This is a genomic window from Saprospiraceae bacterium, from assembly GCA_016713025.1.
GTDB lineage: Bacteria > Bacteroidota > Bacteroidia > Chitinophagales > Saprospiraceae > OLB9.
This window is the reverse complement of sequence record JADJPZ010000002.1, coordinates 115,343-173,013: the sequence shown is the minus strand read 5'-3', so window position 1 is coordinate 173,013 and position 57,671 is coordinate 115,343. Positions and strand designations below refer to the sequence as shown.

General features: G+C 36.7%; 47 protein-coding genes and 3 pseudogenes (2 of these 50 running past the window's edge). 26 read left to right on the top strand and 24 right to left on the bottom strand.

The window, feature by feature from the left end; translation table 11 throughout:
• The 4 genes in view from IPK35_00915 to IPK35_00900 are tightly spaced (at most 23 nt apart) and all read left to right on the top strand, a layout consistent with a single transcriptional unit that may run on beyond the window.
• Positions 1 to 566, top strand: the 3' portion of a protein-coding gene (locus IPK35_00915) for a glycogen/starch synthase (GenBank protein MBK8051857.1). The gene continues 253 nt to the left of window position 1, outside the view; the window shows 566 of its 819 coding nt (coding positions 254-819); its start codon lies off the left edge, out of view; the stop codon is at positions 564 to 566.
• Positions 567 to 574: 8 nt separating this feature from the next.
• Positions 575 to 1,951, top strand: coding sequence for a DUF4270 family protein (locus IPK35_00910; GenBank protein ID MBK8051856.1), 1,377 nt, complete (start codon positions 575 to 577; stop codon positions 1,949 to 1,951).
• Positions 1,952 to 1,956: 5 nt separating this feature from the next.
• Positions 1,957 to 3,795, top strand: coding sequence for a glutamine--fructose-6-phosphate transaminase (isomerizing) (glmS, locus tag IPK35_00905; protein ID MBK8051855.1), 1,839 nt, complete (start codon positions 1,957 to 1,959; stop codon positions 3,793 to 3,795).
• Between the two features lie 23 nt (positions 3,796 to 3,818).
• Entirely contained in the window at positions 3,819 to 4,523 is a 705-nt protein-coding gene (locus tag IPK35_00900; GenBank protein ID MBK8051854.1) for a DUF4290 domain-containing protein, read from the top strand.
• A gap of 97 nt (positions 4,524 to 4,620) precedes the next feature.
• Here IPK35_00900 and IPK35_00895 read toward each other — a convergent pair whose 3' ends face one another.
• The 4 genes and pseudogenes from IPK35_00895 to IPK35_00880 form a co-directional block, all read right to left on the bottom strand.
• Entirely contained in the window at positions 4,621 to 6,024 is a 1,404-nt protein-coding gene (locus IPK35_00895) for an MATE family efflux transporter (protein MBK8051853.1), read from the bottom strand.
• 176 nt (positions 6,025 to 6,200) lie between these two features.
• Entirely contained in the window at positions 6,201 to 6,758 is a 558-nt protein-coding gene (locus tag IPK35_00890; protein MBK8051852.1) for a thioredoxin family protein, read from the bottom strand.
• A gap of 193 nt (positions 6,759 to 6,951) precedes the next feature.
• Positions 6,952 to 7,635 (bottom strand): YceI family protein, encoded by a 684-nt coding sequence (locus tag IPK35_00885; protein ID MBK8051851.1) that lies wholly within the window; start codon positions 7,633 to 7,635, stop codon positions 6,952 to 6,954.
• Between the two features lie 185 nt (positions 7,636 to 7,820).
• Positions 7,821 to 10,546, bottom strand: a pseudogene (locus tag IPK35_00880) (DNA gyrase/topoisomerase IV subunit A).
• Positions 10,547 to 10,805: 259 nt separating this feature from the next.
• Here IPK35_00880 and IPK35_00875 point away from each other — a divergent pair.
• From IPK35_00875 to IPK35_00865, 3 genes are read left to right on the top strand one after another with little or no spacing between them, the layout of a single operon-like run.
• A complete protein-coding gene (locus IPK35_00875; protein ID MBK8051850.1) occupies positions 10,806 to 11,150 on the top strand; it encodes a hypothetical protein in 345 nt (114 codons plus the stop codon).
• Positions 11,151 to 11,184: 34 nt separating this feature from the next.
• Complete coding sequence (locus IPK35_00870; GenBank protein ID MBK8051849.1) at positions 11,185 to 11,943, top strand: M15 family metallopeptidase; 759 nt, start codon at positions 11,185 to 11,187, stop codon at positions 11,941 to 11,943.
• Positions 11,944 to 13,305: an MATE family efflux transporter gene (locus IPK35_00865; GenBank protein MBK8051848.1), complete on the top strand. Its 1,362-nt coding sequence runs from the start codon at positions 11,944 to 11,946 to the stop codon at positions 13,303 to 13,305.
• Between the two features lie 734 nt (positions 13,306 to 14,039).
• Here the strand turns inward: IPK35_00865 and IPK35_00860 are convergent.
• From IPK35_00860 to IPK35_00840, 5 genes are all read right to left on the bottom strand, one after another.
• Complete coding sequence (locus IPK35_00860) at positions 14,040 to 14,360, bottom strand: hypothetical protein (protein MBK8051847.1); 321 nt, start codon at positions 14,358 to 14,360, stop codon at positions 14,040 to 14,042.
• 1,038 nt (positions 14,361 to 15,398) lie between these two features.
• The gene (locus IPK35_00855; protein MBK8051846.1) at positions 15,399 to 15,986 is read right to left on the bottom strand and encodes a transposase; all 588 of its coding nucleotides are present in this window, start codon (positions 15,984 to 15,986) and stop codon (positions 15,399 to 15,401) included.
• Positions 15,987 to 16,745: 759 nt separating this feature from the next.
• Complete coding sequence (locus IPK35_00850; protein MBK8051845.1) at positions 16,746 to 17,249, bottom strand: hypothetical protein; 504 nt, start codon at positions 17,247 to 17,249, stop codon at positions 16,746 to 16,748.
• 18 nt (positions 17,250 to 17,267) lie between these two features.
• Entirely contained in the window at positions 17,268 to 18,179 is a 912-nt protein-coding gene (locus IPK35_00845) for a hypothetical protein (protein MBK8051844.1), read from the bottom strand.
• A gap of 621 nt (positions 18,180 to 18,800) precedes the next feature.
• A complete protein-coding gene (locus tag IPK35_00840) occupies positions 18,801 to 19,727 on the bottom strand; it encodes a TonB family protein (protein MBK8051843.1) in 927 nt (308 codons plus the stop codon).
• A 235-nt stretch (positions 19,728 to 19,962) separates the two neighbouring features.
• On the opposite strand from IPK35_00840, the gene pbpC reads away from it, so the two are divergent.
• From pbpC to IPK35_00810, 6 genes are all read left to right on the top strand, one after another.
• Positions 19,963 to 22,293 (top strand): penicillin-binding protein 1C, encoded by a 2,331-nt coding sequence (gene pbpC / locus IPK35_00835; protein MBK8051842.1) that lies wholly within the window; start codon positions 19,963 to 19,965, stop codon positions 22,291 to 22,293.
• 111 nt (positions 22,294 to 22,404) lie between these two features.
• Positions 22,405 to 22,608: a hypothetical protein gene (locus IPK35_00830; protein ID MBK8051841.1), complete on the top strand. Its 204-nt coding sequence runs from the start codon at positions 22,405 to 22,407 to the stop codon at positions 22,606 to 22,608.
• A complete protein-coding gene (locus tag IPK35_00825) occupies positions 22,563 to 22,769 on the top strand; it encodes a hypothetical protein (protein ID MBK8051840.1) in 207 nt (68 codons plus the stop codon). The genes IPK35_00830 and IPK35_00825 overlap by 46 nt, the downstream gene beginning before the upstream one ends.
• 134 nt (positions 22,770 to 22,903) lie before the next feature.
• Positions 22,904 to 24,316 (top strand): rod shape-determining protein RodA, encoded by a 1,413-nt coding sequence (locus tag IPK35_00820; GenBank protein ID MBK8051839.1) that lies wholly within the window; start codon positions 22,904 to 22,906, stop codon positions 24,314 to 24,316.
• Positions 24,317 to 24,320: 4 nt separating this feature from the next.
• On the top strand, positions 24,321 to 25,451 hold the full coding sequence (gene tgt, locus IPK35_00815) for a tRNA guanosine(34) transglycosylase Tgt (protein MBK8051838.1): 1,131 nt from the start codon (positions 24,321 to 24,323) through the stop codon (positions 25,449 to 25,451).
• Between the two features lie 6 nt (positions 25,452 to 25,457).
• Positions 25,458 to 26,543, top strand: a complete 1,086-nt coding sequence (locus tag IPK35_00810; GenBank protein ID MBK8051837.1) for an LptF/LptG family permease — start codon at positions 25,458 to 25,460, stop codon at positions 26,541 to 26,543.
• Positions 26,544 to 27,084: 541 nt separating this feature from the next.
• On the opposite strand, the gene IPK35_00805 is transcribed toward IPK35_00810, so the two are convergent.
• The 4 genes and pseudogenes from IPK35_00805 to ilvA form a co-directional block, all read right to left on the bottom strand.
• Positions 27,085 to 28,596: a glycosyltransferase family 39 protein gene (locus IPK35_00805; protein ID MBK8051836.1), complete on the bottom strand. Its 1,512-nt coding sequence runs from the start codon at positions 28,594 to 28,596 to the stop codon at positions 27,085 to 27,087.
• Positions 28,482 to 28,781, bottom strand: a complete 300-nt coding sequence (locus tag IPK35_00800) for a hypothetical protein (protein ID MBK8051835.1) — start codon at positions 28,779 to 28,781, stop codon at positions 28,482 to 28,484. Before IPK35_00800 ends, IPK35_00805 begins: the two co-directional genes overlap by 115 nt.
• 8 nt (positions 28,782 to 28,789) lie before the next feature.
• Positions 28,790 to 29,968 carry a hypothetical protein gene (locus tag IPK35_00795; protein MBK8051834.1) on the bottom strand — a complete coding sequence of 393 codons (1,179 nt, stop codon included), beginning with the start codon at positions 29,966 to 29,968 and terminating at the stop codon, positions 28,790 to 28,792.
• A 67-nt stretch (positions 29,969 to 30,035) separates the two neighbouring features.
• Positions 30,036 to 31,273 (bottom strand): annotated as a pseudogene (gene ilvA, locus IPK35_00790) (threonine ammonia-lyase IlvA).
• A gap of 220 nt (positions 31,274 to 31,493) precedes the next feature.
• Between ilvA and IPK35_00785 the strand changes: the two are divergent.
• From IPK35_00785 to IPK35_00775, 3 genes are all read left to right on the top strand, one after another.
• Entirely contained in the window at positions 31,494 to 31,658 is a 165-nt protein-coding gene (locus tag IPK35_00785; protein MBK8051833.1) for a hypothetical protein, read from the top strand.
• Between the two features lie 344 nt (positions 31,659 to 32,002).
• Positions 32,003 to 33,751 carry a hypothetical protein gene (locus tag IPK35_00780; GenBank protein MBK8051832.1) on the top strand — a complete coding sequence of 583 codons (1,749 nt, stop codon included), beginning with the start codon at positions 32,003 to 32,005 and terminating at the stop codon, positions 33,749 to 33,751.
• 33 nt (positions 33,752 to 33,784) lie between these two features.
• A complete protein-coding gene (locus tag IPK35_00775; GenBank protein ID MBK8051831.1) occupies positions 33,785 to 34,927 on the top strand; it encodes a T9SS type A sorting domain-containing protein in 1,143 nt (380 codons plus the stop codon).
• Between the two features lie 205 nt (positions 34,928 to 35,132).
• On the opposite strand, the gene IPK35_00770 is transcribed toward IPK35_00775, so the two are convergent.
• Both IPK35_00770 and IPK35_00765 read right to left on the bottom strand, forming a co-directional pair.
• Positions 35,133 to 35,291, bottom strand: coding sequence for a type II toxin-antitoxin system RelE/ParE family toxin (locus IPK35_00770; GenBank protein ID MBK8051830.1), 159 nt, complete (start codon positions 35,289 to 35,291; stop codon positions 35,133 to 35,135).
• 92 nt (positions 35,292 to 35,383) lie between these two features.
• Positions 35,384 to 35,569: a hypothetical protein gene (locus IPK35_00765; protein ID MBK8051829.1), complete on the bottom strand. Its 186-nt coding sequence runs from the start codon at positions 35,567 to 35,569 to the stop codon at positions 35,384 to 35,386.
• A 204-nt stretch (positions 35,570 to 35,773) separates the two neighbouring features.
• Between IPK35_00765 and IPK35_00760 the strand changes: the two genes are divergently transcribed.
• Both IPK35_00760 and IPK35_00755 read left to right on the top strand, forming a co-directional pair.
• On the top strand, positions 35,774 to 36,025 hold the full coding sequence (locus IPK35_00760; GenBank protein MBK8051828.1) for a hypothetical protein: 252 nt from the start codon (positions 35,774 to 35,776) through the stop codon (positions 36,023 to 36,025).
• 435 nt (positions 36,026 to 36,460) lie between these two features.
• A complete protein-coding gene (locus tag IPK35_00755; GenBank protein ID MBK8051827.1) occupies positions 36,461 to 38,767 on the top strand; it encodes a gliding motility-associated C-terminal domain-containing protein in 2,307 nt (768 codons plus the stop codon).
• 577 nt (positions 38,768 to 39,344) lie between these two features.
• Here the strand turns inward: IPK35_00755 and IPK35_00750 are convergent.
• From IPK35_00750 to IPK35_00740, 3 genes are all read right to left on the bottom strand, one after another.
• Positions 39,345 to 40,778: a hypothetical protein gene (locus IPK35_00750; protein MBK8051826.1), complete on the bottom strand. Its 1,434-nt coding sequence runs from the start codon at positions 40,776 to 40,778 to the stop codon at positions 39,345 to 39,347.
• 33 nt (positions 40,779 to 40,811) lie between these two features.
• The gene (locus IPK35_00745) at positions 40,812 to 41,528 is read right to left on the bottom strand and encodes a hypothetical protein (protein MBK8051825.1); all 717 of its coding nucleotides are present in this window, start codon (positions 41,526 to 41,528) and stop codon (positions 40,812 to 40,814) included.
• A gap of 424 nt (positions 41,529 to 41,952) precedes the next feature.
• On the bottom strand, positions 41,953 to 43,398 hold the full coding sequence (locus tag IPK35_00740) for an ATP-binding protein (protein ID MBK8051824.1): 1,446 nt from the start codon (positions 43,396 to 43,398) through the stop codon (positions 41,953 to 41,955).
• A 387-nt stretch (positions 43,399 to 43,785) separates the two neighbouring features.
• Between IPK35_00740 and IPK35_00735 the strand changes: the two are divergent.
• The 7 genes and pseudogenes from IPK35_00735 to IPK35_00705 all read left to right on the top strand — a co-directional run bounded on the left by IPK35_00735 (position 43,786) and on the right by IPK35_00705 (position 52,442).
• Positions 43,786 to 46,164, top strand: a pseudogene (locus IPK35_00735) (TonB-dependent receptor).
• A gap of 10 nt (positions 46,165 to 46,174) precedes the next feature.
• Positions 46,175 to 46,369, top strand: coding sequence for a hypothetical protein (locus IPK35_00730; protein MBK8051823.1), 195 nt, complete (start codon positions 46,175 to 46,177; stop codon positions 46,367 to 46,369).
• A 43-nt stretch (positions 46,370 to 46,412) separates the two neighbouring features.
• Positions 46,413 to 46,841, top strand: a complete 429-nt coding sequence (locus tag IPK35_00725) for a DUF3995 domain-containing protein (protein ID MBK8051822.1) — start codon at positions 46,413 to 46,415, stop codon at positions 46,839 to 46,841.
• 4 nt (positions 46,842 to 46,845) lie between these two features.
• A complete protein-coding gene (locus IPK35_00720) occupies positions 46,846 to 47,922 on the top strand; it encodes a sensor histidine kinase (GenBank protein MBK8051821.1) in 1,077 nt (358 codons plus the stop codon).
• Positions 47,923 to 47,927: 5 nt separating this feature from the next.
• Entirely contained in the window at positions 47,928 to 48,662 is a 735-nt protein-coding gene (locus tag IPK35_00715) for a response regulator transcription factor (GenBank protein ID MBK8051820.1), read from the top strand.
• 176 nt (positions 48,663 to 48,838) lie between these two features.
• A complete protein-coding gene (locus tag IPK35_00710) occupies positions 48,839 to 51,226 on the top strand; it encodes a DUF2339 domain-containing protein (GenBank protein MBK8051819.1) in 2,388 nt (795 codons plus the stop codon).
• On the top strand, positions 51,210 to 52,442 hold the full coding sequence (locus IPK35_00705; GenBank protein MBK8051818.1) for a DUF3999 family protein: 1,233 nt from the start codon (positions 51,210 to 51,212) through the stop codon (positions 52,440 to 52,442). The genes IPK35_00710 and IPK35_00705 overlap by 17 nt, the downstream gene beginning before the upstream one ends.
• Positions 52,443 to 52,571: 129 nt before the next feature.
• On the opposite strand, the gene IPK35_00700 is transcribed toward IPK35_00705, so the two are convergent.
• Positions 52,572 to 53,405, bottom strand: coding sequence for a mechanosensitive ion channel family protein (locus IPK35_00700; protein ID MBK8051817.1), 834 nt, complete (start codon positions 53,403 to 53,405; stop codon positions 52,572 to 52,574).
• Between the two features lie 137 nt (positions 53,406 to 53,542).
• Between IPK35_00700 and IPK35_00695 the strand changes: the two genes are divergently transcribed.
• Positions 53,543 to 55,192, top strand: a complete 1,650-nt coding sequence (locus IPK35_00695; protein MBK8051816.1) for a hypothetical protein — start codon at positions 53,543 to 53,545, stop codon at positions 55,190 to 55,192.
• Positions 55,193 to 55,215: 23 nt separating this feature from the next.
• Here the strand turns inward: IPK35_00695 and IPK35_00690 are convergent, their stop codons facing one another.
• The 5 genes from IPK35_00690 to polA all read right to left on the bottom strand — a co-directional run.
• Positions 55,216 to 55,353, bottom strand: a complete 138-nt coding sequence (locus IPK35_00690) for a hypothetical protein (GenBank protein MBK8051815.1) — start codon at positions 55,351 to 55,353, stop codon at positions 55,216 to 55,218.
• Between the two features lie 406 nt (positions 55,354 to 55,759).
• Positions 55,760 to 56,335, bottom strand: coding sequence for a hypothetical protein (locus IPK35_00685; GenBank protein MBK8051814.1), 576 nt, complete (start codon positions 56,333 to 56,335; stop codon positions 55,760 to 55,762).
• 28 nt (positions 56,336 to 56,363) lie between these two features.
• Positions 56,364 to 56,636: a hypothetical protein gene (locus IPK35_00680; protein ID MBK8051813.1), complete on the bottom strand. Its 273-nt coding sequence runs from the start codon at positions 56,634 to 56,636 to the stop codon at positions 56,364 to 56,366.
• A gap of 7 nt (positions 56,637 to 56,643) precedes the next feature.
• Complete coding sequence (locus IPK35_00675; GenBank protein MBK8051812.1) at positions 56,644 to 57,648, bottom strand: Rpn family recombination-promoting nuclease/putative transposase; 1,005 nt, start codon at positions 57,646 to 57,648, stop codon at positions 56,644 to 56,646.
• Positions 57,649 to 57,657: 9 nt separating this feature from the next.
• Positions 57,658 to 57,671, bottom strand: partial view of a DNA polymerase I gene (polA, locus tag IPK35_00670; GenBank protein MBK8051811.1) — the end only. The gene runs 2,791 nt beyond the window's last position; 14 of the gene's 2,805 nt are visible here — the last part of the coding sequence; its start codon lies off the right edge, out of view — the gene reads right to left on this strand; its stop codon occupies positions 57,658 to 57,660.

Sequence of the window (57,671 nt, the reverse complement as noted above, 5' to 3'; positions counted from 1 at the left end):
GTGCCAGACTTCAGGTATATTTTTTGGACAATGAAGAGTTTTTTAAAAGAAAGTCAGTATTTGAAGATGACGATAAGGCAACGTATACAGATAATCAGGAGAGATTTGTATTTTTTTGCAAAGGTGTAATGGAAACTGTTAAAAAATTCGGATGGTCACCTGATATTGTACATTTGCATGGTCAGATAACAAGCCTTATACCTCTTTACATGAAAAAAGCATATCGCAATGACCCTGTCTTTAGCAATGCGAAAGTTATATATACCATGTATGACCAAGATTTAAGTCCCAGCTTTGATCTTAAATTTCTGAATTTGGCCGCAATCAATGATCTTGAAACAGAAGATCTTATCGATTTCAGAGAAGGAGATATGATAAATTTAAATCTTGGTGCAATAAAAAATGCAGATGCCATCATCGCAGGAAGCGAATCAGCCAATGACCTCGTTATACAATATGGACAGGAAAACGATCTGCCTTTTCAGACCAGTTCTTCGGAAATTGACGAAACAGCGCAGTTGTCAGTAAATTTTTATAACACACTTTTGGAAGACCAAGAAAAATAGTCGGGAGCATGCTTCAAAAATTTTATTTTCAGCAGATTTGGATATTGATAGCTGTATTGTTTATTTTACATTCGGGATGTCAGGATCCTCTTACTGTTGGAAATGACTTACTGGATGATCAAAAAATCAATATTGGAGTCATAGATTCATTTGACATCACCACTACTACCATACCAGGGGAAAGAGTAGTGACTCACAGACCCAATGTAGATTCCCGTCTGTATTATCTGGGGCAAATGAATGATCCACTGTTTGGAAAAACGAGTGCTGAGCTTTTTTTGAAATTTCAGATGGGGGCTGTAAAGCCAAATTATCATACCGAAAGCAGGCTGAAATTTGACTCTCTGGTACTTACATTACAATATGACTCTACGGCTATTTATGGCAATACGACAGGCAATCAGCAAATAGAAGTTTTTCAATTAGAAAATAGTTATTCTGAAAGAGATACTTTTTATTCTGATGTAAACTTCACAGCTTCTTCCCGATCCATAGCCTCGCAATCCAAGGGTATCAATATAAAGGACTCTGTGTCTATCACGGACCATATTACCAAGAATCCCATAAAACAAGCTCCGCATCTCAGGATCAGACTCAATGATGGATTCGGAATGGGACTTATAACTAATGAAGAAGCGGGAAAAAACGATACAGCCTTTGTTAATTTTATGAAAGGTTTCAAAATAACTTCAACTACTACTGATAATAACTCCCTTTTGTATGGTTTTAATCTTTCTAATAATGGGTTGAATGCCCAGGGTTCCCTGAATAAACTCACAATGTACTATAGTGTCGCTTCCGGAGACACCACTTTAAGAAAGACATACGAATATTTTATCAATTTTGCCACAATCAACAAGTTTGTCCATAACACATCGGGAAGTCAGCTTGCCAATGTTTTGAGAGATACATCATTGGCCAATGGACTTACTTATCTGCAACCGATGGCTGGAGCCAAAACAGTGGTCAGGATAAAAGACTTAAACAAACTTTCTGATAAACAGATCAACAAAGCGGAACTCACCGTTTACATCGCAGAACCAACAGGCAAAGAAGTATATAACCGTCCGCCTGCTCAGATAACTGCAGCATACAAACTTAGTGATGGAAGATTGGCTTTAGTTCCTGACATAGCTCAATTGGTCAACTCCAATACTAATTTTGAACCGGTATTTGGCGGAAGCCTGGATAATCGTACTACAGTTCATAAATATACAATGAATATCACCAATCATGTAAAAAGTGTATTGAAAGATAAGAATCACAGTCCTGATCTTTATCTGGGTATATTGACAGAATCAGAAGTTGCTCAGAGAGCAATCCTCTATGGTGGAAAACATGGGTTGTATCCTATAAAACTCAGTGTGACCCATACAAAAAACTAAAGATCATGTGTGGAATCGTTGCTTATATCGGCCATCAGCAAGCATTTCCGATCATCCTGGAAGGTTTGAAAAGACTCGAATACAGAGGTTATGACAGTGCCGGTATTTCTATATTGGACAATGAAATAAAAACAGTAAAGAAAAAAGGAAAGGTCTCTAAGCTGGAAGCAGCTGCTAAGGAGAAAAATGTATCAGGCACTATGGGAATCGGACATACGCGTTGGGCTACTCATGGCAAACCTGATGATATCAATGCACATCCACATCTTTCCGGAAATGGTCGTCTGGCGATCATACACAATGGTATAATTGAAAACTATAGCACGCTTAAAAAAGCCCTGTCCGAACGAGGACATACTTTTATCAGTGAAACCGATACTGAAGTTTTGGTCCATCTGATAGAGGAATACCAAAAAAAAGAAAACTTAGATATCACAGAGGCAGTCAGATTGGCACTTGAAAAAGCAGTAGGTGCTTATGCGATCGTGGTCATGGATAGAAATAATCCTGGTGTTTTGATCGGTGCCAGAAAATCAAGCCCCTTAGTCATGGGCATAGGTAATGGAGAATACTTCCTGGCATCAGATGCATCGCCTATCATCAAATACACCAACAAAGTCATCTATCTGAATGACGAAGAAATAGTAACTATCCATTCTAACGGAAATTATGAAGTAACCAATCTCAAAAATGAAGTCCAGGAGCATGAAATCAAAGAGCTGGATTTGAAAATTGAGGAATTGGAAAAAGAAGGGTACAGCCACTTCATGCTAAAAGAGATATATCAGCAGCCCACTACTATCCGCGAGAGTATGAGAGGACGTATCAATGCTCATGATGGATGGGTATTGGTAGGAGGAATGCAACAGTATATCAACAGAATCGTAAATGCAAAACGTATCATTTTTGCAGCTTGCGGTACGTCGTGGCATTCAGCACTGGTGGCCGAGTATATATTTGAGGAGCTTGCGAGAATTCCTGTTGAAGTAGAATATGCTTCAGAACTGAGATACAGAAATCCTATCATCAACGCTGATGATGTCGTCATAGCTATCTCACAGTCTGGAGAGACTGCAGATACACTTGCGGCACTCGAAATGGCAAAAGACAAAGGAGCTTTACTATATGGTATCGTCAATGTAATAGGTTCTTCAATTGCCAGATTTACACATTGCGGATCTTATACCCATGCAGGGCCTGAAATTGGGGTAGCTTCTACAAAAGCATTTACTTCACAGCTCACAGTCCTGACCTTGATGGCCTTAAACCTGGGGCATCGGAGAGGGACTATCTCAGAAGATTATTTCAGGCAACTGGCTTATGCGCTGGAGTCTATACCGGATAAAGTAGAAAAAGTATTGCAAGCCAATGAAAAGATAAAGTATATAGCACATGAAATAAAAGATGTGTCAAATGCTTTGTACCTTGGCAGAGGATACAATTTTCCGGTGGCTTTGGAAGGCGCGCTGAAATTAAAGGAAATTTCCTATATTCATGCTGAAGGATACCCGGCTGCTGAAATGAAACATGGTCCGATTGCTTTGATCGATGAAAATATGCCCGTGATCATCATTGCTACCAACATGTCAGCTTATGATAAAATTGTCAGCAACATTCAGGAAGTCAAAGCAAGAAAAGCCATAGTCATCTCGATAGTAACAGAAGGTGATACAAAGATAAAAGAAATGTCGGACTATACTATTGAAATACCTGAAACAGAAGAACCACTTTCGCCGCTTTTATCTGTCATACCTTTGCAATTGCTGGCTTACCATATAGCAGTGCTCAGAGGGTGTGATGTGGATCAACCCCGCAATCTTGCAAAATCAGTGACTGTAGAATAATTATATAAGCAAAAACATTCATAATGAAAAAGTCATTAAGCCTGGAATATAACTCAACAAGAGATAAATTAAAGTTTTCTGAATATGGCCGATCGGTTCAAAAATTGATCAGTTATGCCAAAACACTGGAAACCAAAGCTGAAAGACAGTCAGCTATGGAAGAAATCGTGGAAATAATCAATCAGCTTAATCCGCAAACTAAAAATGTCCTTGAATATAAACAAAAATTGTGGAGGCATATGTTTAAGATGGCAGATTATGATATTGATGTAGATAATCCATATGGTGGAATTCCTACTGAGGAAGATAATACATTCAGACCATCAAAAGTACCGTATCCTCAACATGAATTCAACTGGAGACATTATGGACACAATATCCGTATTATGATAGACAAGGCACTCAAAATGGAAGAAGGACCTGTCAAACAAGGATTTGTCGAAACCATTCTATCCTATATGAAATTGTCATATCGCACCTGGAATAAGGAACACTTTGTGAGTGACGATATCATTATTTCCGATCTTTCAGTCATGTCCGGCAATAAACTATCTGTTCATGAGGACCACACCATTCAGGTAGTAACCAAAGGTACTTCTCCTTCCAATGTAAATACCTTCAAAGATGGTAAAAACAGATATAAGAGCCGAAATCCGGGTCAAAATCAGAATCAGAATCAACCCCAAAAGAATAAAAAGCCCTTTACTAAACCAAGGAAAAAAATATAATACCGATAGGGGATATTAGTGTTATGTTAAGTTAATCTCACATTGGTACAATTGTTCTTAGCCTTCTTTTTGCTTTGCATATCCTGACCATTAAAAATCAGACTTTTACAGTTTTCCATGCTCCGCGTTTGAAGACAATATAAGCCACGATAGCAATAATGGTTTCTGCGATAGGTACTGCTGCAAATATCCCGTCTAATCCAAAATCTGTATAATACTGTATAAGATATGCCATAGGGATCTGTATCAACCAAAATCCAACAAAATTGATCCATGTGGGTGTGGAAGTGTCTCCGGCACCATTGAGTGCCTGAATCAGCACCATCCCGATGCCATAGAAGATAAATCCTGATCCTACGATTTGAAGTGCCCTGACACCTATATTTAATACTTCTGCATCTTGTGTAAAAAATCCAATAATAGGTCGTGATAAAAATATAAAAATCAGGCTTACAAATGCCATAAATATCGCGTTGTACTTCATAGCCAGCATCACACTTTTTTCAGCTCTTTCCGGACTTCCGGCACCTAAATTTTGACCTGTAAGAGTGGCCGCAGCATTGGATAATCCCCATGCAGGCAGGATAAAAAATACTACATTTCTTATTGCAATCTGATATCCGGCTGAGGCATCCGTTCCGCCTTCTTCCGCAACGAGTCTGGTAAGTATGATCCAACTACCTGATGCAATGATAAACTGAAAGGTGGCCGGCCAGGCCAGTTTTATCATAGATCTTATAACATCAAAATCAGGTACAACATCAGACCATCTGATCCTGATGACTCCACTACCACCAAAGAGATGATACAACTGATATACAACTCCGCTGCCACGACCTATACAAGTTGCAATGGCAGCCCCTTCAATTCCCCAACCATTCCAGGTTCCTATGCCATAAATCAGTAGAGGGTCCAGTATGATATTTAAAATACTTGCTATCCACAAGCTCCTCATCGCCAATGCTGCATTGCCTGCTCCTCTGAAGATACCATTGATCAAAAAAATAAGGACTATGACTATATTAAAACCAAACATGATTTTTGTAAACATGTGACCTTCGCGGATGACATCTTCAGAAGCACCCATAAATGCGAGAAGTGTATCAGCATAAATCCATCCTGAGATGCCCAGAATGATGGAAATAAATATCGAGATGATGATCGCCTGCACCGAAGCTTTGGAAGCACCTTCTGTATTTTTTTCGCCTATGCGTCTGGCAATTACCGCAGTAGCCGCAGTACTCAAACCTATGGCAATGGAATACACCAAGGTAATAAGTGATTCAGTAAATCCAATAATTGCAATGGCATTACTCCCCAACTTACCTACAAAAAATATATCCACCAAAGCAAAAACACTTTCAAGACTCAGCTCCAAAATCATAGGAATGGCCAAAAGAAAAATTGCAGTCCTTATACTCCCTTGTGTATAGTCCCGCTCTTCTCCTTTTAGTGAGTCCTTTATGATTTGCCAGCCTTGTTTGATTTTATTGGGCATCATGCTACCTAAAAATGGAATAAAAAGCACAAACATACTCTTTTCATGCAAAACGCCGGTTCGACAACTTTAAAAAAAATGATAACCCGATTCGATTGACATCAATATCACTCTTGGTGCCAAATGATGAAAGTTTAATCAAACCTAAACTGCAACTTTGGGATACACCCTATTTGAATCTACTTTTTCCACTTGATATTACATCCGGCACCCGGATATTGTTTTTGCATCGGAGGCTCGCCTCTGAGCAGGAGATCGAGTGCCAATCTGAGGTCTTTGCCTGTAAGTGGCTTGTCATTTCCGGGTCTTGACTCATCCAGTCTACCCCTATAATACAACTGGTCTTTACTATCAAAAACATAAATATCAGGAGTGCATGCTGCATCATAAGCATGGGCAACAGATTGGGTTTCATCATACAAATAAGGAAAAGGGTATCTCAATACCGTGGCAACAATTTTCATTTTATCAGGTGCATCGTCAGGATAATTGACCGCATCGTTGCTGCTGATAGCCACGAACCCAATGCCATTTTGCAGGTATTCCTGAGCAATTTTTACCAGTTCGTCATTGACATGGATGACATATGGGCAGTGATTACACAGAAATAATACAACTGTACCATTGACCCCTTGAATGTCTTTGTACGTTTTATGTACACCACTTTTTGTATCCGGTAGATTAAAATCCGGAGCAACGGTGCCGAGATCCATCATTTTTGATTCAGTAAGCGCCATACGGAATTTTTATTGTTGCGCAAAAATACAAAAGCCCTTCAGATGATTTATATTGGACAGAAAATATTACGCAAAAAATTTAAATCATAATGTATTGTAAATTAAATAATTATGAAAATAATTTTTCGCAATCAATTTTTTGTTTGGTATAATCCGAAGGGCTCTTGAAAATCTTTAGAATATTATCTTTTAATTATTGAACAGGTGCAGCAGCAGGTTTTGCTGTCAGATTGATCTTCAGCGCGATGTCGTCATTGATAAACTTGTCTCCTAAGTCAGAAAAAATACTTTTTGACTTGTAGTTGACACCCCAGTCTGTTCTGTTGATCGCAAAGGATGGAGTGGATACCGTTACACCTGCCTCATTGACAGCAACATTTGCAGGTATAGTTATCTCTTTTGTGATACCTTTGAGTGTAAGATTTCCTTTGACCAATGCATTCAGTCCGTTTTCGCCTGTAGTATCTGCAACAGAAGTAATTTCAAATTTTCCGGCAGGAAATTTAGTAACATTGAAGAAATGATCAGCTCCGTCAGCTTCTGTACCCTTAAGGTGAGCTTCAAGATCAGCTTTGTCATCTCCGGTGATGTCAGTCACTACGATGGTATTCATATCAAGATTGAAACCACCGGAAGTGAGTTTACCATTGCTTACAAACAGCTGACCATCAGAAATATTGATGGTTCCTGTATGTTTGTCACCTGTAGGCTTGGAGCCTTCCCAGTTGATGGTGGTCATATCCGGGGCTGCATTATATTGTACCCCTTCAGTAGTTGCTACTTCTCCTTTTTCGCCGGCAGTGGTTGCCTTTTCTTTGCAGGAGAACATTAAAATACTTATTCCTGAAATCAATATCAGATTAAATAAAACTTTCATTTTCTAAATTAAATTACGTTTTTAATAATGTAAAACCTCGCGTTTTTACTAACGCATACCAAACGAAAGGAATATGGCTTTTGTTGGAAATACATATTAAAATATTCATAATAACATGTTAACCTTATGTCTACATCAAAATTAAAAAATAACTTCTTTATTATAAAGCAGGAATGGGCAATATCTCAAAAGTCAAACTCTATCGTATCACCTGGTTTTAAGCCCGTTTTTCCGGCATCTTTATTTTCTTTCGAAGCCGAATCCTGTTTTTTGTCCGGATCTTTTGTCTCCGAAGGAAGTTTTAATTCCTTTTTGGGTACTGAAGGTGTGTCAATGATGTTTTCCGCAGGTGCATCAACATCAGTATCTTCTTCGGGAGAAGTCTCATCTGCTTGTATTAGTTCCACTTTAGTCAACTTGGTATCAATGAGTTTATTGCCCAAAGCTTTCCATCCTTTGACTTCAATAAATTCTGGCAGTACAAGCTCTTTGTATTCCTTAGCTTTACCCACATTGAAGTGATATCTGATCATTGGGTTCTTAGACATGGATGCAAAATACAGCTTAGTGCCTCCGGATTCCGGTAGAAAGATAAATCTCTGATCCATAGTACTTGTTTCAATTCTGAATCTTTTGACCATCGTCCATCCTTTTTCGCCTTCGTGATATACTGCGTTGATGATCGTTTCGTCGGTATAATTGCCGATCTCAACAATGTTATTTACATCAAATTTTTTGTTGAGATCAAGTTCGGTGACTTCATAACTTCCGTCCTTGTATATCGTCAGGAGTTTGCTACCTGTGTCGAATGCTCCGAGATATTTACCCCTTTCATCCTGATTGAGTTTGCCACTGACTTCATCCATGTATATCTGCATAGCACCGAGCGATGATTTGCCTACTGAAACCTGAGTGATCTTTCTGACGGGATATTTGGTGACTACATTGCCCTGTGAAGAACGTCCCTTGATGGCAAGGTCCGCAAAATCAAAATCAAATACTTTTTTCTTAGCTGTAGATCCTTGAGATAACTGGACATTGACTATTTCGGACTCACCATTGGCATTGGTAGTGAAATACGAGACTTTGGACCCTTTGCTACCTTGTGTGAGATCGTACTCCTTATCTCTGGTGATGGCAGTCACACTAAATCTTTTGGCAAAGGATTTTCCGGTTTTCCCATCCAGATATATCATATTGTAAGTAGTCCTGTCATCTGACTTGAGCCATACAGCTGTGTGGATGACATCCTTTCCTACAAATACCTTATCTGCGATTTTGACAACTTTAAACTTTCCATCTCTGGTAAAAGCGATGATATCGGCTATATCCGAACAATCACAAACAAACTCATCTTTTTCATACCCATCCCGATGAACCCTTCTTTACGATCCACGTATAGTTTGGCATTGTTGGCGACCACCTCTTTGATTTCTATTGTATCAAATGAACTGATGATTGTTTTTCGTTCCCGACCTTTACCATATTTCTCCAGTAATCGCTCAAAGTAAGCTATAGCGTATTCTGTCAGGTGTTCCAGATCAAATTTCACCTGTTCGAGATCGGCAAGAATTTGCGCCATCATCTCATCAGCTTTGAATTTATTGTACTTGGAGATTCTTTTGATTTTTATCTCTGTCAGCCTTATGATATCATCTTCAGTGATATCTCTCATGAGCAAAAGTCGGCCATCACCTGATTTCAATGGATCAGCAGGAGTTGCCACATATTTTTTCAATCCCAGATCTATTGCTTTTACTACCTCATCAAAGCTTTCGCACTCTTCTATGTCTCGGTATATTCTGTTTTCTATAAATATCTTTTCGAGACTGGATTGATGCCATTTTTCTTCGAGCTCAGCCTTTTTGATTTCCAGTTCCCGTCTGAGCAGTTCTTTGGTTTGCGCCGTGGATATGCGCAGGATCTCAGGTACGGACAAAAACATAGGCTTATTATCCACAATGACGCATGCATTGGGTGAGTATGAGACTTCACAATCCGTAAACGCATACAGAGCATCTATCGTCAGATCGGGGGATACACCGGGCATCAGTTCCAGCTGAATTTCCACATCTTTTGCTGTATTGTCATTTACTTTTTTGATTTTTATCTGACCTTTGTCATTGGCCTTAAGGATAGAATCAATGAGTGTATTGGTAGTGACACCAAATGGCAATTCGACAATATTTAGTATGTTTTTGTCTGCTTGTACTACTTTGGCTCTGATCTTCACTCTGCCCCCTCTGTGCCCGTCGTTGTATTCAGCTACATCCACCATGCCACCCGTCTCAAAGTCAGGATATACAGTCACTTTTTTACCTTCCAGTATCTTGACAGAAGCTTTGATCAACTCTATGAAGTTGTGTGGAAGTATCTTGGTGGATAACCCGACGGCGATGCCTTCCACTCCTTGTGACAAGACCAATGGGAATTTTACCGGAAGAGTTACCGGTTCCTTTTTACGACCATCATAAGTGAGCTGCCACTCCGTAGTCTGAGGATTGAAGAGTACTTCCAAAGCAAATTTTGTCAGCCTGGCTTCAATATACCTTGGTGCTGCTGCTGAGTCACCTGTCCTGACATCACCCCAGTTTCCCTGACAATCTATGAGAAGATCTTTCTGTCCCATATTGACAAGTGCATCACCTATGGCAGCATCACCATGAGGATGATACTGCATGGTCTGTCCTATGATATTGGCGACTTTATGATAGCGGCCGTCATCCATTTCTTTCATCGCATGGAGGATGCGTCGCTGTACAGGTTTCAATCCATCATCTATGTCCGGTACTGCTCTTTCGAGTATCACATAAGATGCATAATCAAGAAAATACTCCTTATACATACCCTTTAACGTAACTAATCCTTCATCTTCGTGCCCGGTATCAGTGATATGATGTTCAGCGTCCATGATATATTATTTGAAAAAAAAGACAAATATATAAAATATCTGTAATATAAATATCGGCCAGCCTCATGTTGAAGAAATTAGTTCCACTTTGACACCTATATTACTAAGCCATAAGCTATGGATTCTCTAAAAGATTATATTAGAAAAAGAGTCACTGTATTTTGAACAAAACTGAATAATTCGAAAATGATACTCCTATTGAAGATAAGATGTGCCGACAATGGGATAGTTGTTTATTCTTTTTACATTTGTCATTTTTATGAATGCATATAAGTCAAATTTATTCCACGCTGTAGTCCTGATTTTTCTCAGCATATGGGAATATTACTCAGCACTCAACCCATCTATTGTCCAGCTCCTTCCGTTGTTTTTTGGAGTTATATTCCTTTCATTGAACAATGGGGTTCAGTACGGATTGCAAGGACAGACCAAAGCAGCATTGGTTTTAAGCATATTTTCGATAGTATGCGTCATATTGATATTTTTGTATTTATACTCAAGTATTGATATTTTAAGTATATTCAGATATGCGACCATGATACTTGCCGGATGTATCTCCGTTTTTTACCTGTTCAAATCTGTTTTTAAAAATGTTAAGAATTAAATCTGTATTCATTTTGATAATCATTTCATTATGTATGATATCTTGTCAGCAAGCCCAAAAAGCTTCTACCGGACCTGAAAAGCAAAGTGTCCTGGTGAAGGTAATGCCTCCTGACACTGCTGTCACGATAGATTACTTAATGGGAAAATTTGAACCGTCAAAACATTCGGATTTTACAGAAATACCCATCAAATATGCTGATCGACCGGGTCAATTCATCAGAAAAGAAGTTTTTGAAGCTTTTGTAAAAATGTCAGATGCGGCATCAAAGGAGGGAATACGATTACAAATAAGATCAGCCACACGAAATTTTAATGATCAAAAAAGAATATGGGAAAATAAATGGACCGGCAAAACACTGCTCGAAGACAATCTGAATGCTGCAAAAGATGTAAGGGATGATCTGACAAGAGCAAAAAAAATATTGGAATACAGCTCAATGCCCGGCACATCAAGGCACCATTGGGGTACCGATATGGACTTCAATTCGTTTGATAACCAATGGTTTGAGAAAGGTGAAGGACTCAAATTGTATATCTGGATGAAAACTCATGCAGCTTCATATGGATTTTGTCAACCATACACAGCTTTAAAAACTGACAGAAAGACAGGTTATTTTGAAGAGAAATGGCATTGGACATATATGCACTTGTCGGTACATTATACAGCCATGGCAAAAATGAAACTCAAAAATGATATGATAACAGGTTTTTCAGGATCAGAAACAGCACCGTCTGTAGATATGGTCAATAACTACATTTTAGGAATAAGCCCTGCATGCAATAAAAACTAAATGACACTACAAAGCTCTCTGAAAGTTGATACATCCATCAAAGGTATCATATTACTGACACTGCCTATCAGCATGGCAAAGCTGATACCTGAGCTCAATTATCTTTTCAATGCAGCGTTTTTAGGTCATTTAGGTAGCAGAGAGCTTGCTTTGGCAGGCATTACAGGCGTATATTATCTTATTTTTTCTGCGATAGGATACGGACTCAACAACGCATTGCTGGCCATCATGTCGAGAAGAGCAGGAGAAAACAACAGAAATGAAATCTTTTCAACACTGTGGCACGGCCTGATTTTGGCTGTCATGCTTGCGTTGTTGTTTATTGTGATGACTCGGCTACTTGTTTATCCGATTATGATTTGGGCCGGAGTTGATGCAGAAAGTGCACTCATTGCAGGTGGATTTTTAAATATCCGGATCATTGGTCTGTTGTTTCTTTACAGTCTGCAGATGCAAAATGCATTTCTCATCAGTCTGCAGCAGACGAGGTTTCTGGTACTGATTGCTTTGGTACAATCCGGAGTAAACCTTTTTTTGGATTACACGATGATATTTGGGCATTGGGGATTTCCGGAAATGGGGTTTAATGGTGCTGCTGTCGCTTCCGTTATTTCAGAATTTATAGGAATGTGTACCGTAATGTTCATCATTTACAGTCTTGATATCAAAAAAAGATATCAGATCACTCCGGTTTTCAGCATCGCTTTCAAAAAACTGAAGTTGGTTTTCACTCAGGGTTTTCCGCTCATGAGCCAACTGGCTATCAGTACTGCTTCATGGTGGGTATTTTTTATATTGGTGAGTAAAAATTATACTTTTGAGGAGCAGGCAGTCTCCCAATCCATGCGAAATTTATTTGGCCTGGGTGGGGTATTTTCGTGGGCTTTTGGCTCATCAGCCAATACAATCATCAGTAATCTCATCGGCCAGGGAAGACAAAACGAAATCTTTAAAATCATCAACAAACTAAGTATCATAAGTACGACCGGTATGGCCATCTTCGTACTTATCCTGAATATTTTTCCGGCCTTATTCCTTGATCTATTTGGTCAGGAGAAAGGATTTATATCTGCTGGCTTAGGTCCTCTGAGAGTAGTCAGTGCTGCAATGTTGATATTGTGTATAGGCGTCATTTGGTTAAATGCAGTCGTAGCTACAGGAAAAACTAAAATCGTATTCTGGATTGAATTCTGGGGCATAGTGGTTTACCTGATATATGTCTGGTTAGTCATCGAAAGTTTAAAGTTGAGTCTTTCAGTAGCTTGGATGAGTGAATGGGTTTACTGGATATTGCTCTTTTCACTTTCATTTGTCTATCTCAGATTTGGAAGATGGAAGGATGATTTGGCCTACAGCAGTTAAAACTTACATTCCGGATAAAAGCTCTCGTGCTTGCCTGATCTGTATAGGTGCTTGCCGACTTCTGTGATTCCCTGATGGTCGCAGTTTGCAACTGCGATCCCATATTTTACGAATTTGCAATTCATCATCAACTATCAATATATCCAATAGTACTGTCTAACTCTAATAATTCTAACTCAATGAGACTGCCATAACCCACTGCTGGCGCAAGTTTGCAACTTGTGCCTTTAACACAAATTATTTACCTAAGATACATCCAATTTTTTTTTTAATACCTTTACTACAACTGCAAAAGTAAACAAAATAAATTCTAACCTTACACTGAAATCTGTAACTTGATCTCCTATTTTGATTTCGTTTTGAACCTAATCAACGATGTAAAGATAGTAGTGCACGAGTTACCAACTCCAGCCAGCAGGGGGGTATGGCATTGATGGATACATACCGATCTGGAACTCGACAGTAAAATGATACAACGCATTCAGGAAGTGACCAAAATGGATGCTAAAGCCAAAGAACACGTTTTCGCTATGCTCGATGCTTTTATCAGACAGACTAATATGGAAGGTATACTACAATAATACAAAAGCCACACAATTTTATTTGTCGTAAGGCTTTTGTGGTCTAATTACAAAACCTATCCAGCTTTAGCTGAATTTTTAATGTATGGCATCGCAGGTGCAAACTGCGACGATCTGGTTACAAAGCCCCCACGGATGCGATGACTTTTGTTGTTACTTTAAAGTATACTTACATTTTGTTTTTGTTAAAATACTCACACCGTCAAATCCTGTTATTTGGTTTATAACTTCACTTTGATCTATGTTGCAATCACCGTTTTTTATAAATCTGCCTTCTTCCCAAACATCTCCATTTTCATAAAACACCTTGCATTCTAAATTACCTTCGGTAAATGCCTTAACAATTATCCAACATCCCCCATCGGATCCCCCTTTCCAAATAGCATTCTCAGGGACATTGTTCGGTCGATTTTTATTAACTGGACTATTGCAACTGAGCATAAAAATTGTGAAAACTACAATAAATGATTTCATGGATTTAATTGTGATTTTAACTTACAAAAACTCTTTGTATCTTGATTTATTAACTCTTTCAACTGTACCCCCTGTTTTAGGACTATATTGCACCTTTCCAAACTCCTCTGCTGGCGCAAGTTTGCAACTTGTGCCTTTAACACAAATTATTTACCTAAGATACATCCAAATTTTTTTTTAATACCTTTACTACAACTGCAAAAGTAAACAATATAAATTCTAACCTTACACTGAAATTTGTAACTTGATCTCATATTTTGATTTCGTTTTGAACTTAAACAACATTGCAAAGGTAGAAGGGCACGAGTTACAAACTCGCGCCAGCAGGGATATTTTGTTTATTTCTAATCTAGTCTATGGAAGAGTTAAAAGCCACATAACTTTTAATTTTTTATGTGACTTTCGTTTATACTATTCCATATGGCTATGTCTCATGGCGCTTCCAAGTCTTCACACAGTGTGACCCAGATAATAAATCATTAATATTACTAAGACAATAATTTGAAAAATTATAAATACCAAGTGATTTTTAAAATATTTTTTATCAATTATAAAATTTACTAATATATTTGAAATTAAAAAATGCAAAGTATAAAACCTATTATTATAATTGTGGAAGAAATATCTTGGAAAAGATATCCTCTGAAAACGATATTGCAATTCTCAGAAATGAAATCATTTCTCAATTTCAAAACCATTCTAGCTATGTAAATAGAAGAATATACTAACAATCCATAAACTAGGTAACTGATAAATACCATCAACGTTTTTGTATTAAAATTCTCTATAATCCCCATGTTTCATTGAATTTTGTATTGTAAGAAATTACATTTTTAGATCCTGAAATATAAAAGTAGTTTATTGTTTGGCCTTTAGTATAATTAAATTTTAATGCATCACTACTCAACTTAATATTTCCAGCCTGCAAACTTTCTATATTCCAAATTGCAGTTCTGTTTGTGATATTAATGTCACTTTTTATTAATTTTAACCCTTGCTGGCGCAAGTTTGTAACTTGTGCCCCTTACTCTATTGTTATTAATAACAAAACACATAACCTTCAAGACTCATAGGTCTTTCTAATATTTCAACATCCAAAACGCCTTTTGTTCCTAAATAATCTCTGGCGCTATTATGTAAATAATGGTCGGCTTCACTCACTATACCTGCCACAACAGGGTTATTATGTACATAATCTATCTTCTGAAACGTAACAGCAGGACTAAAAAGTTCAATAGGGTGATTATCTTGTTGCCAAAATTGAAAATCTTTATTATTGCTTTTATTTTGTCCTGAACTTCTAAAAATATTTAACAACCATTCTTTTCTACTTTCAGTGGGATTGTTTTCTATAGCTTCGATGAGTTTTTTGGAAGTGAATTTTTTAAGATCACGCAAAATATCTGAATGGCTATAAAGGCCGGATTTAGAAAACACCAAATGTGCATGATTGCTCATCAAACACCACGCATGCAAGTTTAATCCTTTGTTTTGTTGACAATATTTTATGCTCTCGATAAATATTTCAATATAGGTGAGCCTAGTAAAAACATCTACCCATGATACCGTTGCAAAACTTACAAAGTATATACCATCATTATCTATAAACTTGTATTTTGTGCTCACTTTCATTTATATTTAAAGATGTATTTTGATATCATCAAAATTCTTACCAAAAACCTAAAGTCCATAAGGCGAAGGCTGTTTATAGGCACAAGTTACAAACTTGCGCCAGCATGGGGGTATTTATGTAGGTACGGCCTGCCACCTTTTAAGTAAAACAAAAGCCACCCAACTTATCCTGTCGTGTGGCTTTCGTGTATGGTTAGAAGCACGAGTTACAAACTCGCGCTAGCAGGGATTTGGCCTACAGCAGTTAAAACTTACATTCCGGATAAAAGCTCTCGTGCTTGCCTGATCTGTATAGGTGCTTGCCGACTTCTGTGATTCCCTGATGGTCGCAGTTTGCAACTGCGAATTTGCAATTCATCATCAACTATCAATATATCCAATAGTACTGTTTAACTCTAATAATTCTAACTCAATGAAACTGCCATACCACTCTGCTGGCGCAAGTTTGCAACTTGTGCCTTTAACACAAATTATTTACATAAGATACATCCAAAAAAAATTTAACTACCTTTACTACAACTGCAAAAGTAAACAAAATAAATTCTAACCTTACACTGAAATTTGTAACTTGAGCTCCTATTTTTATTTTTATCCCGTTTTGAACTTAAACAACAATGCAAAGGTAGAAGGGCACGAGTTACAAACTCGCGCCAGCAGGGAAGCTACCCTAATATCTTGATCAGCAAACTTAAGATAGCGGGCGCATAGCCTAACTTACCGTTTTAGCCTTTGTTCTGCCCAGTTTTTTCATTCTCAAAACATTTTAAATTTTCCTACTTTAATTTCTTTTTTAGGCGATTTTGATATTTTACTTATATACATTATTTGCTCTGGATAAGCAGTTTTTTGTGCTTTTATTCCATCTAAATCCCATTTAGAAACTAATTCAAAAATATTATCACAACATATTCCCTCCAACGGATTTAATTTTAGTCTTTCGCCTCCATATTTTTTATAATTCATATAGCAATAATTCAATGTATCACTTTCACTCCAAATTCGTCCGTAGATAGTTCCATTTTGATAATCATAATACTCCAATGTAAATATTTCTCTGCTATCCATTAATTTACTTAAAGAAGCTTTCTTTTCCAGTTCTCCTCTCGCCTTTGATATAACTTTTATTTCGTCATTTGAAAATCCTTTATCCTTAAATTCATTTATAATTGATTTAGATAATTCACTAAATGGACTTAATACCTTTTGCGAACAGGCTGCTGGGATAAGACAACTTAAAAATATGATAAATTTTGACATGACCTTATAATTTACTGGTTAATAAGTTAATCTATTTTTTCTTTTAACTGTCCTGAAATTTGTAAAACCTGTATTGTTATAATATAAGGACTGTCCATTTCTTACGATTCTTGTACTCGGGTCTCCTGTTCCTGTTGATGTAATTCCATAATATGCTCTTAATGATAGACCATTCTCTGCTCTAATTTGATTTTCCCTATGTGTAGCATAGATTTCAGCATTTTGAATAGAACCTCCACCTGGTAGATTTACCCATGTATTTAAATTAATTGTTCCATTTTTTATATCTTCTATGTGTGCAAGTTCATGTGCTAAACCTATATAGCTTGGTCTATTAATACTGCCTGTTTCATCAGGGGCACTTGTCAAACGGTTAGGATTCCAAGTTACATAAGAGCCATTTTGCATATCTGCACCATTACTCTGCCTTTGTACTAATTCAATGTCGCTTGGTTCATTAAATGCTAGTCCGTCAACTAATCCTCTTCCCTCAGCATTTTGTCTTAATGTGTTTAATGCTGCTCCAGCTTGATTGATGAATTGGTTATTACCTGTATAAATTCCTCCTGTTGAAGGGTCAATAAATCCATATGCACCATTTGCATCTTGACCGTAAAAATATCTTGTACTTTGGATTGATTGTTGTCCATTTGTTCCAGTTATAGCAGAATTAACAACAACTACAATACTGTCTCCATTGGGGTCAATGTTGCGTATCGGATTATTGGCTACATAATTATAAGGACTTAGGTCAGCATATTTACTTGCGAGTCTATCAACGCCCGTAAACCTCCCCAAAGTGGGATCATAAAATCTCGCCCCATAGTCATACCATCCCAGCCCTCCAAAGCTCTCAAGCTCCTTCCCATTATATTGATACGGTTTGTCATTGGCGGCGAGATCATTCATCCATGGGCCACCCATAGACATGCCGAAAGGATAGTACCCACCCTTCCGCTTACGCGGTTTCTTCGCTTGAAGCACTGCCGCACTTCACTCCGCATATGCGGAGATCGCTCAGTCACCTGCAGTATCTCGTTAGTACTACCATCAGTAGTAACATCTATCTGGCCATTATTGTTTTTGTCAGTAAAGGTGACGCGCGTATTGCCCAGATACGCTCATGAGGATGATAAGTTTACCTCGATATACTGGACCAAAAGTCCCAAAATGATAAAGGGATAACAAAAAATGTCATCCCTTTATGAAATAGACTTTAGAGTATGTTTAAAATTCCATCATTTGGCTGCAAGCGACAAATTTAATTTTATCCTTCGTTATATTTTTCGCCGTAGCTACCGGCTACGACTACAAAATCTGCCTCGTTTATAAGTAAATTTGTTCACTTTCGCTCAAACATGAAAATTTAAACATACTCTTACAAAAATGTGGCTTTGTGTATTTTTAAATATTTATGTTTAGCGAAGTTGATGAGATATTATAGTGGACAGAAAATATTCTGCGAAAAATTTGAATCATAATGTATTGTAAATTAAATAATTATGATTGCAAATTTTCGCAATCAATTTTCTGTTTGGTATAAATATACACTTAGCTTGATGCTATTACAAATTTTACAGGTAGGGTAAACAGTACTCTCACAGGCCTGCCTCTTTGTTTGCCTGGTACCCATTTATTTCCCATTTTATTCATACCATTGATGACGTTTACTGCTGCTTCGCCGCATCCGCCCCCGATGTCTCTTACGACATTGATATCAGTAATAGATCCATCTCTTTCCACTACAAACTGTAACACCACCTGACCTTCTATACCGTTTTCACGGGCGATTGCCGGATATTTCAGGTTACCATATATATATTCAAGAAGTTTTGTTCTTGAGCATTCTGATTTTTCTTTATCAGTGCCTTTGTCTTCACAGCCTGGAAATCTTGGCATTTGTTCTACCACCTTAAAGATTTCAGTTTCTTCTGCTGCTGGTGGTGGTGGTGGCGGTGGTGGTGGCGGTGCTGCCTTTTTTTCTACATATACAGGTGCTTCCACTTTTGATTCCATAGTTACCTCCTGATTTTCAAATACAGGTTGATCTTCTACAATAACTTCTGTATTTGGAACTTCCTGGATCACTGGTGGTGGCGGTGGCGGTGGCGGTGGCGGAGGTTCATTTGTTCGTGGAACTTCCACTTCGACTTCTTCACTCAATACCAGATCATTCAGATCTACTTTTATTTTTTTCTCATAGGTTGTCCAGTTCATGGTAACCAAAGCGAGTGCCATGGAGATTAATATTCCATAATTAAATAATGAAGATGAGTGTTTGAAAATATCCACATCCGGATATTTTGTGGATTCAGAAAAGGAGGATGCTTTTTTACCATCATACTTGCTTCGAAGATTTTTTGGATCAAGCCCTTTAAACTTATATTTAAAAACCCATACAATACCCACCGTGAGCAAGATAAATGCAAGGAAGAAGTATCCAACTCCTGAACCTGTGATTTCTAATTCTCTGAACATAAACGGTGATTTTAAGCTGTTATCGAAATTATTTTAATATCACCTGCAAAGTGAGTACTTTTCTTTAGTTAATACAATGATTTACATCACATTGCAGGATGATATAAGTTTGTAATTACTCCATTCTATTGTTTCGATTACAGCACTTTTTTTTAACTCGTTCATTTAAAGAGCAAAATGTATTGAACTAATCTTAAATTTAATTTACTTTTGTATTATGCAAAAAAAATATTTTTTGTATTTCCGAATTTTTAATAAGAAAAAACTTTTGATAGTAACCACCATGATATTGGTCATAGTGTGGTTGTGCATACCTTTACCTGATGACCGCAATGAATTCAGTCGAATACTCTACGCAGAGGATGGCAGAATGATGTCTGCTACTATATCAAAAGATCAGCAATGGTGTTTTCCACTGGATGAAAAAATACCCGAGCCTCTAAGACAATGTATCATCATATATGAAGATGAGTACTTCCCCTACCATCCGGGTGTAAATCCGGTATCTATGGTGAAAGCTATCATATCTCACTTGAAAACAGGAAATAAATTACGTGGAGCGAGTACTATTCCAATGCAGGTCATGCGCATGAAAAGAAAAAACCCTGACAGAACATTCATAAACAAGATCATTGAAATCATCTTTGCTTTAAAATACAGCCTGTTTACCATGGATGAGACCATCATTCAGGAATGGTGTACTATTGCTCCTTTTGGCGGAAATACCATAGGTGTAAAAGCAGCAGCACTCAGATATTTTGGCAGACCACTCGACAAGCTCTCCTGGGCAGAATATGCCTTGCTGGCAGTCATGCCCAACGGACCAACTCACGCGACGCTTTCAAAAAACAGAAATATCCTTAAATCCAAGCGTGACTTTTTACTTAAAAAAATGCACTCCAATGGATATTTTAATAGTGAAGAACTGCTACTTTATTTGGGTGAAGAAATTCCTTTTGAAACGAAGATTATACCACAGCATGGCTATCATCTATTGAGATATCTGACAGAAAAATATCCTGATCAATTCATCTTCCGAACCACATTGAACTCTGATATTCAACTAAAAAGTTTTGAATTGCTTTCCCGCGAAACAGAATTCTTAAAAATGGATGATATCAAAAACATAGCTGTTACTATCATTGATACCAGAAATAATAAACTAATAGCATATCATGGTAATGGACCATCACAAAGTGGCAACTTTTCATATGTCGATGTCGTTCAGGCGCCCAGAAGTTATGGCAGCTTATTGAAACCATTGTTGTATGCTCATGCACTGGAAACTTCAACCTTTTTGCCCAATGAAATGATTGCTGATATTCCAACTGCCATTGGTGATTTTCAGCCGGAAAACTTTGATAAAAAATACAGAGGGGCAGTCCCGCTCGAAGAAATGATCATACAATCACTTAATGTTCCTTCTGTACGATTGCTCAATACGGTAGGTCTGCATGGATTTTATGATTTGATAAAAAATCTCGGCATAAAACATCTCCAAAAAGGGGCTGATCATTATGGGTTGAGTATCATTCTGGGTGGTGGCGAAACATCTCTATGGGAGTTGAGTCGTATTTACAAAGGTTTGGCTCAGAATTATAGCGGCATAGCTGATCCTTTCAGAGAAGTGCAGATCCTTACGCAGAATAAACCTGAAAAGAGTAAATCTGCCTATGCGTTTTCTCCGTTTACTGTGGATCATCTGATAAAGGCTATGTCAGATCTCTCGCGGCCCAGAGAAGAAAAATCCTGGCAAATATTTGCAAATGACTATAAGGTGGCATGGAAGACAGGCACAAGTTTTGGTCACAAAGACGCATGGGCAATGGGTTTTAATGGCCATTACATGGTAGGAGTATGGGTAGGAAATGAAGGTGGAGAAGGGCGTTTTGACCTGACAGGTATCTCCAAAGCAGCTCCTGTCATGTTTAAGATTTTCAATATTTTGCCTGAAAACAGGTGGTTTGGAAGTACTCCAAGATATGCTTCAAAAGAAATCATCTCGATATGTAAGGAATCAGGAAAGATAGCTGGCCCACTTTGTAAGAACAAATCAAACCTTACGATTGAAAAATCATCTTTTAAATACCAACAATGCAATTATCATCAGGAAGTGATGTTGAGTAGAAACCAACTCAGACTTAGCCCTGCCTGCCACGACAATGCTGTACTGAAAGATACATTTTTTGTGCTGCCTTCATATATGGAGTATTATTACAAACAATCCAATACATCTTACAAGGTACTACCACCACTTGACCCGTTATGCCAGCAAAGTGAAGCTTCATGTAAAATTATCTATCCCCTGAATGATATAAAAATATTTTTGCCGAAAGAAAATGAATCAAAGCTTAATCACCTGATAGCAAAAGCGTATCACAGGCAAAATGGGGCAGCCTTACACTGGTTTCTTGACGGTCAATACTTATCCTCAACCAATAATCAACCTCATGACTGCCTGCTGAAGGCAGGAATCGGTCAGCACACCCTGATGATCATAGATCAATGGGGCAATAAGGATGAAGTAAATTTTGAAATTATTAATGAACACAAGGCCAATAAATAACTCCAATTGGTGTAATTTTTATCTACCTTTGCACGTTATTTATCATGTTTGTTTTTAAGAATGTCATTTTCAAATAAATATATAATTGCAGGGTTGATCGTTTTGATGTATATGCTTACATTGGAATCGGTATTCAGCCAAAATAATATCAAAGTGGAAACATCTCCATCAGTCACCAGACTTATGGCGAGGTATGTAGAAAATGGCAAAGCTAAGGATATGGTCAAAGTCTGGAGAATTCAGATACTGTCTTCATCAGATCGCAGGAGATGGAAAGTACACTGGCGACTTTCAGGGCTGTATACCCTGATATGATGTCCGACTGGAAACACGTCTCTCCTAATTATCAGGTGAGAGCGGGATATTTTGAAAGTAAAAATAAGCTCGTGCCAGTGTTGCTCGAAATCAAAAAGTCATTTCCTGCGGCAACTCCTGTATATGACAATGTTAGTAAAAAAGCGCTTTTAGGATTTTGAGTATTTCCCTGTGAATATGAGACAAATTTGCCATTTTGAAGCCCCATTTATTTTGCAGAATATTTTCTGTTCACTATAAAAACCTATCTTGAGATTCGTAGTGAGACCTGAGTTTCACTTAAGTATAAACATTTATGGCTCAAAAAGCTTCCATTTCAAAAGATAAAACATACGACTGGATCACACTTTCAGTATTTTTCAGCCTTGTGACCATTGGTTGGTTTATGGTTTATGCTGTCCTCCATGATCCGGCTCATCCGTATGCATTCCTTGATTTTAGTACTTTATTGGGTGCACAGACTGTTTGGGTAGTTTTATCCATTTTTACATTTATTGCAGTGCTGGTCATTGACTGGAAATTTTGGAATGCCCTCACTTTTCCTATCTATGGCATTACGATGTTACTGTTGGTTTTGGTTTTGATCATAGGTAAAGAGATCAACGGTGCCAAAGCTTGGTTTGCTATCGGCCCTTTTTCTATGCAACCATCAGAATGGGCAAAATTTGGTACTGCTTTGGCCCTATCAAGTTATCTTAGTTTTTTTAAGAGCAGCACTATGAACAGCAAAGTAGTATTAGTATCTATGGCATTGTTTATATCACCTGCCTTGCTCATTTTGCTTCAACCTGATTTTGGGTCTGCTTTGGTATATTTTTCATTTTTTATTTTATTATACAGGAGAGGGCAGTCACCATGGGTCATCATATCCGGGATAGGGTTGGCTGCAGTTTTCATATTATCATTATTATTCGGACCATTACTTGTCACCTCCTTTTTGTTGTTGCTTGGATTTGCAGTGTATGTCCTGGATCTTGAAAAACCGAATAATGCTGTGATTTCTATCACGGCTGTTCTCCTGATCATGGTATTTATGTTATTTCAAGATGAAAAAACCAATGTCATCATTCCTCCATCTCTGGCATTTTTGGTGTATCTATACAGAGAAATAAAAAAGAAAAATATCAAGATTGTCAGCCTTATTACATCATTGATAATAGCAGCCTCCTCGTTTGGATTTATGGCCACATATGTGTTTGATAATGTACTGAAACCTCACCAGCAAGAAAGGATCAATGTATGGCTGGCTCCTGAGAAATGTGATCCAAGAGGATCGTTATATAATATACTACAAGCCAAAATGGCCATTGGATCAGGCGGACTGACAGGAAAAGGATTTTTGAAAGGTGAAATGACAAAACTGGACTATGTACCAGAACAGGAAACAGACTTTATTTTCACTTCTATAGGAGAAGAACAGGGTTTTATAGGAATATTAGGGGTTATTTTTCTGTTCACTGTATTACTGACCAGATGTATCATCATTGCTGAAAGAGCAAATCTCGAATTTATTCGTAATTATGGCTATGCAATAGCAGGAATTTTATTTTTTCACTTTCTGTTCAATATCGGAATGACTATGGGTCTTTTGCCTGTGGTGGGCATTCCACTGCCCTTTATCAGTAAAGGTGGTTCAAGTCTAATTGCATTTACTATCATGGTAGCTGTGCTTGTAAAAATGGACATGGCAAGATACCGTGCAAATTAATTTGATGAAGTTTACACTCAAAAATAAAGACAAAGCCAGTGCAGCGAGAACAGGCATCATCAGCACTGCTCATGGCGATATCAAGACACCCATATTTATGCCTGTAGGTACGCAGGGAACTGTCAAAGGTGTACACCAGCATGAATTGTCAGAATCTGTTCAGGCACAAATAATACTTGGCAATACATATCATCTATATCTCAGGCCCGGGACTGAAATCCTGCAAAGAGCCGGAGGATTGCACCGGTTTATCCATTGGGACAAGCCTATACTGACAGATTCAGGTGGTTATCAGGTATATTCTCTCAAAGGCATGCGCAAAATCACAGAAGAAGGTGTCAAATTCCAATCTCATATAGATGGCTCTAAACACTTTTTTAGTCCTGAGTCAGTCATGGATATCCAAAGGATAATAGGAGCTGATATTGTCATGGCATTTGACGAGTGTACACCATATCCATGCGAATATAAATATGCCGGGAACTCCATGCATATGACCCACAGATGGCTTAAGAGATGTATAGACAGGATGAAGACTACCGATCCTGTATATGGATATGAACAGACATTTTCACCGATCGTTCAAGGCAGTACTTACCCTGATCTCAGGAAAGAATCTGCAGAATTTATATCTGCACAGGACCAGAATATGAACGCAATAGGTGGTCTTTCTGTAGGAGAACCTCATGAAGATATGTATGCTATGACTGAATTGGTCTGTGGGATATTACCAGCAGATAAGCCAAGGTATCTTATGGGCGTAGGACTTCCTGAAAATATACTGGAGAGTATAGCATTGGGTATCGACATGTTTGATTGTGTACTTCCGTCACGCAACGCCCGACACGGACTACTATACACCAAAAATGGTTTGATAAACATTAAAAATGCCAAATGGCAGGATGATTTCAGTCCAATAGATGAAGATAGTCCGGCACCTACCAGCAGGCATCACTCAAAAGCATATCTGAGACATCTGTTTAAGGTAGAAGAATTGCTGGCAGGACAGATTGCTACTTTGCACAACCTTAGCTTTTTTCTGTGGTTAGTATCAGAGAGCCGACGAAAAATCGAAGAAGGAACGTTTTATAACTGGAAAACAGAAATGGTAAAATCTGTAAGTCAAAGATTGTAAGCTATTATGAAGATTCTGGATTGGTATATTATCAAAAAATATTTAAGCACATTTTTTTTTACGATGATGCTTATCACGATGATTGCCGTATCTATCAATTACTTTGAGTGGATTGATAAATTTGTGAATTCCGGACTGAGTTTTCCCGAAATATTTGTACAGTACTATATCTACTTTATACCCTATATCAACGGACTGTTATGGCCTTTGTTTGCATTGCTGGCAGTAATATTTTTTACATCCAGAATGGCAAAAAACTCTGAAATAATCAGTATGCTCAGTTCGAAAGTGAGCTACTCAAGAATTATGAGACCCTATCTTGTAGGAGCAGCAATCATCAGTGGTTTACTGTGGATAGGCAATAACTATGTGATACCCAAAAGCAATGTACACAAAAATGCTTTTGAAGTCAAGTATATCAAACCATCGCTCCAATCCACACTCAATCACAATATCCATTTCTGGATTTCCAAGGATGAAAAAGTGTATATCAGAAGTTATTCGAGTTATGATAGTTCGGGCAGGGTTTTCCGGCTTGAAAAATTTAAGGACAATCAATTGGTGTATACTCTGAAGGCCAACCGATTAGTTTTCATTGGTCAACCCAATAAATGGAAACTCGAAGGATGGGAAGAAAGAAAATTTGAAGATAAATATGAAACTCTCGTAGCCAAACCCAACGAACATATAGACACATCTTTCAATTTTATACCTGAAGACTTTACACGCTATACCAATCAGATGGAACTGATGACCTCCGGGGAACTACGCAGGTTTTTACAATATGAACAAGACAAAGGACTTGATTCAGGAAAAAAATATAGTATTGAGTTGTATCGGAGGAGTGCAGAACCTTTTACTTTGTTTATTTTAACATTAATAGGAGTTGCAGTAGCATCAAGAAAAGTCCGAGGAGGTATGGGCTTTCATATCGCTGCAGGTGTCATCATGGGCGCTACATATGTGATCCTTTCAAAATTCAGTACTACATTTTCCACCAACCTGACGCTTCACCCTGCCTTGGGTGTCTGGATTCCCAATATTATTTTTTCGATAGTAGCCTTGTACCTGGTCAAGACGGCACAGAAATAAAATCACTTTTTGATCAACATATTAAAAATACTTAATGTATAGGATCGAAGTTACAAACTTCGACCATCTGAGATAAATTAGGGTCACAACTGTTGGAATTTGGCTTTTCTTACCCCTGCCCCTAAAAAGGAATTCATTGCTTTTATTAGGAGAATTTGGGCGGGTCGTCCCTTAAGGGAATGAGGGTAGCGGGCAGTTTAAACAATTTTAGTGCAAAAATGGGATTCACCCAATAAAATCACTTTTTGATCAACATATTAAAAATACTTAATGTATAGGATCGAAGCTACAAACTTCGACCATCTGAGATAAATTTGGGTCACAACTGTTGGGTTAACCCAACAGTTTCCAATCAATCGGAAAGTCCGTATAGTTTGACAAAGTTTATAGAATTAAATGGTAACTCCAATAAGGGTAGACCAGCCTTTCAATAAGATGTATCGGTTGGTGCGTCCCTATAGTGAATGAGCCTGCCTGCCTATGTAGTCGGGCAGTGGTAGCGAGGCATTTAATTCCTGCAAGGTTAAACTTATAAGTCTTTTTACTTTTTTCTAACATAAAAAGAAAAGCCACCTTCTGATCTGATCTTTAGGATATTCTGGTATTTTTCCAGTTCTGTGTTGTTTGACTTAGATACAAAATAGACATCTTTATCAATATCTCCCTTGACCAGCCATTCAATATCCGCATTTTTGGGATGAATTTGGGGTTTGGTCTTGGCATAAAAATATTGTGCATAGCTCTTAAATCCTATCGGCATCACATAGACATCCTGACCTGCCAGTGTTTTGTAAAAGTTGATGGCCGGTCCCTGACTAAGTCTCTCAACGGCAGGCAAAACCATAAAATTTGTAAGCATTAATGTCAATCCAACGGAAATCGATACTATCCACAATGCCCTGAAAAGTTTTTTCTGCATGATGTACCATATTGAAGTCAAAATTCCAGTGGCAAATATGATTCCGATGATGGGTTCGTAACCATTCAATGTTACAGGCATGAGCAGAGAGTTGATGACCACCTGGTCTGATATATAAGGTAATATGATGGATGGATTTATTATAATATATGGTATCAATATAAAAATCAAAGACCAAAAAACACCCAGTAAAATATATAGTATAAAAATGTACTTTTTTATTTTTTCCTGATTTGTGATCAATTTTTGAAAATATATCGCGGCCAAAAATGTCAGTGGCAAATATGTCATGGAGGAGTAGTGAACAATTTTTGTGGTACTCATACTAAAGATAATCATCACCACCCAAAACAAGGAAACCATCCAGGAAGTAAACAAAGATCCGGTTTTCGGTGCGAATTTTAATAGCTGTGGCAGTGCAAAAACGGAAGCCGGAAAGCAACCAAAAAATACTACCACAAAATGATAATAAAATGGCTGCCCATGTGATGCTACCGGTTCTGTAAATAACTCTATCTGGTATTGGATGAATTTGGAAAGGATCTCGCAACCGTGAAAATATAACTCTGCTCCTATCCAAATAGAAACTACAGATAAAAATCCAAACAGAAAAATAGATATTGGGTACCAGACAAAAGATTGGAAAAACAGACGTTTTATTGTGTTCACTCCACTTCTGAAATTAAATTTTGAGCTGTGCGAGTCATCAAAGAATAAGAGTATCATCGAAACAAGACCGATCGTACTTAAGAGCAACAATAAACCTACAGGACCTTTGGTCAGAAAACTTAGCCCGCAAAACAAACCGGCCAAAAAACTATCCTTCAGTGATTTCCCTTCAGAATCGAAAACCCTGTAAACAAAAAAGACAGACAGGAAGATAAAGTAATTGAAAACAGGATCAATTATGCCTGATTTAAAGTAGATGTGAGGAAGGAAAGATCCAAACATCAATAGCATCCATATCCTGTTCAAATTGGTACCCGGCATGATTTTTTTGCCGATGGCATATATTGTCATCAGGTAGATGACACCAAAAACGGCATTGGGAAACCTTGCGGCAAACTCATTGATACCAAAAATTTCATAGAGATAGCCTGCATCCAGAAAAACAGAGGTGGTTTTTCCCAGAATGGTTGATAGTTGATCTGAACAGAAAGATAGTTGCCGGTATGGATCATTTCTCTAGCTGACTCCGCAAAATTGATCTCATCCCAATCAAATAAATGTACATGTCCTAATCCCGCAAAAAAGAATACGGACATACCCAAAATCATCAATATATGCCAATATCTGCTCACAATGTCGGGCTTTCCCATGTGTTTTATCAGGCTTTTATGGATTTAAATTTAGACTGAACGAGCCTCCACCAAAGATATACCAATCCTATCATTAAGGCGATTATTCCTGACTTCCACAACAGAGTATACAAGGTGTTTTCTTCAGCAATCATATCTGCAGCCATCGTTACAGAGCTTCCCTGATATCTTACCAATGGATTTAAATATAAATTTTGTCCATGATTTTTTGCAATGACTCTGATGTAGGTATCATCAGGGGTGAAGGTATAAGTTGCCGTGTCAGTTGCTACGGTTTTCTGCCGGATCGCCCCATTTTGTCCTACAAAAAGTATGCTATCGGCCGGTTTGTCAAAAGTCCATTTGAATGTGTTTTCATTTATCTTTTCACATGACAAAAAGTTATTTTCTGCACGGGTATTAAAAGATTCAAGTCCATAGTTTTTTCCTTCCTTCATAGCATTCAGTACAGCATCCTTACTGTCACTAAATATGATGTTCCACCTTTGAAAGATTTCAGGGTCTTTCAAATCATGCACATCATCATCGGCAAGGATCCAGGATAATTTTCCTGTAGATAATGCTGCATCCCAATGTTCTTCTGAAGTCCTGTAATGATTCAGTACCTCAGTAAAATGGTATCCGGTGATCTGTTTCATGTGGTCAAACGATCTGCCACCACCAAACTTAGGATGAGCAATGGCTACCATCTCAGCATTTTCTCTCAACGTCTGGATCATACTTTGCTGATGAGATGATGATTGCCATAAGGGGAAATCCCAAAAACTTACTTTCTTAGCGTTGATGGCCAGGTAGTGGGCTTTTTTGATATTATATCCGTGTTCATATACCGGCACATTGATATTAGTTTTTGTGCCATTATAATGACTTATCTTATGATAGTTGGACAAACAGGCAAGATCATATCCTTTGTTGATATATGCTTCAATAAAGGCTTCATCTGAGTCGGTGCCATGAGTGATACCTCTCCATGCTCTGCTATGGCCATGAAAATTGGCTTTGTATGCGGTCGATGGAAGATTTTCATATGGATTATGGATTTTATCACCTGAGAAGGGTTTTGATTCGGTAAAGTTGTAAATAGATGTACCCCAATACAAAAAGAGTATCAGCATCAATATTCCAACTATGAACGTAGCAAGAATCTTTAGTATCCATGTAAAACACTGTATCAACCTAAAAATCATTCTTTATTTTGTATTAAGAAAAAAAACGGAGTTGTTTTAAGAGAAATACCATTGGTAATTTATAGAATTATACTAGCATTTCAAATAGCATAGGATTGTTGTTAAGGTGCTCAAAATTGATGTTGTGTGCGACCAACCTGTCCACCAATGGTTGAAAATCTTCTTTCCTTTTAAATTCCAGGCCGACTAAAGCCGGGCCACTGTCACGATTTGTTTTTTTGGTATATTCAAAATGAGCAATATCATCATCGGGACCTAAGAGGATAAAAAATCATTGAGTGCTCCTGATCTTTGCGGAAATCGAACGATAAAGTAATGTTTTCTGCCTTCCCATAGGAGTGCACGCTCACGTATTTCCTCAGTCCGCGTGATATCATTGTTGCCACCACAGACTATGATCATCACGTTTTTTCCGATGATCTGATCTTTGATATAATCCAATGCTGCAAAACTAATGGCTCCGGCGGGCTCCACCACTATGGCTTCGTCATTGTACAAGTACAGGATGGATGAACATATTTTGCCTTCCGGAACAAGTACCAATTCGTCGACGACCTCCTTACAAATCTCAAAGGTTTTGTCTCCCACCATCTGTACTGCAATACCATCAGCAAAAGAATCAATCTTATCTAGATGAACCACATGTCCGACTTTGATTGCTTCTGCCAGTGCAGGTGCTCCTTCTGCCTCGACAGCTATGATTCTTGTACCGGGGCTCTTCTGACGGAAGTATGATCCCGCACCGGATATCAAACCTCCACCACCCACTGCCACCAGGAGAAAATCCAGTGGTACATCAATTTCATCCAGTATCTCTTTGGCTAAAGTACCCTGGCCGGCCATCACATCTTCATCGTTGAAAGGGTGGATGTACGGGATATCTTCATCATCAGAAAACCTGAGTGCCACTTTATTGGCTACATCAAATGTATCTCCCACGAGCCTGATTTCGACCCACTCACCACCAAAATGTTTGACTTTGGTGATTTTCTGGTTGGGTGTCGTCGTCGGCATGTATATGATACCATGTGTTTTTAATGCAGAGCAGGCAAACGCTACTCCCTGTGCATGATTGCCCGCACTGGCACATGTCACACCCTTAGCGAGGGTAGCAGGATTCATCATTTTCATTTTGTTGTAAGCGCCTCTTATCTTAAATGAACGGACGACCTGCATATCTTCCCTTTTAAGGAAAATGTTGCACTGATATTTTTTGGATAGATTGTAATTTCTCATCAAAGGAGTGCGAATCACCACTTCTTTGATGTTGTCATATGCTTGATCTATCCTGGATGCTGGTATCATATCATTGGTGAATGATCTTTGGATATGGACATACCAATAGGTCCGTCTCCGAAAATCAGACGCAAATATACCAGTATTTTAGCTTGTATTTGATTTTGTGAGTGCATAATACTTTTCTTTAAACTGAAGAATAACTCAAAAAGTCATCTGAGTTTTAAAAATATTTCAACATACGAGGTAAATCATTGTTTTAATAAATGACAGCTTAACAACCAACACCATGACATATATAAAACATAAAAGATACAGGACCAGGAAAGATATCGTCCTGTCCTTTTACAAAAAGTTTAAGGTCGTACTGTGGTTTATGTTGATTGCATTGGTCATATTAGCTTGGATGTACCGGGTGTCTTTGACAGATTATCTCAAAACCTATTTTTATTGACGGAGTTTCAATTGTCCTGGCAGAAGCATAAAGTATGTTTAAAATTTTTCTTAGTTGTAAATCAAAAGATTATGGTTCTGGCGATAAAATAATTAACGAATTTAGCTCGCCTGACTTTTATAATATAGGCGGGCAGGTGAATTAAATGAGGCACTTAATTTGTAGTCAGGTTTTTAATATCTTGATTTTAAGCCAATAAAAATTTAAACAAACTCTTAGGATCAAGTATTCCCACATACATTGAATTCCTTTGAGTTATCACTTAACTTTATACTTTTTAAGAATAGGAATATTTTTAAAACATAAACTTTCATTATATTTGTAGTTGTTTAAATAAGACTGGAATGAAAAATATTTTACTCTTTATCATCTTCAATTGGATTTTGTTTCCTTTTTCAGGAGAGTGTCAGGGTTTGGTTTCAAATATCAATAAATCGACCGAAGCAAGTCTTCCACACACCTTTCGTGCCGGAACCAATCATTTTGTTTTTTCAGCAATCAGTGAAGAGTTTGGGAGAGAACTATTTGTCAGTGATGGTAATGAAGCAAATACCAAAATGTTAGGAGATGTTACAAATGGCCCGGAAAGTTCTTTCTTTTGGGATGTCGGCGTAATAGATAGTTCATGTTATTTCCTGACAAGTACTGGCGGAGATAAACTACATTTGTGGTATTCAAATTTGCAAAGCCCAAGTCCCGTATTGCTTAAAACATTTGATGTAAAAGGTATAGCGAGCGGGCAGCATGGAAAATTTACAAAAGTGGGAAATAGTGTTTATTTTATCACTCGAAATGTTAATTTTAATATGGAAATCTGGAAAACAGACGGCACAGTAGAAGGTACTATAAAAACCGGGGAACTACCGTCAAATACTTTTCCTGAAAGATTATTTGCATTCAATAATGACTTATATTTTTCTGTCCGTTCTTCACAGAACATCTTTCAATTATGGAAGTTAAACACCAATCTTAATTTTATTCAAATTATTACCCCGAATGTAAGAATATCAGACTTCGCAGTGTATAATAATAAAATATTTTTCAGTGCTGATAATGGAAGTAATGGATGGGAAATATGGGAATCTGATGGAACACCCGAAGGTACCAGACAATTTTTAGATATCTTACCAGGAAGCGCCAGTAGTTTTCCATCTGGTTTTACTGTGGTAAATAATTTTCTTTTCTTCACTGCAAATGATACAAGCAATGGGAGAGAACTTTGGAAAACTAATGGTACCGTATCCGGAACACAAATAATTAAGGATATAAGGCAAGGCGTTTCTGGTTCAGATCCATTTAATTTCACATCTTTTAAAAATGAACTCTATTTCACGGCTAATAATGGTGAAGTTGGAAGAGAGTTGTGGAAGAGTGATGGTACTAATCAAGGCACAAAATTGGTAAAGGATATTTTTTCCGGCTTAGGAAGTAGTTATATTAATAATACTATGATATCCATAAATAATGACAAATATTTTTTCTTTGTGGCCAATGATAGCTTAAGAGGTGCTGAATTATGGCGAACTGATGGTACAACAGAAGGAACAACTATAGTAAAAGATATTTTTCAAGGAGTAAATTCATCCAGTATATCTGAATTAATAAACTTTAAAAACGAAATATTTTTCAATGCCAATGATGGGATAAATGGTAGTGAACTTTGGAAATCAGATGGGACTGAACAAGGCACAAAAATTCTTTTAAAATTAAATACCCGGAATGCAAGTTCATATCCAAACATGTTTAGAGTTGTAAATGACGTCTTATTTTTTTCAGCAAGAACAGAAGGAGAAGGTTATGAGCTTTGGAAAACAGATGGGACTGATAAGGGTACTGTGATGGTAAAGGACATCAATCCAGGACTACCGAGTTCGAATGTTTTGTTACCAACCATGTTTAAGAATCAATTGTTTTTTACAGCCGAAAATAGGATCAACCCTCCGAGAGAAATTTTTAAGTCTGACGGTACTAAAGATGGAACACACATTTTAAAATTTTTTTCAAATAGTGGGAGTTCTACAGAGGGTATGGCAGTCCTCAAAGAAAAACTCATTTTTAATGCATTTACTGTATCGCATGGTGAGGAGCTTTAGATTACAGATGGAACAGAAGTTGGAACTATTCTGTTGAAAGATATTAATCCAAATGGACAATCACTTCCTTTCATCCCCAATTCATCTATAGTAAATGATAGTTTACTGTTTTTTTCAGCTAGCGATGGTATCAATGGTGTAGAACTTTGGAAAACCAATGGAACAACTGAAGGTACCAATATGGTAGCAAACATCAGAATCAACGACCAAAATCCTAATGAATTTAATTTCCACATTTCAAACATGACAGCGATAGGAAATAAGTTGTATTTTTCTGCTGATAATAACATTAACGGTTCCGAACTGTGGGTATCAGATGGATCTCAAGGAGGTACAAAATTGGTTAAAGACATTTATCCGGGGCCAATATCTAGCTTTCCGGGTTCTTTTGTAGTTTTTAACAATAAACTATATTTTACTGCCCAAAATGATAACAATGGAAGAGAACTGTTTGTATCTGACGGCACCACTTCTGGAACAACAATAGTAAAAGACATATTCCCATTTGGTAGTACTTCACCAAATAATCTCATAATTCACAAAAATGAATTGTTTTTTGTAGTTAATGATGACGGAACTGACGCAGGAGCACTATATAAAACAGATGGTACCAGTGCAGGAACTGTAAAAATTGCAGGTTCAAGTATTATCAACAATTTTAAGTTTCCTCAAAATTTCTTTTCATGGGGCAATTATTTATATTTCTCATTAAATGATGGAGTACATGGAACAGAGCTTTGGAGAACAGATGGTACAAATTCCGGAACCAAAATGGTCTTTGACTTATTTACAGGCGCGGGATCAAGTAGCCCGGGTAATTTTACAATATTTAAAAATGATCTTTATTTTTCTGCAACTGATGCAAAATATGGTGGAGAATTATGGCGTTTAACAGAAAACCCTTCTACCAGCTTTAATGAAAACCTCATTTCAGATATCATAGTATTTCCCAATCCGGCTCATCAGATTCTGAACATTAAAGTTCCTCATTCTAGTATCGATTATGAAGTGAGATTGATAGATATTAATGGACTTACTTTATTACAGATTCCATCATTTATAAGTGAGAATGCTACTTTAGATGTGAGCAATTTGCAAGGCGGCTTTTATTTTCTGAGTCTTATTGATAAAACCGGTAAGTCCGTTTTTACGAAAAGAGTTGTTATTATTAGATAAGAGTTTGATTATCATATTTGTTTTCGCAGCAGGCTCACACTCAGAATTTTATATTTTGATGGTTTACTGATCTATTCACTCGAGGGAAAAGGTTGCTACATTGTATTAGGTAAGGTGGTTTACGACTTCGGCTTCCCGAGTCTCAAGGTGAGCAAGATGGAGAAGCTGCCGTTTATTAAGGATGGGAGGTATTAATGGAGAGATGTTATTGATATATATCTTTTCGATGGCCTATGCGACGAATATCAATAATCTTGATATCGTTTTCAAGGTGATACAAAACTCTATAGTTTCCGTGACGTATACGCCATAAGGATTCACTGGTAGCTTTAATTTTTACGCACCCTTTAAGGAAAAGGGTCATTTGTAAGGCGTTCAATTTTATCTAAAATTTTAAGTTGATCTTTTTGTGGAACAGATTTCAAATCTTTTACTACTCCTTCACTGAAGACAATCTCATAATGTACTATCCAGTACAAGTTTTTTCACATCATTAAATGCTACTTTCTTATCGTTTTTACGGGAATGAGCTATTATTATATCTAAAAAATCTGGCCAAAGGTCACCATATTTTTCAAGATCAATTTGTACAAATTTCTTATCTTCATTCTCGTCGGTTATATAAACTATACCTTCTAACATATTTTTATGTTTTGAAATTTATAACAAAATAAAGTATAGCTTAGTTCAGATTGACAAGCCGCAAATGAGCACGAAACAGCCGTTTGTTAAGGGGCAGAGTTGATCGGCTTCACCATGTGCAGCCTTCTTGATCTATCGCAGACGAAATTTCGTGGTGATATCACCGCCACACAGATGAAAGACCACCTCGGCAAAACGGTCCGTATGGTCGGATACTACGTATGTCGCAAATATGTAACCACTTCTAAAGGTGACCTCATGAATTTCGGTACGATGACCGACGTCAATGGCCACTTTTTTGATACGGTTCACTTTCCGCCGAGTCTAAAGGCATATCCATTCAAGGGTAAAGGTTACTACATCGTTCTCGGTAAGGTCGTCGATGATTTTGGCTTCACGAGCTGGGAAGTGAACAAGATAGAAAAGTTGCTGTGGGTGAAAGATGGGAGGTATTGAGGGGAATTACATCATTAGTGAATTAAAAGGAAAGCCAATTATGAAACAAGTATATACCAGGAGTATTTTTTGGCGCACATATCTATAATAAGAAATATAATTAGACTACAATAGTGAGAATAATGGAAACTAGATGCGTATGAAATAAAGTGAAGCACTACAAAAAAAGCTAAACTTTCCTTTAAATTTTCCGTAGCATCCAATTGTATTAAAGGAAGTAATAAATAGAGATAATTTTATGGATAATTTGTAATATAATCAATAAATTAACTAATTTTACATTCGAGTTTTATTATATAAATAATGAATTTTTACAATAGATATTTTAAATCCAAAATAATTACTTCTGTTTTACCATTAATATTATTTCTAATTTATTGTATACAGTTAAGTTATCAAAAGGAACTCAATAACTGGATATTTCCAAACTACAAGTTGAATTTCAATAATCCTGATGTTGCAATCACCATAAAAGATTACAAAACTTATTTCAGAGGATCTTCATCAATGAGTAATAAAGATGGTCAACTATTGTTTTATGTTAATGGTGCTCATGCCTGGAATAAAAATGGTGAATATCTTACAAATGGCAAAAACTTAGTTGATACAACTGACGTTCCATTTACTTCCAAAGCAATAATTCTCCAAAATAACGAATTTGATACACTTTATAATGTATTTATAACTAATCCTTATAATGGACAATCCAATTCCGGTTTATATTTTGGAAAAATTTCTATGTCTAAAAACGGAATAGATGGCGAAGTAATAGAGCCATTTATAAAAATAGAAAATAATACTACTCAGCAAATTTGTGCCATCCATCCCCAATGTACAGACTATGACTGGCTTGCAATTGTAAGCAATGTGGAGAAGCAAATAAAAATATATAAAGTGGGTTTAAATGGCGTAAATTTAAATGCTGTAATGCAAATAAATAATACTAATGCTATCAGTTCTTCATTCTTTGGGCAGATGAAATTTTCGCCGGATGGTACAAAGTTGGCATATTGTAATTATTCTGGAGGAGTGTTCTTATATGATTTTAATATCGAATCAGGAAGTTTGTCAAATCAAATCTATATTCCGGATGAGAGTATAATTCAGAATGGTTATATAGCTTTAGAATTTTCACCAAACAGTAGATTTTTATATACCTTTGGATTAACGAATCTTCCTCATAGCATATATCAATATGATTTAAGGAATTACAATTCTTCTTCAATAATTTCATCTAAGACTATTATCGGATTTGCAGAACAATTTGGTCATCGTGAGATGATGCTGGCCCCAAATGGTAAAATATATTTTTCATTTGGAGGAGGTTTTGGTCATAGAGTCCTTAGTGTTATCAACAACCCAAATATAAAAGGAATTGACTGCGACTACTCACATTTGAGTTTTGAGACTGGTGCTGAGCAAAATATATTTTTGCCAATATCTGTCACCAACGAGAGCAGAGAGGTTGATTTTGAAAAGATTGATTTATGTGGTAATGGCCATTTAAAATTTCAAACAACTTTATTCTCCAGATATGATTCTTTAAAATGGAAAATTAATGGAGTTTTTTACTCAGATAAAAAAGAGTTCGATTATCATTTAAATCATAGTGACTCAATTACAGTAAAATTGACCACATTTTTGTGTAATTCTATACAATCAGTTGAAAAGAAATACAATGTAATAGCAAAGCCAATCATTTCTGATACTATACATGTTTCAATCTGCGAAGATGAGCTATATGAAGGGTATTCAATCCCGGGAATTTATTTAGATACATTTAAAACAAACTTAAACTGTGACAGTACCAGAATTATTAAACTTGTGGTTCATCCTAAAGAAGAACAAATCTTAAATCTCAAGTTATGCAATGGTCAAACATTTGAAAAATATAAATCATCAGGAATATATGTAGATACAATTCAAACTAAAAACGGATGTATACAAAAGCGATTTATAAATTTAACTATTTTACCATTAAATTTATATAAAGACAGTGTTGAAATTTGTAAAGGAGAAAAATATTTAGGGTATAATGTTACGGGTACATATCAAAATATTTATAAAGATAGTAACGGGTGTGATAGTACCTATATAATTTATTTAAACGTCAACGATGTTTATTCACTTAGAATTTCTGACACTATTTGCAATGGAGATTCAGTAATTTTTTACAATAAAGTTTTATTTGACACTGGCATTTATTCGTACATTAAGCCAAATTTTAATGATTGTGACAGTATAATTGAATTGTCTTTATCTGTATTAGAAGATCATTTTCTTGGTGAAGATATTACATTAACTTCGAATCAGATATTTATTAAGAGCAAATATGATGCTACTTCCTGGTTCGACAATACAATTGGACCAGAAATAAAAATAGACAAGCCTGGTGTCTATTGGGCCTCCTTCACTATTGATAATTGCACAATTTATGATACAATTATTGTCTATCGTGAGAACAAAATATTTTTTCCAAACATTATAAAACTGAGCTCTCAGCAAAACAGCTCATTTGCTCCTACTTTTAACTTTGATGTAAACTTATTAGAATTTTATCAAATAATGATCTTCGATAGATATGGTAATAGGGTTTTTTATTCTACTGATTCACTTATACCATGGAATGGCTATTTCAATAACAGATCCGTAGAAATGGGAGTCTACACATCCTTGATAAGATACAAAGTTAAAAATGAAAATATAAAAATAATTAAAGGAGATATTACAGTCGTGAAATAAAGATTAATCCTTCAGCTGGAAAACAAAAACAACTGCTCAAGTTATCAGCGGCAATAATTCTTTTTTTATACTGAAATAGTTTTACGGTATCTCAAAAAATTGTTCTTGCATATATTTTAAGTCCGTTTCTTCTTGATCCATTTTTACAATTGTATTGAGATTTATGTTAAAAAGATGTGATTGGCACTGGCATATATTCTTCATCTTTAATAATTCTTACAGTCTCGATAATAAATAAAATTTCTGCCAAAAATTTGATCAAACTAAAATATTGGTAAACCCATTTTCATATATGCAATATTATCATTTGCTTCCTTAGTTTTAGGATCTTTTTAGTTTTCGGTACGATGACCGACGTCGATGGCCACTTCTTTGACACCGTACACTTCCCGCCGAGCCTCAAAGCCTACGCATTTCAGGGTAAAGGTTGCTACATCGTACTAGGCAAGGTAGTCGATGACTTAGGCTTCGTGAGTCTCGAAGTGAGCAAGATGGAGAAGTTGCCATTTGTTACGCACTAGTGAAATTGATGCAACTGCGAATGGGAGATACTGACAAGTCTCCGTACCACTCTACATTACTTCTTTTTCTCCAATTTCTCCAATATCATACAGTCATGATTCCAGATTTTCATTTGACGGAGATAATGGTCTTGTGTTTTAGTGATGAGCAATGTGTGTGGTGAGCCCTTTTTTATGGTTTGGGTTTTGAGATCAGCATTGGAGTTTCTGATTGTATACTCCATATCGTCTCTTTCCTTTTGTACTTTCCTATACTCAAATACCTGTGTAGTCGGAGACTGCATGAATGGTTCTAATATGGCCCAGTTATTTTTAAATCTAGTATCCTGAGGAATGGGTCTTGTCCAGTCCTTGGGAGGTTCGGGTTTGTTGTTTATTCTGATGCTATATCGTGTGATGGTTTCGTTCAGTATTTTTAGGATAAGAGGCATGATAGTTTTTATATCCAACATTGTCTTTGCCCAAACTTCTTCCAGATACTCGTAACTTTCACATCGGGTCAGCAAACCAAACATTGATGATATCCAAATTTCAGTTTGTGGCCAAGTGTTTTCCAACTCTGCGAGTTTTGTTAGCGTTTTTGCATCAATCGGAAATTCATTAACTCTTAGTTCTGCCATCATTTTGAAGTAATAGGATGGAAGAAGTGCCATTTGAATGCCTACAAATTCATCAAATCGGCGTTTTTCAGAAAATTCGTGTAGTATAGCTATTAGTTGTTTTACACGTTTTTGATTCCATAATTTAATATGGTTGTTAAATAGCTCATTGATGGATTCGACACCGTAATGTTGCCCTAATTCAAGCCATTTTTCAGCTTTTATTTTGAATAAATATCGCTCTAATAAATTATAACCCAAATCCTCTAATTGCGCTTTGTCATTTTCTAAAATCAACCAATCGATGACTGGATCGAAATCAAATTTATCCTTATCTTGTTCCTGCCCACTTAAGATTTGTACCAAATATCTGGCCATCTCCAATTCTTTACTGTCCAACTTATCTCTATTGGTATTGTAATAATCCAACCAGTTGATTCTAATGCTATCTGATGCACCCAAAAGAATCCTTTTATGTTGTGCTTCTGTCCAAACTGCTACCGCTCCATAGTGATACCAATAGGTGATATCAGGCCCATAATTGCCCATATAGCCCGAGTTTTCCACTTCATATGGCTCATCATTGTCCATATCGAATGAAGCTATGATGTGATCATCATCCAGATGAAAATCTCCCAGCTCAGGATAGTTTTCTTCTGCCCATTTTTCTATACTGATACTTTCATCAAATATCTCATCTATGATTTCACAATCATCATCATACTCTAAAGGCGAACCTTCTTTAGTGGCAGTAACCAAACAAAGATTAGCATTTAGTCCTACTTCTTTTGCCGCTTGCAACAATGCGATCGCTTTTGCCCGGTCATTTAATTTGAGTTGTTCCTGTATAAAATTTTCCGGTGTATATTGATGGTTTAAAAGTACAACCATCGGGCGATAGGAATCAGAAATTTGTGACTCTGCTTATGTCAAACAAGCTTTCAAACATTCTACGTGTTTTTTATATGATTGGATAGCAATCACTTTGCCTGATGATTTTTGAATCAAATTATACACCAAAACAACTCTGAATCCTTCCAGAAGTGGTTTTACTTCGTGATCACAGTCTGCATAAAAGGCACCAAATACAATCTTACCTTGACTGGAATAGTGGGAGAAATCAATGGACTTTTCTACTCCTTCAAATCTCACCAATAATTCTGCTCCTTTGTGAGTGGAAGGTAAAGCAACTATCAAGGTTCCGAACATACCTTTTTCTTTTTCGCTATCCTTATGGGTAAGGAAAAAATCACCTTTTTCATAAATCAGAAGCTTGTATATCTGAGCTTCGACAGTATAGTCTTCTATACCCAAGTTATTTTGGACATTTTTGAGGATACTGTCCATTAATTTGGGCCAATCCTTCCCTTCAAATTTTAATTGCGAAGCATCGATTTCCCAAGCACTACGAACATTTGGATCCAATATCGTGTCATGACCTTTGCCATAAGGAGCTTTGTGTGCCACATTGATGAGTGCACGTGCCTGGAGTTCATTGATAGGATATGCCAACTCACCTAAACCAAGAATGCTTAATTGAGGAAATACAAAATTTTTAACCCCATCAGTACAAAATGTTCCGCCACCCTTAATCTCATTGAGGCAATTTATAATCGAAGATTTCAGATTTTTATCAATCATTTTGAAGGGTTTTATTTGTTACTTTTTATTCCAATCACAACCAAATTATTGGCTTGTTGGTTCAAAAGAGATGTAATAATGGCTGACATACTTTACTGCACTTATAATTATTGGAAATTACAATAAGGTGAATATTTCCCCAGTTGCAGGGTCAATATCCAATGATTGAACCCTGCCTCGCCAATCACAACAAAAAAAAAGGCTTTTTTAGAGTATGTTTAAAATTTTTCTTAGTTGTAAATCAAGAGATTATGGTTCTGGCAATAAAATAATCAACGCATTGCGCAAGTCCACACTCCAGTTTTGTGGTATCAATCCGGTGAAAGTTTCGACACTATATGTTAAAAAAGATGCAAGCAAGCTAGAAGTTGAAAATAAAATTCGACTAATATATCAAGCTGGCTTGGATCGAAAATAGAAACTGCTAAAATCGGGTCTGACTAAAAAACTGATCCATCGTAACGATACTATCTATCTGAGCAAGGCTATGCTCATTGGTTTCTACTCCATATGTAGTGATGAGGGTATTGAGCAGAAGTTTGCGTGTTTTGGATAACTCCTTGAAGTTAGCTCTACGAAGTCTGAGCTTATCGGCGGTCTGCCTATCTATTGTCACTTCTTTGTTATAAAATTTCATCTCACAGATATTCATCACATTGTCTGCCCGATCGATGATCATATCAATCTGAAAGCCAACTGATTCTTTGTTCTTTTTGTGGTAGTAAGAGACATTTTCAGTGTACATTCCTGATATACCAAGTGCTGATTTGATGGCATCCATATGACGAAAACAAATATTCTCAAATGCATAGCCTTGCCAAACCGTAAAATGTGGCATATTTGCAAACTTGAGCCATGCATCTCCCGAGACTTTTTTATGTCCTTCGATAAAGTTGAAATAAAACAGGGTGTATTCATCTACTAGTTTGTAAATGATCTCTTTTGATTTTTTGTCTAAGGAAGAAAGCCTAAGCACAAACGAGCAAGCGACTAACTCATTGAGTACTTTCGATAAGCCACCACCATCACTCAAACCTGTCAGCCTTACTATTTCCTGACGAGTCAGCCCCTTATGCTTTGAAGCTAATGCTTTGACTACACTAATGTGATTTTCAGCATGTTTAAACAGTGCTTTATACAAAAAATCAAACTCATTTTTGAGCAATCCTTTGTTTTCAAAGCATAATCGATTGATAGCTTGTGTGGCAGATTCTCCACGTTTCACTTCCCTTAGATAATAGGGAATACCACCCATGACCATATAAAGCTGTACCAAGTGATAATGATCCAAAGTTATATTATTTTTGGTGAGAAACAATTTAGTTTCATACAAAGAAAATGGCTTGATCTCTATGCGTTTGGTCACCCTATTGTGTAAGCCTCCTGTATCTTTTTCAAAACTATCTATCAAATAAGATGTAGCAGATCCAGCAACTACAACAATAATATTTTGTTTTGAAGCCCAATTATTCCACCAATAGGTAAACTCGTTCAGGAAATTTGATTTGTGTGTATCAATCCATGGGAACTCATCAAAGAAGATGACACGTTTCTTTTTTGACTTCCTCAAACCAGAGATAGATTTGCTCAATAAATTGAGTGATTCGGCCCAATTTTTAATATTAATTTCAAGTACATTTTTATCAAAATATTTTTCGATTTGTTGTCCAAATTTTTCAATTTGATTTTCGACTTCTGCATCTTTTGTGCCTGTGAAATGAAAGGCCATACCTTCACTAAAAGCATGCTCAATAAAAAAAGTTTTGCCAACCCTTCTTCGGCCTATAACTAACAGTAATTCAGACTTTTGAGACTCATAAATATCGTCAACTATGGATAATTCTCCATCTCTACCTATCATGTCATTCATATAAATACTTGTTAAAATATCATGCTGCAAAGATACAATATTCACACCAACTATACAAATATTACTCGCTGAATCTATAATTTATCAACCACATTCAGCGACTAATAAAATACTTATTACTCGCTGAATCTATATATTTACAAGTACATTCAGCGACTATTATTATACTTATTATTCGCTGAATCTATGTATTACCAACCACTTTCAGCGACTAATATATCTTTGATATAAGTGTAAATCGATATCAGATTCAGTCTTTTTCGTTATTTACAAACGCTTTTGATGGCAATCATTTACAATTCACAGGCCTTTTTCGACGGTTCATAGAAAAGCGTACTCAAGACCAATATCGAACTCTTACCTTTGACCTAAATTAAAATATTTATTATGAGATCATCATTTATCATCCTATTTTTTACATTCTTTCAACTACTCTCAGCTCAAAATTCTACCATAAAAGGTACTGTCAAAGACCGCGTTACTGAAATCTCACTCATTGGGGCAGCAGTGGAGGTCTTAGAAAATAATGTTACGACTCAAGGTTCAGTCACAGACGAAAATGGGAAGTTTACAATTGATAACTTAGCACCTGGCAGGTATAACCTCAGGGTTAGTTATATCGGTTATGAAACCGTAACCATTCCAAATATTCTTGTTACTTCTGGTAAAGAGATGATAATGGAAGTCACAATGGAAGAAAGCATCAATGCTCTGGATGAAGTTGTGATATCCGCTAAAACAGATAAGGACAAACCCATCAACGAAATGGCAAATATCAGTGCGCGGACATTCTCGCTCGAAGAAGTAACTCGATACAGCGGTGGCAGAAATGATGCCAGTAGATTGGTATCCAATTTTGCAGGTGTAGCTACAGCGAATGATTCGCGAAATGATATAGTAGTACGTGGTAATAGCCCAGCGGGCATTCTCTGGAGACTCGAAGGTGTACCGATACCTAATCCAAATCACTTTTCTACCTTAGGTACTACAGGCGGTCCAGTCAGTGCACTTAATACCAATTTACTCAAAAATTCCGATTTCCTGACTTCTGCTTTTCCCGCAGAATATGGCAATGCAGTCTCTGGTGTTTTTGATGTAGGTTTCAGGTCAGGAAACAAGGACAAAAGAGAGTATACTTTCCAATTGGCGGCATTTAGTGGACTAGAAGCTATGGTCGAAGGTCCTTTAGGCAAATCAGGTAATAAATCTTACTTAGTTAGCTATAGGTATAGTTTTGTTCAACTAGCTGATGCATTTGGTCTGAAATTTGGAACCAACGCGACGCCAAAATACCAGGACCTCACTTTCAATATTGATTTAGGAAATTCAAAATGGGGTAATTTTCGTATATTTGGCATCGGTGGACTGAGTGATGTCAACTTTATAGGTAAAGAGCTGGAAGATGAAGACTTTTTTGCAGCAAAGGATGCAGACTCGAGAGCTCAATCTCAATTTGCAGTTGCAGGAATCAAACACACCTACAATGTAAATGACAAACATTTCATCAGGTCAACAATTTCATTTTCAAAATCTAAAAACAGCTTTGATGAAAAGCGTTTTACTGATACAACATATCAGGAAAGTTATACCTACACTGATGTAAATGATGACATGAATCGTATCAATCTTCACACATTACTCAATAGTAAATACACTGCAAAACTCAGTAGTCGTATAGGATTGACCATTGACAATCGCTCACTCATCTCTACAGTAGATAGTCGTGACAACAATCCTGATTTGGATAAAGATGGCCGTCCTGATTTACTCCCGTCCAGAGATATTGACGGTCGTATCATGACCATAGAGCCTTATGCATCGTTTAAATATAAATCGAGTGAAAAATCAACCTGGATAGCAGGACTTCATGGTCAGATACAGACTTTCAAGACTAAGGCAGCTATCGAGCCAAGAATAGGTTACACGTATGCTATCACAGATAAAACATCATTCAATGCTGGATACGGCTGACATTCTCAAATTCAACCATTGCCAGTATTCTTCTTATTGACACCAAATAATAACGGTCAGTTTTTAGCTTCAAATGAGGATCTGGGATTTACTAGATCTCACCATTTTGTCACAGGAATCGACTACAAACCAGCCAATGATTGGAGAGTGAAATTGGAAACTTACTATCAGCATCTATTTAATGTTCCTATTGAAAAATCACCTTCTTCTTTTTCTATTCTGAATGCCGGGGCTGATTTTGTTTTTCCTACTATTGGAAACCTTACCAATGACGGAACAGGGCGCAATTATGGTTTTGAATGGACAGTAGAGAAATTTTTTAGCAAATCATATTATGGATTATTTACAGGTTCAGTCTTTCAGAGTAAGTACAAAGGAAGTGATGGTATAGAAAGAAATACAGCCTTCAATAATGAATATGTTTTCAATGTATTGGGCGGTAAAGAGTGGAAAGCTGGTAAAAAGATGGTGTTGACCACTGATTTTAAATGTACCTTTGCGGGCGGTAGATTTATCACACCTGTAAATCTCGAAGCGTCTAGAAAACTTGGTTTTGAAATCCTGGAAAACGATAAGGCATTCAGCAATAAATTGACTAATTATTTTAGATTAGACGCGAAGATCGGTGTCCGTATGAATGGCAAAAAGGTAAGCCAACAGTTCTTTTTGGATTTCCAAAATGTAACAAACCAGCAAAATATATTTTCGAAGAGATACAATAGAGTGAACAATAAAGTAGATACCTTGTACCAGATAGGATTCTTTCCTGATATACTGTGGAGGGTTCAGTTTTAAATACTTGGAGATGGGAGAACGGAACAAGGAGAATGGAGAACGGAACAAGGAGAATGGAGAACGGAACAAGGAGAATGGAGAACGGAACAAGGAGAATGGAGAACGGAACAAGGAGAATGGAACAAGGAGATGGGAGAAAGGGAGAAAGGAAGAAAGGAACAAGGAGATGGGAACAAGGAGATGGGAGAATGGATCGCTTCAGTGACTTTTTATGATGATTTTTAAGTAAAATTCTTAGAAAAACAAATATGACCACATTACCAGCTTTAATTTTAATAATCATATTTACATTTCTCTCAGGTCTGCACATTTATTGGGCTTTCGGAGGAAGATGGGCAAGCGATGGAGTTTTTCCGACTAAGGAAGACAAAACTGAATTTCCTATGCCAGGTATTATCCCGACCTTGATAGTAGCCTTTGGCTTATTATTTTTTGCTTTTATAGCATCCCTGAAAATATTTCATTTCCGATTACCATTTTTCCATGAAATCATCAGTAAATATGGATTATGGGCAATAGCAGGTATCTTTCTTGTACGTGCCATTGGCGAGTTTAATTATGTTGGCTTGTTCAAAAAAGTAAGGCATACGACCTTTGGCATCAAAGACACAAAAATTTACACTCCACTATGTTTGGTCATAGGTATATCAGCGTTAATCTTAGCACTTAGTAACTAAAATTATGTTAAAGTCACGTAAAGACATAATTGGTTTTGATGATAGATGGATACTGCTGTTCGGTGTACCAGTGACGGCTTTATTGATCAATACTTTACTTTTTGGTCATTTGCTAAAAGATGGTCAATTTGTGGTATTTAGTGAGTGTTTCCCTGTTTCCGTTTATTTTACCACCATTTTTTGGTTAGTATTTAGGGGAGCTTACTATTTATTGGTGAGAAAATATCCCGGATTTGAAGACATCCGCAAGCGTCAGATGATTTCCGTTATTTGTATTTTCATAGGATATTTCATCATTGATTTTGTAGGAATGTTGATACTAAGTTTTGTTTTTCAATATAAATTGGAAGATGAACTGACTCCCAATCCCGCTATCAAAATCATAACGAGTATTGTTTTTACATTTTTAATTTTTGTAGTATATGAAAGTTTTTTCTTAGCACAGCTTTTAGGTAAAAGTATGGTAGAAAAACAAAAACTCGTGGCTGAAAATATTCAAACTAAACTGTCGAGTCTTCAAAGTCAGATCAACCCACATTTTTTATTCAATAGTTTGAATACTTTATCGTCATTGATCCAAGAAGACCCAAATAGAGCTGATAAATTTGTCACTAAACTATCCAAAGTATATCGTCACATCCTTGAACAAAAAGAAGGAGGTTTGGTCACCATTGAGAGTGAATTGGCTTATTTACGAGCCTATATTCACTTACTCAAAGAAAGATTTGGAGATACGCTTGTATACGAAGAACAGATAGACCCAGGTCTGATACATAAATACATATTGCCATTTAGCCTGCAGATTACATTTGAAAATTGTGTCAAACATAACATGACTACAAAAGAAAATCCATTGCATGTGAAATTGTATTCGGACCCATCCACTCATTATCTTTGCATTGAAAACAACATCAGTCCGATTGTCGATAAAGATGAATCAACGTCTGTAGGGCTGGAAAATATACGCAATAGGTATGCTTTCTTTACAGATGCCGAAGTTATAATATGTAATGATGGAAGCATCTTTCAAGTGTGCTTGCCAGTTTTGGATTACAATAACCATAATGGTCAAACATCATGACACCTATCCGAATTTGTATTGTAGAAGATGAAAGCCCCGCAGCTCGAAGGATAGAAAGATTGCTTTCCGAAGCACCTTATACGTCAGAAGTAATATTGCATTGTGCCAGCGTCGCCGAGGGTATCAAACTGCTGGATAAACGACGCGACATCGACCTGATACTGATGGATATCAGACTCGGGGATGGCACGAGCCTCGAAATCCTGGAGAAAGCTGATATCAATATCCCCATCATATTTACCACAGCTTATGATGAGTATACACTCAAAGCATTCAAACACCAAAGCATCGATTATCTGCTTAAGCCTGTAGATGCTGACGAATTGTATGCCGCTATGGAAAAATATGTGCACATATATAAAACCAATGAACTTGCTCCTCCAACTGAGAAGTCATTTACATACAAAGAGCGCTTTCTGGTCAAATCTGGTACTCACCTTCGGGTCATCCGCAAAGGAGAAATAGCTTACTTCTACTCCGATGAAGGATATACTCACATAGTCTGCGATCATGGCAAAAAATACCTCATGGATGAGACATTAGATACTGTCTTCAAACTACTCGACCCCAAAGACTTTTTTCGCATCAATAGATCTATGATCGTACACCAACCTTCGATCGAAAAGATCGAAACTTACTTCAATTCCAGATATACATTGAAACTACTGCCAGATTTTAAAGATACCGTCATCGTATCCAGAGAGAGGGTTAAAGATTTTAAGGATTGGCTGGAAGGGTGATGGAAAGTGTATATGAACTTATTCTTTCTTGTTCTTTATGAGCTTAGTTTATTATGTATGCTTTTTCTCAACTTGGCGTTCATAGTATCATACTTTCTGTTTCCTTCTACCGATAAACTTAGTATTATTTCTCAAAATCAAAAATTTATACCATATTTGTGGTATCACACATATATATGGAAAACCAAAATGATAAATTAGATATCCTGCTCGATCGACTGGAATCCATCATTAAGCGACAAGAGAGTTTTTCAGCTGAGATCGATACTATTCGTAAAGAAATCATTCGCATCAAAATGTCAACGCCTGATGGTGTTAAGGAGTATAATGAAGAACTTGTGCCGGAAATTTCGCAGACACAGCAACCTGATGTATCTAAACAAGAAACTGATCCACCATTGGTTAATACTGGATCAAACGACTTGGAACCAATCAATCAGCCCATTGAGATAACCCAAACAACACAGAAAATCAAAGTTCAACCTGATGCGAAATTAGGAGTAAATTTTGAAAAACTCATTGGAGAGAACCTGATCAATAAATTGGGAATAGCGATTACCATCATAGGTGTAGCGATTGGTGCCAAATATTCGATTGACAATAATCTCATCAATCCATTGACACGGATCATCCTTGGATATTTGATGGGAGTAGCTTTGCTGGGTGTTGGAATGAAGTTAAAACAAAATTATCGCAACTTCAGTGCAGTACTTGTAAGTGGTGCGATAGCTATCATGTATTTTATTACATATGCTGCTTACAGTTTTTATGGTCTGTTTTCTATGGAAGTTGCATTTGGCTTGATGTTGTTGTTTACTGTTTTTACGGTCGTCGCAGCCATACATTATGACAAACAAGTAGTTGCCCATATTGGCTTAGTAGGTGCGTATGCTGTTCCGTTTTTATTAAGTGAAGGATCGGGCAAAGTCCTGATTTTATTCACTTATATGTCCATCATTAATCTAGGAATTCTAATTTTGGCATTCAAAAAATACTGGAAAGTACTGTACTACGTTTCTTTTGCGCTTACATGGATCATTTTTGCCAGTTGGTACAATTTCAATTATCTTCATGCACAACATTTTGGCCTGGCGTTTTTGTTTTTGATCATCTTTTTCGTTATTTTTTATGTGGTATTTTTGGCTTACAAATTGGTTAGAAAAGAACGATTTGATGTATTTGATATTCTACTATTATTTACCAATTCTTTTATTTTTTATGGACTGGGCTATTCGCTGCTCAATGCAGATGCCCAATTTAATCAGCTGCTTGGTTTATTTACATTAGGAAACGGGTTGATTCATTTTGTTGTGACGATGTTGGTCTACAGGATGAAACTTGCTGATAGCGGACTATTTTATTTTGTAGCTGGTTTGGTGTTGGTCTTTATTACCTTGGCTATTCCTGTACAGTTGGATGGGCATTGGGTCACTCTGATTTGGGCCTTTGAAGCGACACTATTGTTTTGGATAGGTAGAACAAAAAATATAGCCGCCTACGAGTATATGTCATATCCATTGATGATTTTAGCAGTGGGAAGCCTTGGTGAAGATTGGTCCAAATATCAACTTCAAGGTGATGAGACGACTAACTTAATGCCTGTATTTAATATTTATTTCCTGACAGCATTATTGGTTATTCTGTCATTTGTGTTTATATTTTTTATTCACCGGAAGCATAAAATCACTGAGCCTTTACTCGGCATCAAATCCTGGGATCAAGTGCTGACTATATTTCTGAGTCTTACACTAGTGATGTTGGTTTTTGCTACTGCTCAAATCGAAATAGACACTTACTGGCAGCGAGCTTACGAAGCATCTGTGGAGCAAAACAAAACCGATCCTAACAATAGTTATCCTGTCTATAATTATGATTTGCTTACTTTTGGAAGTCTTTGGTCGTTATATTTTTCTTTGATCTATACTGCTGTTTTGTTGTGGGTCAATAAAAAGTTTGTACGAAACAGAGTAGTCGGAATGATATTGTCTTTAGCGGTAGTTTGGGTCTTGTTGTCGTTTTTGACCGTAGGATTGTTTAATACCGGTGCTTTAAGAACAAGTTATTTAGGCAACTACACGGCAGAGTATTATGAAAGGGGAATTTGGCATCTGGGTATAAAATATCTTGGGATTATATTATCAGGTTTTGCATTTTATAGCTTGTTTTTGCATGCCAAATCTTCATTTATGGAGACCACCAGAAGAATATGGGTGATGTTGGAATTGTTTATAGCAATTTTTGTTTGTATCATTCTTAGCAATGAACTTTTGACGTGGATGGATCTGAATTATGCCACAGATTCATTTAAGCTTGGCATGAGTATTTTGTGGGGCACCTTAGCATTATTGTATATCATTTTTGGCTTGTGGAAAGGAAAGAAACATATTCGTATTTTTGCCATTGTACTTTTTGCAATCACTCTCCTTAAACTGTTTTTCTACGATATTTCGCATCTTGGGACCATTGCCAAAACGATCATTTTTATTTCTCTTGGAATTCTCTTACTCATTATTTCGTTCCTGTACAACAAATACAATAACCTCACAGATGTGGAAGAAAAATAAGTGTATAGTCTTGTTTTTTGTTTTGTTTTTTTGCCCATTTTCATATGGTCAGATCCAAGAATACTATTATAAGAGACCTTTAAATGGTGTGAATGATCGATGGCACAAAATTGTCTTACCACTTGATATGTACGCCAGGATTTCTGAGAATTTGTCTGATGTAAGGATATATGGCTTACCGGCAAATGGAGATACTTTGGAGGTACCATACGTTTGGCAATTTCCGGACAGTAAGGTCGTGACCAAAGAGCTAACTTTTAATCTTATCAATAGTGCAACTAAGTCAGATGGATTTTATTTTACTTTTGAATTGGCTCAACAAGTGCTCATCAACGAGATCATATTGTCTTTTGTGGAACAAAATTATGATTGGAAAATTAAACTTGAAGGTAGTCAGGACCTGAACGAATGGTTTACTGTGGTAGATGATTACAGGATTCTTTCTATCAAAAATAATATGACCGATTATCAATTTGGTAAAGTGGTTTTTCCTCCATCAAAGTATAAGTACTATCGATTTTTTATCAAATCCAAAGGAAAACCGACCTTGAATCATGCAAAAGTTTTGGCCGCTGAAAAATCAGAAACTCCGCCATCATATAGGTCAAGTAAATTTGAAATTACTGAAAGTAAAAAAGATAAAACCACCACAGTTGATATCAATTTATCAGCTTATGTGCCTGTCTCTGAAGTAGCCATATATTCTGACAAGAAGGTAGAATTCTACAGACCATTTGAGTTGAAAGTACTCAGAGATAGTTCAAAACTTGCTTCGGGGTCATGGATATATCATTTCGGGTCGGTAATGACCGGTACATTGAGTTCACTTGATGAAAATCGTTTTTCATTCAATAATACATGGGCCAAACAGCTTAGATTTATCATTCAAAACCACGATAACGTAGCCATAAAGATAGATTCTATTCAAGTATTGGGTCCTGACTATGCTCTTTTAGGTAGATTTGAAGACAAAAGCATACCCTATTATTTACTGTATGGTGATAAAAGATTACAAAAACCGATGTACGATATCACCCATTTTACTGCGCCTGATAGTGTGAAAAAGCTGGAATTGGGTGAAGAAGAAAAAATAATGATAAATGAAGCCACTCCAACTCCTCCCCTCTTTGAAAGTAAATGGTGGCTGTGGATTTTAATGGTTTCTATTATCCTAATTTTAGGTGGACTTACCTTAAGGATGATGGAGGAAACCTGACATTACTCGTGACTTAGATATTTCTATTTTCTGATGGTGAAACTAAATCCAATATTGAACATAGATCCTGAGATAACGTCCCAATAAAAATTTTCCAGTAATTGAATAATTTGTAAAAGGATCGAAATTTTATTTATTTATGATCACTCTGTGAGGAATTGGTCCATCAACACCATGTGCGTCAAATGCATTTTTTACAGCTTCCTGAGCTCCAAAAAATACAGTCCAGTAATCTTTTTGAGCACAATATGGTCTGATGGCAAGTGTTGTCATTCCGTCACCTACTTTTAAGACGCTTACTTCAGGAGCAGGAGTGTGTAATACATCAGGAAGGGCTAACATGGCATCTATGGCTACTTTTCTGGCTTTCTCAATGCTTACTCCGGGATCAATAGCCATATTTATATCTACTCTGAGGTTACCATGTGTGGTATAGTTTACAATGGTTCCTGTAGATAGCGCACCATTTGCCAGAATTACAGTTTTATTTTCAGGTGAAAGCAGGAAAGTATTGAAAATGCCTTGTTCTGTGACATTCCCAACATGTCCTTGTGCTTCTATCAGATCTCCAAGCTTGAATGGTTTAAATAATAACATCATTACACCGCCGGCAAAGTTGCCAAGTGTCCCGTTTAGCGCGGCTCCGACGCCTACTGCTAAGCCAGCAAGAATGGCTGCGAATGAAGTAAGGTTTACACCCAACATACCAAACACGGTCAACAGAAGTAAGATGGTGAGCAATACTTTGACCATTGAATATAAAAATGACTGAAGCGATGGATCAACTTTTTTGGCATTCAGACCTTTGTTCACAGCCTTGCCTATCCATCCGATGAGAAAAGAACCAATAATATAAACGACGACTGCCCCAGCTAATTTAGGTGCATACTCTATCGCTATGTTAGTGATTTGGGTAATTAGGTTGATTGGGGCAGTGACTACATTTGTTGCTTGAAGTAACATAACTTTAGTTTTTGATTTGGTGATTGATTGATTTTTTGACATTATCTTTATGAAAAAGTCACTTTTATTTTAACAATATTTTTGGTCAAACAGAGACATAATTTTTAGGATAGTAAGAATTTCCCTACTTTTGGTCGATGATAATCTCTCCATTTAAGGCTTTCAGATGGTTTCTCTCCATTATTACTGCAATAGTATGGATATATACTTTGATTTATCTTATGTCAGGAATGGAAGACATCAAATTGTGGTATTCCAGCAATTTGCACGACTTTTATCAAATGGATATCTGGAGAAACTCAATTTTCACCCCTGATGTGAAAAAATCCGGCAATATACTCTCTCTTATACTCTCCATATTGATGACTTTGACAACAGCTTATCTGTGGAGAATCAGAGATGATGACAACAACTTGAGATTATATCTTAGAGTAAGTATGTGGCAAATTGCTATTGGTTTCTTTTGTCTTTGTGTTTGGTTGTGGTATGGTCATCACTGTCCTTATGCCTACGACGAAGTATTCTCAGCGTACCACCTTGCTGCCCGGTCCCCTTGGCTTTCTTTGTCGTATTATCCCCTACCCAATAACCATATATTATTCAACTTGCTCAATTCCTTTGCAGGGATGATTACCGATGATTACCTGCTGTCCGGAAGAATCGTTTCATTAATTGCATTAATGATTACGGGGTGGTGTACATTCTATATATTGTCTTCCGTTTCCAAAAACAATATAATAAACATCTTACTTACTGTCTTGGTCATCAGCCAATTTCCTGTCCTGGGTTTTGCTACGCAGGCAAGAGGTTACAGTATGTTGATCACGTATGCCGCTCTGGCGATAACCGGACTTAGAACAGAAAGAAAATACGGACATTACCTATGGAGTTTCAGTATTGTAAGTGGTATGGCTATCATGCCTTCCTTTCTGTATATATGGTGTGGTTTAGGTATGGCATATTTATTTTTGCAAAGAAATGAACGGTCTCGCTTGATAGATTTTATATGTCAGAATCTTGTCACCTTACTCATGGTGTGGGTATTTTATCTTCCTGCATTGACGTTGTCGGGTTGGAAATCTCTGTTTGCCAATAAATATGTTGCTTCTACATCTACTGGTATTGTTGATTTTACATCGAATACTGAATGGTTTCCTTATATGGATGGTCTTTTGAAAGAATGGTTTGGTATCTCAGCTCCTGTAGCTATTTCAATAGTGATGATTACACTGATGATATCAGTTATTTTTCTGCATAAAGATGTAAAGATCAGAAGCTGGTGGATGTATATGGCAGGAATGATTGCCGGAACAGTTTTGATCATCTTTGTCACCATGAAACTGCCGTTTTACAGAAATCTGGCACCCTTATGCCTTCTGATATGGATTGGAATATCTATGCTTTTGGCACATTTGGCAAATCAAGCCAATTACCTCAAATATGTAGTTTTCGGAGCAGCTTTATTGATACTTTTCAGTACACATATGCGTAACAGTAGAATGTTGCCAGACTCTTTGTACTACTATGATGTCCGGAGTACGGCAGAGCGCTATCAAGCTTGTGTTAACAAAAATATTATTGATGCCAGTTACAACATCACACTCCACGAAAACGCTTTTTACTGGTATTCCATTCTTCCAAAAGAAAAATGTCATTTCCAAACTTCCAAAACACCTTGGAGTGGTGATATATATATGGCTCCGTCAGATGTCAAAGAAGCAGATGTGCGTACAACTTTACTGTGGGAATGTGAAGGATATAAATGTTACAAGATGGGTGGTAAATGAAGATAGAATTATAACCTAAAAATCTAAAATGATAATCTATTACAACCTCCAAATACTGTATTCTGACCTATGAAACAACATGACCATGCAGTCAGGTGTGCTGATGGTTCCTTCACTAAATTGAGCTCCCACTCAATTTTGCTGTCGCACCGTTCACTCATGCACCATACGGTGTGCAGCTATGCTGTAGTGGTGACTACAGCATAGCTGCACACCGTATGATTTGTCGCTAAAAGTGCTTCCGCCGCGGCGGATTGTATTTGAAGCTCTCACTACGAATCTCATTTTAGATATTTAGGTATAAGCTTTTTAGTTGTGCATTACTATATCCAGCCTGTTGTTTTCCCCATTTACCCATCACTGAGTTTCCCGTTTTGAATCAGTCGGTCTCTGAGCTCGATATCAGCAAAAATCACCATTTTATTATTTCGCGATTCGGGCAAGATGCCTGTCTATATTGCATCGTAGCTGGAAGCTACGACGAACAAACGAAACTTGATAAGAAATCGAGCAAAGGGGAGAAAAAATGAAATGCACCCATGATTTAAAGCAGTAAAAATATTGATTTCAAAGTACAAATCCACCACTGATAGCTATCGATGTATTATTTTTTGCAAGGGTAATGCCGGGTACAATCCTTAATTTCTGATGCACCACATTTAATTCAAAACCAAACACCCTTGAATACTTTTTTCCTGAATATCTTGACTGATTTTGAAATAAAACTAAAAAAACCGGTGTGATGGATGTTTTCGGGGAGATTTGATTCTTTAATGCAACGCCGCCGCCACCTAAAAATACATCTTTATTATTTACTTTTGAATAAGATGCAACTAGAGGATACGTCCATACTCTATTAACTTTTTCAGATTTATAAAGTGCAAGATTTAAACTATAAGTATTAAATCCGTTATCATAATCATATTTTGAAAAGGTTCGGCTAAACCCGAAGCTAAGGTATCCACTAATTGTAGCTTCAGCACCAAAAAAAGCAGCATTTTGTCTTGTATAACTTCTAACACTAAACACACCGACCATGGCTGAAAACCCACTCTTATTTCCATTAAATAGGTATGTTTGACAAATATTTTCAGAAACAAATACAAAATGGATGGTAATAATTAAGATATAAATTTTCTTCATATTTCAAAGAGCTTAGTTTGTAGTATCATCAAAATTTTTCTGTAACTCTTTTATGTTCCTTCAAAATTTTAATGATATCACTATCACGCAATCCCGTGATTTTGGAAATTCTTGCCACTTCCAATCCGTCATCATAACTGGCCAAAATAACTTCAACCTTACCTTCGAATATACCTTCAAGTTTCCCTTCGAGTTTACCTTCGAGTTTTCCTTCAATTTTTCCTTCGAGTTTTCCTTCAAGTTTTCCTTCAATTTTACCTTCGAGTCTGCTTTTTTCTGTTATTTGCTGGTAGAGTGTCATAAAAAGTCTATTTCATTTTTTTATGCTCTTTTAATATTTTAATGATATCACTATCACGCAATCCCGTGATTTTGGAAATTCTTGACAATTCCAATCCGTCATCATAACTGGCCAAAATAACTTCAACCTTACCTTCGAATATACCTTCAAGTTTTCCTTCAAGTTTTCCTTCAAGTTTTCCTTCAATTTTTCCTTCAAGTTTTCCTTCAATTTTTCCTTCGAGTTTTCCTTCAATTTTTCCTTCGAGTTTACCTTCAATTCTGCTTTTTTCTGTTATTTGCTGGTAGAGTGTCATAAAAAACTGATTTATAGGTTTATGAATACTTTTTTTAATAATATCTATTGCATTGTCTTCTTTTTTAAAAACATGCAATATGTAAACAAAAATCGAACTAAAAGAGTTCCGTTCTTCGGCAGTTTGAAGAGATTCAAATATTTTTTCTAATCTGTCCATCAACACATGAATATCATTATCATGCTTTTGGGTCATCAGCATTGATGCAATTGCTATATTACGAATTGCTAAAATTGACTCATCTTGCATTGATTTTACATCAAAGAAAATGGTTTCAAACTTTGGAACAAATTTTAAAAAATCTTTGAACTTGTCCTCAAAGAAAGCTTCAACTGGTTGAAATTCCCATTTTTGCTCGTGATGATAAAATAGTATTGGGATAATAATTTTAAAATGATCTTTATTTTTTATCTGATGTCTGTATGCACTAAAGAGATATTCCCCAATCTGAAAGCCTGCATAAGGATCTTTGTAACTTTTATGTTCAATCAGTACAGCACAATAAGCATCATCTCCTGACTTCATTTTGCATTCAAATAAGATATCAGAAAACAACTCCTTCATATCCTTATTTACAAAAGAGTTTTTGACATGTACAATTGTATTTAAATCTAACAAGTCTAATTGATCTGGCGATATTGAAATTTTCAGGAAATCTATCGCATTTTGCTTGACAGAAAGACGCTCTTTTATAAATTTATCATGAAAACTGTTCATAACTCAAATTTAATGCGCCTCCA

Coding starts and splice junctions, on each gene's coding strand:
- IPK35_00680 (MBK8051813.1), bottom strand. CDS start 56,636: ATGACACTCTACCAGCAAATAACAGAAAAAAGCAGACTCGAAGGTAAA.
- IPK35_00740 (MBK8051824.1), bottom strand. CDS start 43,398: ATGAATGACATGATAGGTAGAGATGGAGAATTATCCATAGTTGACGAT.
- IPK35_00885 (MBK8051851.1), bottom strand. CDS start 7,635: ATGAAAGTTTTATTTAATCTGATATTGATTTCAGGAATAAGTATTTTA.
- IPK35_00770 (MBK8051830.1), bottom strand. CDS start 35,291: ATGACCCTTTTCCTTAAAGGGTGCGTAAAAATTAAAGCTACCAGTGAA.
- IPK35_00675 (MBK8051812.1), bottom strand. CDS start 57,648: ATGAACAGTTTTCATGATAAATTTATAAAAGAGCGTCTTTCTGTCAAG.
- IPK35_00710 (MBK8051819.1), top strand. CDS start 48,839: ATGGAAAACCAAAATGATAAATTAGATATCCTGCTCGATCGACTGGAA.
- IPK35_00825 (MBK8051840.1), top strand. CDS start 22,563: ATGGAAAGTACACTGGCGACTTTCAGGGCTGTATACCCTGATATGATG.
- IPK35_00720 (MBK8051821.1), top strand. CDS start 46,846: ATGTTAAAGTCACGTAAAGACATAATTGGTTTTGATGATAGATGGATA.
- IPK35_00895 (MBK8051853.1), bottom strand. CDS start 6,024: ATGATGCCCAATAAAATCAAACAAGGCTGGCAAATCATAAAGGACTCA.
- IPK35_00865 (MBK8051848.1), top strand. CDS start 11,944: ATGACACTACAAAGCTCTCTGAAAGTTGATACATCCATCAAAGGTATC.
- IPK35_00810 (MBK8051837.1), top strand. CDS start 25,458: ATGAAGATTCTGGATTGGTATATTATCAAAAAATATTTAAGCACATTT.
- IPK35_00800 (MBK8051835.1), bottom strand. CDS start 28,781: ATGGGAAAGCCCGACATTGTGAGCAGATATTGGCATATATTGATGATT.
- IPK35_00890 (MBK8051852.1), bottom strand. CDS start 6,758: ATGGCGCTTACTGAATCAAAAATGATGGATCTCGGCACCGTTGCTCCG.
- IPK35_00765 (MBK8051829.1), bottom strand. CDS start 35,569: ATGTTAGAAGGTATAGTTTATATAACCGACGAGAATGAAGATAAGAAA.
- IPK35_00690 (MBK8051815.1), bottom strand. CDS start 55,353: ATGAGTGAACGGTGCGACAGCAAAATTGAGTGGGAGCTCAATTTAGTG.
- IPK35_00695 (MBK8051816.1), top strand. CDS start 53,543: ATGATAATCTCTCCATTTAAGGCTTTCAGATGGTTTCTCTCCATTATT.
- glmS (MBK8051855.1), top strand. CDS start 1,957: ATGTGTGGAATCGTTGCTTATATCGGCCATCAGCAAGCATTTCCGATC.
- IPK35_00870 (MBK8051849.1), top strand. CDS start 11,185: ATGATATCTTGTCAGCAAGCCCAAAAAGCTTCTACCGGACCTGAAAAG.
- IPK35_00830 (MBK8051841.1), top strand. CDS start 22,405: ATGCTTACATTGGAATCGGTATTCAGCCAAAATAATATCAAAGTGGAA.
- IPK35_00900 (MBK8051854.1), top strand. CDS start 3,819: ATGAAAAAGTCATTAAGCCTGGAATATAACTCAACAAGAGATAAATTA.
- IPK35_00860 (MBK8051847.1), bottom strand. CDS start 14,360: ATGAAATCATTTATTGTAGTTTTCACAATTTTTATGCTCAGTTGCAAT.
- tgt (MBK8051838.1), top strand. CDS start 24,321: ATGAAGTTTACACTCAAAAATAAAGACAAAGCCAGTGCAGCGAGAACA.
- IPK35_00700 (MBK8051817.1), bottom strand. CDS start 53,405: ATGTTACTTCAAGCAACAAATGTAGTCACTGCCCCAATCAACCTAATT.
- IPK35_00760 (MBK8051828.1), top strand. CDS start 35,774: ATGGTCGGATACTACGTATGTCGCAAATATGTAACCACTTCTAAAGGT.
- IPK35_00705 (MBK8051818.1), top strand. CDS start 51,210: ATGTGGAAGAAAAATAAGTGTATAGTCTTGTTTTTTGTTTTGTTTTTT.
- IPK35_00745 (MBK8051825.1), bottom strand. CDS start 41,528: ATGATTGATAAAAATCTGAAATCTTCGATTATAAATTGCCTCAATGAG.
- IPK35_00795 (MBK8051834.1), bottom strand. CDS start 29,968: ATGATTTTTAGGTTGATACAGTGTTTTACATGGATACTAAAGATTCTT.
- IPK35_00840 (MBK8051843.1), bottom strand. CDS start 19,727: ATGTTCAGAGAATTAGAAATCACAGGTTCAGGAGTTGGATACTTCTTC.
- IPK35_00780 (MBK8051832.1), top strand. CDS start 32,003: ATGAAAAATATTTTACTCTTTATCATCTTCAATTGGATTTTGTTTCCT.
- IPK35_00750 (MBK8051826.1), bottom strand. CDS start 40,778: ATGGTTGTACTTTTAAACCATCAATATACACCGGAAAATTTTATACAG.
- IPK35_00845 (MBK8051844.1), bottom strand. CDS start 18,179: ATGTCTATGGGTGGCCCATGGATGAATGATCTCGCCGCCAATGACAAA.
- IPK35_00785 (MBK8051833.1), top strand. CDS start 31,494: ATGACATATATAAAACATAAAAGATACAGGACCAGGAAAGATATCGTC.
- IPK35_00820 (MBK8051839.1), top strand. CDS start 22,904: ATGGCTCAAAAAGCTTCCATTTCAAAAGATAAAACATACGACTGGATC.
- IPK35_00875 (MBK8051850.1), top strand. CDS start 10,806: ATGAATGCATATAAGTCAAATTTATTCCACGCTGTAGTCCTGATTTTT.
- IPK35_00910 (MBK8051856.1), top strand. CDS start 575: ATGCTTCAAAAATTTTATTTTCAGCAGATTTGGATATTGATAGCTGTA.
- IPK35_00685 (MBK8051814.1), bottom strand. CDS start 56,335: ATGAAGAAAATTTATATCTTAATTATTACCATCCATTTTGTATTTGTT.
- IPK35_00850 (MBK8051845.1), bottom strand. CDS start 17,249: ATGTCAAAATTTATCATATTTTTAAGTTGTCTTATCCCAGCAGCCTGT.
- IPK35_00730 (MBK8051823.1), top strand. CDS start 46,175: ATGGGAGAACGGAACAAGGAGAATGGAGAACGGAACAAGGAGAATGGA.
- IPK35_00725 (MBK8051822.1), top strand. CDS start 46,413: ATGACCACATTACCAGCTTTAATTTTAATAATCATATTTACATTTCTC.